Below are 49,025 nucleotides of genomic sequence, written 5' to 3' on the forward strand. Positions count from 1 at the left end.
TGGGTTAGTGTTGGGGTAGTCCCCGGTCGAGGTAGGTAGGTTCTACTTCGACCGGGGTTCTACTTTTCAATCTCTGGCGGGTTCTTCCTCTTGAGTGGGTACTTTGTGAAGTGTTCCCTGGTCTTGAGGATTGTTAGCCAGATGGCGGTGATTGTGGCGATGATTTCAATCAACTTGCCTCCTTTCTCTGTTGAGTTTTTGTTGTTCCTTGTGGAACTATCTATATTATAGCGCGCTAGCGCGCTATGCGGCAAGTTGGCAAATGGTCAAATAAAGGTGTGTGATGGGGTCGGGGTTGACCAGCTACTTTCAAAAGTTGTTTGAAAGTAGCTTCCTGACCTGGCTGTTGTAAAAAGCTTTTACAACAGAGGGCACTCTGAACAGCAGTCTTGTCTTGCGTGACCTGGCTCCTTTCGGAATTTCCGAACAACCTCGCCACGGTCAAGCTCTAACATTGCGGCTTTCATGTGGTGTCCTTTCGTAGAGGTCTTGCCAGGTGGCAAGGATGTGTGTGGTCACGCCGAGCTCATGCGCGATACCGCCCACATGCGGGCCGTGGAGGCGCTCGGCGGCTTCGTACTCGGCAGGTGAGACGAGCAGGCGCGCTGCCCACTGGTCGGCGGCGCGCTCTTGCCGTTGCGCGAACCAGCCGCCGACGCTGGAGGTGTGCCCAAGGACCGCGTGCCCGAGCTCGTGCGCCAGGGTGTATAGTTCTTCGGCGGGGTGCAGGCCAGGCGCGAGCAGTATCAGGTCGTGCTCGTCAAACCACCCACCCTTGGACTGTGCAGGCAGCCAGCCGACGTCATCAACGTCGACCCACACGCCTAGGTCGGTAGCCATGTCGAGTAGGTCAAAGTAACAGGGAATGGTGTGTGCTCTTTCGGTAATACTCAGTCTTGGCAGTGGGAAAGACCTAGGTAACGGTTAGTGAAAACGTTGCCCAGGCCCCAGGGAGAGTGTTAGCCGCCAAGGAGTGCGTAAGCTGCTTATCTGGTCAGCTAACTGGGGGCAGGAAGAGGTTAGCGGGCCCCTTTTATGGTGGTTAAATTTAAAACGCCGGTAGTAGCAGCAACGACAGACGGGATCATCACCAAAGCGCTTGCATCCGTTTTTTCGGTTAGGAGAAATGCGACGATGCCCGAAATCACGCCAATGACAAGCAGTATCACACTGCTTACATTGAGTACCCGCTTGGGCGGCGTTCGACGTGGTGCTGTGTCAAACGACCGTTGCCGTTCCTTCGTCGCCATGGGGCTCATCCTCCTTTTGAATCTTGAGGATAGTCCACTTTTTTGTCGTCCGCCCATTCTTTGTGACGCGATCCTCGCGAATTTTGATAGCGAATGAGTCCGTTGAACTGAGGTTGAGCCCTTCGGCAACTTGAGTAAGAAAGTTTTCATCCTCGACAGTTGCAACTCGCGTAGCGAACGGGGTTTTAATTTTCCAGCGGTCGGGGTCGTCAAAGTCGATTGCCGATAATTGTCCTGTGGTTTCGAAAATCTCGAATTCTTCCTCTTCGCTGTCGTCTGGGGCAACGGAGCGGTAGTCGTCTTTCGTTAAGATCACTGGAGGTTGCTCGGGAGCATCTGTGGTGCTTCCGAGCTGTAACTCGGCGACTCTCGCGTCCTCAATCGGTCGCATTATCTTTCGGAGCTGTTTCTTCCTGCGACGCGTTCTTTTATTCAGCTCTTCCCAGACTGCGGGGGTGACTTCAGATACAGAGCCGTCTCTCCAATTGATTTTTACCTTCCCGTTTTCGAGATAGTCAAAGTCTGTGACTTGGTCTTTAAACATCTGAATCGCGGTCCACGTGATCTGGCCAAGCGACGGTACGCCTACTGCCGCGGCCGTTTCAGCGGGGTGTTCGGCCATGAGCTGGACCAGTTCGATGATGAATGAGCCCTCCTTGGCAGGGCGGACGAAAAGGTCTCTGCTTGTTGGGCCGGAGTTGTGGAATGCTCCCGCTTTGTCGAAGTCCTGCGCTAATTCTGAGATTCCTTCGAGGACGTCGGATACGTGTTCTGCTCTTAGTTCGTGGAGGTCGGCACCGTCTCCATTGTGTCCGGTGAAGCGCAGTGTGATCGCTTGTTGTTCGTGTACGGGCAAGATGAATCCTTTGCTAGTTGTCGAGTGTCTTTATGAGGGTACCGCTTGCGCTGTTCCGGGCCGTCGTGGAAGGAGCGGAATGTAACAATCCGTGTGATAATTTCGCACTTCTGTAGAAATATCACTCGAACTGTTACACCAGCGGGGGATTAGGGGCCGTCGTGGTAGCCGTCATCACCAGGACCAGGCTCACGCGGCGACGAGTCAGCCACATGACTGTCAGGCTTCTCTGCCTCGCGCCAGTTCGCACCCTTGAACCGCTTCTCGACGCCAGCCTCGCGCTGCGCACGCTTCTCTTCGAGATCGGCGGGCTCCGGGATATGCACCGGCGAATCGACCGACAACTCGAAGTCGCCCTCAAACATTGGTGATGCGTTCACGCGCTTGGTGATCTCGTCGAAAATCTCCGACCAATCAGCGCGCTCGAGCGCCTCACGCACTGCTAGAGCTTCGACTTTGAAGTTGTCCTCGGTGCAGTAGCCGTGAGCAATCAGAGCAGCTGCGACGTCAATGTCATATGCCTGGCAAATCAGAATCACATTTTCAGCAGAGATTGCACCGCGCTCAATCTGTCGGAAGAGCGTCGTCTTTTGGATTCCGGCCTCAGATGCGACAGCGGTGATGCTTGGCGCGCCGGGCAATGAGGTTATCCAAGTTTCTATATTCATAGTTGCATTATGCAACAGGTATTTAGGCAAGTCAAACGCTTAAGTGTGTTAAGGGTTGCAAAGTGTGTAAGGATGTTTCATAATGTGTACAGAAGGTGCAATACGAAACAGGAGATAGCAATGAAATTACGACCTGGGTTCCTCGACCAGCTCGCTGCCGACATCAACGCTAAGAGCGACTACGACCTCGCCAGCTTCCTCGGACTCACCGAGAAGCAACTCGAGCACCTCCGCTACGGAGCCGAAATCACACCACAAACCGCAGCAGTCCTCGAAGCCCGCCGAGCAGCACACCTCAAAGCCGCCGAAATCCTCAACCCAACCGCCGCCTAGCGCTGGGCAGGCGTCGAAAAGAAAGGAACCACCATGGCTTGGATAAGAGATGAACAAGACGAGGCAGAAGCAGACATCCTCAAGCGGTACGGCAACACGGTCCGCACGTGGGGCATGGCGATGAAGCGGCTCAGGATAACCGACAGTGAACTCGCTCCGTACTGGACGGGATTTCAAGCAGGGGTCAGGTGTGCCGTGTTCGCGATGGCGAGAGACCTTCACATGAGCGACGACGAGTTAGCCGCACTAGAGGCGGCTGCGGAGCGGATGGCAGACCTCTGCCAGGAGAAAGAGGCAACCCCCGGCGCTGCAACGCCAGGGGTGACTGCTGATGCTTCGCTGCCGAAGCTAGCGGCGTGGCTCGATGCTCGCAGCAGGATCGTCAAAGCGGAGGCCGCTCTCGACGAGGCGCGTCTCAAGGTCGATGACGTAAAGCTGCGTCGATTCCATCCGCTGCTCCAGATCCGCAATTTGGCGATTCGCGGTCTGAAGCTCTGCAAGCGCCTTCACTAACGCGAGTGCGATTCCAGGACCGGGATCGTCACCCTCATTGAGCGCTGTCTGAATCGAGTCGACTAGGTCTTCAGCAGAGCCAACGCCCCGAACATCTAGCCCAGTGACATGTTCATATTTCAGCATCATTTCTCACCTCACTTTCCGGGGAAGCGTCCCCACATCAACTGAATCACAAATGGCGCCCAATGGGCCGTCGAAAAGAAAAGGAGAGAGCAGCCGTGAAGTTCCTCAATCTTGCCACTATGAGTGGTGAAAAACGTCAGCAAGCATTAGCGCGACTGCATGACTCAACCGGTGTAGGCGTTACCGGTGAGCTGGTCGCGGAAGACCTCGATGATCTTCCGGACGCAGTACTCGGCATTAGCCATACGGTCGTCGAGCGACCAAGCGCCATAGGACGCGACGGATTCCTGCACCCACTCGGCTACATCGAATTGGACCTCCCAATTGATGTGTACTCCGGGGTCACCGTCCGTCAAAGCGCCGGGCAACGTGGCGATGCGCGCGAGCTCCAAATCCTGATCACGCCAGATGAACGCCTCGAACTGATCGCATACACGGCTCCGAGTTTCGTCGACAGCGGGCGAATTGCTTTGAACGTGCAGGTTGATCACGCGCCACACAAGCAGGTGTCCACGTCGGTGCCTGTCCAGCCTGGACAGTTCGTGCAACCACCACAATGCGCTGCCGCGGTAACCGCCGGTCGCGTGGTAGGGCTGCGTGCTTTCGACGAGTCTGCGTGTTTTCTCGGAGAGCTTGCGAGGTACCAGGTTGCGGAAACCGTCTTCGGTTCGAGCGAGCGGGTAACTCAGCCGGCCGGCATCCGGTGGCGGGTCTTGGCTGGTGTCGAGAACCATGACTTCGTACATCAGGCCATCGAGAGCAGCACGCAGCTGGTAGAGCCACTCGCCGAACAACACGGTCAGCCGTGCTGGCAAGGGGCCAGGGTTATGCAACACCATGACGTGCTCGTTATTGCGGCGTTTGACGGAGTGCGTAACAGGGTGGGCCTGCAGGTGTTCGGACGAGACTGCCCACATCGTTTCACGGTGTTCAGCGGCTCTATCCACTCGCTCGAGAAGCACATCGAAACCATCGACATCAATCATGTAGCAAAGGATAACTGTGATGAATAGCCAAAGCAGATCACACGAATGTGGCACATACGAGGAGTTCCGCAAAGCCGAGGAAGCGCGAACGGAAAGGGTCACGAAGCGGTTTAGCAACACCTACCGAGGGTGGTCGATTGCGCTTTCCATTGTTCGACCAGTGGAAGAGGACTACGGGATATCAACCAGGTACGAGGAGGGATACGAACAGGCCTTGCTCGACATGTGCGCAGACGGCCTGATCAGCGCGGACGACTTCGAAGCGCTCGAGGACGCGGTCCAAAAACGGGCGAACCTCAACAAGGAAATAAAAAACCTGCGGTCACAGGAATAACCGCAGGCCAGCAAGTCACAGCAGAAAGGACTTACGACATGAACTCTACACGTACATACAGCGCGGCGGAAGTCGCGGCAATCCTCGGGATTTCGAAATCCACCATTTGCAAGTGGGTCAAGCTGGGCGAAGCCGAACAGCTCAAACCCATCAAGGTGGGCGAAGCCCTGCGGTTTCCCCGCGTTGTTATCGACGCACTCGCGCCAGAACCAGAAGCCGTTTAAGGAGCTAGCCATGAACACAGCAATGACACAGATCGCAATCAACTCACTCTTGGACGTGATTTGGCCAATCCTGCCCCCGCACATCCTGGAGCAGCTGGCGTACGTGTAGCCGCCACCACATAGGAGAAAACATGAACCACGAATCTAAGCCCGTAGAGCTGCTTCGCGAACACCTTGACGAGGCCATTAATGATTTTGCACGCGCCGTGAATCGGCTATTCGAATCGGGGCCGGAGTCTGAGGAAGCGGCGATCGCGAGTCTCAGGGAAGCTAACAACAGGATTGCGGAGATCGTGAGTAGACGGAAAAGGAAATCGGTCCGTCAGAAGCACCTGACGAACCGAGACCTTGAGCTACTTATCCATAAAGCCACGGGCTAGTGAAAAAAGTTCCCGTTGCCGGACAGTTATCTCTCGAACACGACGATTGTCCTCTTCACTCATTTGCCCAGGAATGAAGTTGTGGCTCTCGTCGTATGACTTGTCGGTAATCGAGTTCAGCTCTGATGTCAGAGCTTCAATCTCATCCCATACCTCATCTTCGGTCATCACTAATCACCTCGCTTTCCGGGGAAGCGTCCCCACAACAACTGAATCACAAGTTTTAGACATAGCCCGATCGGTGTAGTGCGGGTTCGACTCCCGCACCGGGCACTAGGCAGTGGCGTCGAGGGAACCTCGCGCCCTCGCAAGGCCATATCCGTTGGTGACAATGCGGCACTGTGCGTCCTCCACTGCCCTCCAAACGAATAACAAAAAGGAAGAAGAACAATGAAGACAGATGACTGGACGGCCATTGCGTCGGCGGTGGGTGTGCTGGATCAGCCCACGCCACTCACGCAGCGCCACCGTGTACCGCTCGGGCACGTTTCACCATCGGCGGCACATGTCCGCGCGACTGGCGAAGAGGCCGGGGAGCCGACCTGGAAAACGGTGGTGGGTGGCGTGATGATCGTCGCCACACTGTGGGCGATGTCGATGCTCGTGTGGGTGGCAGGTGGTGCAGCATGACGACGCCGGCCGATGCGCGACTCGACCCGCATTGGGTTGCGAGGCGCAATTTTCAGCAAGAAATTGGTGAGCTTGCGGCGTTTTACTTCGGGCGTGTGCCGGTGCGCTGGCAGGCGTATCTCGAGGACTTGCTCGCAGCCGATCCAGACGAGCCAGTGGTAAGCCCGGTGCTCTTTCCACGAAGTTCTGTCGAGGTTCGTGCAGCTTTGTGGGGGTTTGCGCTGGCAGCAGTGGTGTTTTCTGTCGGCCTGGCGATTGCGTTCGAGGTGCTGTGATGCCAGGCCAGGTGACACCGCTGCAGATGGCGCAGCAAGCAAGAAAACGCTCGCAGAAGGAGCGCTTCGGTGATTACTACGAGGCAGTCACCGACGTCGAAGAAATCTATAGGCACTTCGCGGAACAGTCGTGGTGCACCCCGGCAGATGCCGCATTGCTCACCCTGTCCGCGATTCTGGCAGTCCCAGAGGAGGAATGGTGATGACGCAGATTGAGATTCAAGGCCCACAGGTGCCATTACTGGTTGAGATCGTGATGGCTCGACTGCAGGAAGTGACACAGCGCTGCAGTGAACTGGAACGAGCCCTGTCCGATGTTCCGCGTACCCCGCCTGCAGAGGTGCAGCGCCTTGCGGAGCTTAAGGTCAAGCTCCAAAAAGCAAATAGGCGTGCCGGGTCTGCAGAGGAATACCGCACTCGGCTGCAGGAGGAGTTGAAGAAGTCTCAGGAAGAGCGGGAAGAGGCGCTAGAGTCCGCTCGCGTCTTGCGGAAGAAGAATCAGAATCTCGCGAGTGAGGCGGATAGCCTGCGCAAGCAACTGCTCGAAGAGCGTGAGAGTGCCGAGGCGGAGCGGAAGACCCGTGAAGAGGCCGAGCGCCAGCGGACCCATGCCAAGGGGCAGGCGACCAAGGCGAAGCGTGAGCTCGCGACGCTGCGCGAGAAGCTCAAGGAAATGGAAGAACAGTCTGCGCGCTCCGGCGCGACGTCGTGGCGCTCCGTGGAGCGTCACCTCGATATTGCGCTGAACGCGTTTGAGGACGACCCAGACAAGTCCTTCAACGCGCTCATGCGGGCAAAGCACGCGCTCGAAAACGAGGCCGGACGATGAGTAAGCGCAAGAGTCGACAGCCGCACTGTCAGTACTGCGGTGAGCCGGTGAAGTGGGCGTCGATCCCCATGAGCGGAAAGCGCATCGCGCTTGATGCGTCACCAGACCCGGGCGGAACGTTCATGGTGCAGAAGCGCCGTGATGCAGACGGCGCCGAGCACACCGTCGCGATGTGGCTCAACGAGCAGGAGGCTGCTTCAGAACACGCTCGCGGCACCCTGCTGTGGAAGCCACACCACGCGACATGCACAAAGCAACCAGGCCGGACAGCGCCCCGTGTGGACCCGGAATGGCTCGCAGCAAAGCTCGCGAAGCTCAACTTGCCAGGCGGGCGACGTGGATGAACGCGACCTTGACGTGTGGTGGAGCAAGCTGCCACTGAAACGAAAGCTCCAGTTGTGGCGGTGGCTGTCGAAAGACGACGGCCCCCACCGCGTACTGCCCAACCAACTACCTCTTATCGAAATGAAAGGAGAAGCACAATGACCCCAACCCCCATCAGCGAATCAGAGTCCGTGCTGACATGCCGAATGGATACCCTGTCTCGTGCACTGCGCGCGGCACTGAAAATTGCGGGCAAGAAAGAACTCGCTTATGTAAGGCTTGCCCGCATCGGCGTGGATAGGCTCGCTGTCTCGGCGGTCAACGAGAAAGCCACGTTCTCGACCACGCTGCACGCAAACTTCATGTACTGGAATGAGGAGCGCGACGATGCCATCGACATCACCAAGGCTGTCGCAGCCTCGCTCGCGGGCTTTGAAATCAAGATGCCAAACGGTCTCGACTCCGACCCGTTGGTATCGCTGCGCATCGGCGAGGAAGCCCTGCGTCTGCGTGACGAGACCGGACTGTTTCCCATCGCCCGCGGGCGCAACGAGTACCGCGAAGCCGACCCCGTGCTACCTGGCGACCACGAGGACGCGCTATCACGCACTGCTGTCTGGTCGGGATCGCCGTTCGTCATCCCACCAGACCAGCTCGTCACCGCTGCAGCTGTCGCCAAAACACTCGACCGCCCAGTTCATCTGATGCAGCGCCTCGTCAGAGATGCAGCCGTGCGCTGGTACGTCGTCGGCCCGGATTGGCGCTTATCGATGTCGACCCTGCCAGACAAGGAGGCCACGGTCGTCGAAGCCGAAGCTGCCAAGGACGCCACGAAAGACGACGCTGGCACAGGCGAGAAGACCACGCCCACCCCGGACGTGAAAGTCGTAGCAGCGAAGCAATCGGAGTTCGCCCCCGCATGATCCAAGGAACCTGCCAGCGACGGAAGTGGCGTCGAAAAGCCAACCAAGGCGAGCGCATCCCGTGGGATTCTGCCGACAAAGTGGTCATCCGCGACCCAGAACACGCGAAAGCCCGCCTGCTGTGCGCATCATGCCCAGCACTCGAAGCCTGCGAGAACTACCTCGCAGACAAGGAGCGCGCCGGGGTAAGCGTCGCTGGTGTCGTCGCAGGTCGCTACTGCGACCTACCAGCAGCCAGGGCGTCGCTGCTGCCACCAAAGGTCCTGCCGCGCCCGGAGGTTGCCGAGCAGCAGTCTCACTGCCGAGGCTGTGGGGCACTGATGTGGCCACAATGCACACCACCAGCACGGGTGGCAGCCAGCGAAGCCCCACAGCACCAAGGCGAGGGGCTGTGTGAAAACTGCTACCCACACCTATCCCGCACCAACCGAAACACCCGCTAACCAAGAAAGGAGGCCACCATGGCATGGACACGCCACGGCGATAACGAGCTGACGCACCCAGCTATGTCACGCCTCCTTTCTGCCACCGCACCAACCGACAACCCCCTCGCCGTCGACCACATCAAATGGGCCGCGGCATTCGGCGTGTTCTCCCTCCTAGCATCAGTCTCAGGCGCACACCTGACAGACGGCTACGTCGAAATCGGCATGATCTCACGAGTCGCGCCGGGCTGGGAGACCGAGGTTCTCGACATTCTGGAAGCCGCCGGGCTTGCCAAGCGAGTGAAAACAGCAGACCCGACGAAGCCAGAGGATCCTACTCAGCGGTGGATGATCAAGCTTGACCTCTCTGATGAAGAGTTCGTGCACATCCGTGCCCGCGAGGAGGTTGAGCTTGACCGTCGGCGCGCGAGAGATGCCAGAGATGAAGACATGCAGATGACTGTGCGGGTTCGTGACGGTGATCAGTGCCGTTGGTGCGGGCGCACTGTGTCTTGGAAAGCTCGTCGCGGTTGGCGTCGTGCGCAGATTGATTCATTGAATTCGCATCATGATTCGACGCCAGAGACTCTGGTAGTTTCATGTCACCGATGCAACGACCTTCGAGGGAAGGGAAAGGAGTTTAAGCTTCGACCAGCACCGAAGTATCCGTATTACACCGACCACACAATCGCTCTTGTGAATGCAAGCGCTTGGGCAAAAGACAATGGCGTGCACCTTGAATCGCGACAGACACGCTTGAATCTCGAGTCCGAAAAGGCAGCAGGCACAGGTGATGGTGATGATGTTGGCCACCCCGCAGCCGGAACGACACGTGCAGCAGCCCATCAAGAGGCAGCGCAGGACAGTGGAGCGCAGGGACGACAGTCACACCACACCAGTGAAGCGCCAGATCATCGTGGTAATGCCCCAATGGAGGACGCTCCGTGGTGGGTGATTGCAGACGATGAAGCGACTGCAGAGCTCGTGCGACAAGTGATGAAGAACCACCATCAGGCAGCAGGCACAGGTGATGGTGATGATGTTGGCCACCCCGCAGCCGGAACAACACGTGCAGCAGCCCATCAAGAGGCAGCGCAGGACAGTGGAGCGCAGGGACGACAGTCACACCACACCAGTGAAGCGCCAGACCATCGTGGTAATGCCCCAATGGAGGACGCTCCGTGGTGGGTGATTGCAGACGATGAAGCGACTGCAGAGCTCGTGCGACAAGTGATGAAGAACCACCATCAGGCAGCAGGCACAGGTGATGGTGATGATGTTGGCCACCCCGCAGCCGGAACAACACGTGCAGCAGCCCATCAAGAGGCAGCGCAGGACAGTGGAGCGCAGGGACGACAGTCACACCACACCAGTGAAGCGCCAGACCATCGTGGTAATGCCCCAATGGAGGACGCTCCGTGGTGGGTGATTGCAGACGATGAAGCGACTGCAGAGCTCGTGCGACAAGTGATGAAGAACCACCATCAGGCAGCAGGCACAGGTGATGGTGATGATGTTGGCCACCCCGCAGCCGGAACGACACGTGCAGCAGCCCATCAAGAGGCAGCGCAGGACAGTGGAGCGCAGGGACGACAATCACACCACACCAGTGAAGCGCCACCAGGTGGGTCTTCATCGAAATGTAACGAAATGGTAAAACCTGGCTCGAACCTAGAACGCCAGGGTTACGGACCTGGATTCGTCGGGACGGGACGGGACGGGAAGGGCAGGGCATTGCCTGCTCGTTCTACGGCTTCGCCTAAGCGGAGAAGGAAACGTGGAAAGAGAGGTGGAAAGAAATGATTGATGACCTGGATAGGTGGTTGTATCTTCTTGAGTCTCGTGCGCCTTTGCTTGATGATCTTTTGATTCCTCGTTGTGGTGGAGGTCAGAGTGCTGGGAAGCCGCCAGCGCGGAGAGGGTCGAAGCCTCCGCTTGTGGTTGATATTGCTGATTTGAAGAGTCGGGTGGAGGATACGCTCGGGTTCTGGTGTGGGCGCGTGGTCGCTGCGTCGGCAGCAGGTGAGTCTGCTCCTGCTGTGCGTGATGCGTCGGTACGTGCGCGTTGGTTGGCGCGGCATCTTGATGTGATTCGTCGGCAGGCATGGGCGGAGATGATGGCCGAAGAGATAGCAGGTCTTGCTGCCGTGGTCGTGGAGGTGGTCGAGCCTGCTAGCGAGGAGGTGGAGCCGCCAGATTTCGGGACGGCTAGGCAGATGCAGCGGTGGGCGCGTCACCTTGGCTTCTCGGTATCGAGGTGGAAGATTCAAGCCGCTATCGATAGCGGCCGTATCGAGTCGACACAGCGGCCAGACGGCGCGTTGCTTGTCCGTCTTGATGATGTTCTTGGGCTGGGAAAATGATTGTTTTCTTTGGACCAGCCACCCCTAGTGCTATGCTTGCGCATTGTAAGAAGTTTGAAGCCCCGCACCGCGAGTGATGGGGCTTTTGTTATGCCCTGATCCAGCGCATTCATCGAGGAGGTGCCCGGCCATGGCGTGGAAGCCGAACCGAGAGACGCACGTATCCACCGCGACACGGCAGCGAATACTGCGACGTGACGGCGCCCAGTGTGCCGCCTGTGGGACGCTCTCACCCCCGTTTGAGATTGACCACATCGACAACCGACGAACGGCGTTGTACCATCAGGACGAAAACCTCCAAGTGCTGTGTGTCCCATGCCATAGGTTGAAGACCCAGCAGGAGGCGCAACGCGGTTTCCGGAGAAAATACCCGCGCCGGGTGGACCCACACCCTGGCCGGATCGGGAAAATGTGCGGGCGAGGGGTGGGAGGGGACCCCGCCTGACCTGGGATTTCCGCGGGGGGCATAGTGCCTCTAATTTTGTACGGGTTACAGAAAACGCACCACCAGTAAGGTCTGCTTTTCTTCCGTTAAATGGTCTACCTTTGGTTTGGGGGTGATTTGCATGCCTGGTCCTGTGCCGAAGCGTGAAAGCCAGCGCCGTCGGAGGAACAAGAACTCGGACGGCCTGGCCACCGTGCGCGCCGTTGGTGCACCAAAAGTGAAAGCGCCGAACGTCAAGCCGGGCTGGCACCCTTTGATGAAAGAGTGGTACCGGTCGTTGAAAGTCAGTGGTCAGGCGGTGTTTTATCAGCCGTCGGACTGGCAAACGGCGCAGCTGCTTTGCCACGTGATGAGTGAAGCCCTCAACGGAGAGGAGCCGGTCAAAGCGTCGTTGCTCGCGGAGTTCAACCGGACGGCAGCGTCGCTGATGACAACGGAAGGTGAGCGCAGGAGACTGCGGCTAGAACTGGAAAACCCTGATGCTTTGCATCGGGACGAGGACGCAACAGTGTCGCTGATGGCGGCCTACCGAGACAAGTTCAACGACGAGCTCGGGTAAGTGAAAGGCGGTGGTCCACGTGGTTGCACCGCAAGATAGGCTTTCAACCCTGCCCGATGGGCTGCCGGACCTCACGCTTGGGTTTGAGGCGCTGTCCTGGGCTGCGAAGTACTTGAAGCATCCGAACGGCCTGCGTGCAGGCAAGCGCTGGGAGTTCACGCGCGAGCAGGCCCGGTTCGTCCTCTGGTACTACGCTGTCGACAGCTCTGGTGACTGGTTGTTCCACCGTGCTGCTCGGAGGCTGGCCAAGGGGTCGGGGAAGTCGCCGTTCGCGGCAGTTATGGCGATTATCGAGCTGCTGGCGCCGGTGCGCTTCGACAGGTTTGATGCTGCAGTTCCGGGTGGGTGCATCGGCAAGCCGGTGCAGATGCCGTGGGTGCAGATCGCGGCGGTTTCGTTTGACCAGACGGAGAATACCATGCGGCATGTGCGCGCGATGCTGAACCGGAACGTGGCAACGGAGCTGCACAAGGATTACGAGATCGACGTGGGTAAGACGCAGATCTTCGTCGCGCCGGAGGGCAAGCTCGAGGTCATTACTTCGTCTGCTGCCACGGCAGAGGGTGCGGAGACAACGTTTGTGATTGCCGACGAGCTCGAGCACTGGACGCCCGCCTCTGGTGGTCGTGAGCTGCACGCCACGCTCGTCGACAACCTCACGAAGTCGGGGTCGCGAATGATTGAGACACTCAACGCGTGGAAACCTGGCACTGATTCGGCTGGTGAGGACACGTTCGAAGAGTGGGTCGCGCAAGAAAACGGGCAGTCGAAGAACCATCGGCGAATCTTGATGGACGTCAGGCAAGCACCACCTGATACGGACTTGGCCGACTACGACTCGCTCAAGCGTGGTCTTGAGTTCGTCTACGCGGACTGTCCTTGGGCTGACATCGACGCGATTATCACGCGCATCTGGTCGAACCGGCGAACCGACGACTCGAAGCGGAAGTACTTGAATTGGCCGGTCGCGTCGTCCGATTCGTGGGTGCAACCACAAGACTGGGCACAAATGGTTGATGCGACCCGTGTGGTTGCCGACGGTGAGGATGTCGTCTTGTTCTTCGACGGCTCCCTGTCGCGCGACCACACCGCCCTGATTGGGTGCTGCCTGTCCGATGGCCACGTGTTCACCGTCGGCGTATGGGAGCCAGAGGCAAGAGACGACGGCGATGTGCCCCGTGTCAACATTGCTGCAATTGATGGCACTGTTGACGGCGCGTTTCAGCGATGGAACGTTGTTGCTTTCTTTGCCGACGTTCGCGAGTGGGAATCGTTCGTCAAAGTCGAATGGCCGGCACGCTACCGGGACCAACTGCAGGTGTGGGCATCACCGAAGTCGGCACACCCGGAACCGATTGCATGGGACATGCGCGGAAAAGACTTCTTGTTCACACAAGCAGCAGAGCTGTGCGCAGACGAAATCGCCCGACATGGGTTCACCCATGATGGTGATCCGCGGCTGACAGCACATGTGCACAACGCACGACGCCACGACGGCAGATACGGCGTGACCGTGCGCAAGGAGTCGCCGTCGTCCCCACGCAAGATTGATGCCTGTGTGTGCATGATCGGCGCCCGCATGGTCTGGCGTCTCGCACGAGACGGGTCGACCAGGGTGAAGCAACAGTCAAACAACGCGTTCTTTTTATAGATAGGAGGTGTTCGCTGTGTTTAACGAGACAAAAGCACGTGAGGCAGTCCAAACGTGTTTAGCTGCTCACATCGAGGAGCGCAAAGCCTTCGACGAAATCCACGAGTACATGATGCCGTGGACCGCCGATACAGCAGCGCGCCACATCGGTGCCAACATCAAGACGAAGAACAAGAAGATTCACGCAGAAATAGCGCGAATGTCAGTTGCCCCGTTCGTCGGACTGGTTGTAGACACCTACTCGCAGTCCTTGAAAGTCGACGGGTTTTACACCCAGGACCGCTCACGCGCCCAAGCATGGCAGTGGTGGCAACGCAACAAGATGCCAGCACGGCAGACAGGACTCCACCGCGCCGCCCTCACCTACGGCACGGCGTATGCCTCGGTCCTGCCAGCAAACCGTGAGGCAGTCCGAATCGGCGTGCATTCGCCTCGGCGAATGGTCACCTTGTACTCCGATTCAATCGGCATTCCAGGAAGATGGGGCTCAAGTGACGAATACCCAATGCTCGCACTGGAAATCGGCAAGGACTACCTCCGTCTCTTCGACGAGGAACACGTCTACTACTTCGGCATCGAGCACAAGCCACAAAGCGTCTCCCACTGGCTCGACAGAGCATTCATGCACCCGGCAAACCTGCCACTGATTGAAGTCCGACGCCACAACGTTGGCGTTGTCCCAATCGTGCGCTACCAAGACCGAATGCTTGCCGACGGCGAAGAACGCCGCGGCATCGTCCAACACCTGCTGGGCCTCCAGGACCGAATTAACCGAACCAACTACGAACAAGGCGTCGCCCAGCACTTCGCAGCGTTCAAACAACGCTACGTCGTCGGCTGGATGCCGACAGACGAAATTCAAGCATTCAAGCAGTCCGTCGCTGACACCCAGTTCTTCCAAGACGCCAACGTCAAAGTCGGCCAGTACGACGAAACCGACCTCTCGCGATACATCGAAGCCCGGCAGGCCTCCGTCAGAGACTTCGCAGCCCTTGCACAAGTGCCAGCCCAATCACTCGGCGCCAACGCAATCAGCAACATCTCAGCAGACGGCCTCGCCGCCCTCGAAACGTCGAAAGACCGACAAGCCGCCGAGATTCAAACCTCGTTTAGCGAATCACACGAACAGCTACTGCGCTTGTGTTGCCACGTCGTCGACGACGAAGAAGGGGCAAGTGACTACGAGTCAGAAATCCAATGGGAAGAAACCTCCGCACGCTCATTCGCCCAAACCGTCGACGGCCTCGGAAAGCTCGCCACCATGTTGGGCATTCCAGCAGAGGAACTCTGGCAAGACATTCCAGGCTGGACCAAGGAACGCGTTGAGCGGGCGCGCCGGGCTCGCAGTAGTTCGTGGTGGGTTGACCAGGAGGACCCGGTAAACCCGAGTGAGGGCTTAATCATGTAACGCTCTCGGTGAGGGGGTAGATGTGTCGCGCAGGTTTCTACGCCACGTTGAAGACGCTGTGAATCGTCAGGTGGCGGCATCGGTGAAGAAAGCGGTGCGTGCTCATGGTGTGCCGGTGACCACGGAGCAGGCTCGCGAGCTTGTCGAAGAGCTGTATCCGATGGTGGAGAAGCATCGGCGAGCGATTTGGCGTGAGCACATCGCGGAGTTGGGCAGGGAAGCTGCGGAAGCTGGTGTTGAGCTGGCTCCGGAGCCTCCCCAGGAGTATTCACCGCATGCACTGTATGAGGCGGTGGCGTCTGTCAGCAGACTGTCGCCTGGCTCGCAGCACATCCAGGTTCGTGTGCTTGATGAGGACACCCAGCGCCTCGTTTCCCGCCCGGTGATGCCGGATGCGTCGAATCGGCGCGACCAGCAGATCGTCAATCGCATCGCGGACGAATTGGGCAGACGAGTGTCCAGGCACGTTGTTTCTGCTGGCCGTCAGGCGGTGGCAGATGCAACGCATAATGGTTCGGCTCGGTTCAAGGACACTGGCAGGCCAGCTCGTGTGGGGTATGCCAGAGTGCTGTCGGGGCGTGAGTCATGCGCGTTCTGCGCGATGCTTGCTTCTCGTGGCCCGGTGTATAGCGACGATACCGTGGTCCGGCGCAGAGATGGTCGCCGGTACCACGATGGTTGCGATTGCGTACCTGTGTTGGTCGTGGAGGGCCAGCCGTGGGAGGGCCAGCAGCAGGCTGAAGCACTGTACGAGCAGTGGGCAAAGCACACGACGAGAAACGGCCACACTGTGCGAGACCAGTTCGGGCAGTGGAGCAAGGCTGTCGCTTCTGGTGAAGTCGACCCTGCAGCCTACAGTCCGTTCCGCGATCTTGCTTCGCAGGAGCGGGCGAAGCGTCGTGCGTTTGGTGACCTTGTCTCGATGCTCAGCATGACTCGTGAACGGGCTTGTGGTTACTTGTATGAGAACTTCACACCGGGCAAGCTCGAGAAATTTGAAGCAGATGCGGTCGCCTTGTACACGGATATTGGACACCGGGACATCAACCGTCATGCCCGTGAGTTCAAGGACGGTTTGTTGGACGCTGCGAAGAACGGAAAACGTGCGGAACGGCGCAAGTTGAACTCGACTGTTGAAGCGATGCGTGGGTTGGACTCGTTGATGGATCGGTCACCTCGCGTCAAGCAACCGCTCAAGGTCGTGCGACGCGTCAGAATGCAGGAACTCGAGGGATGCGCCATTGATGGGAACTTCTCCGCGAAAGACCTTGATTCTTGGCGCGGAAAGGAGTTCAAGTCGTGGGGGTATCTCTCCACCTCGACGCATGGTCAAGATGCTTTCGGCGATATTGAGCTACGCCTGACGCTGCCAAAAGGCACGAAAGGCGTGTACTTAGGTTGGGACGAGAACAAGGACAAAAGCACTGCGCTATCGAAGTATCCTGACGAAGAAGAGCTCCTGCTTGGCAGGCAAACCCGATATAGAATCAACAGTGTACGAACCAAAAACGGGCGAAAGATCGTAGAAGCGGAGGTGATCGGCCAGGATGTCTAGCAATGATGTTGAAGACCGCTACCGCTACATGGGCCTCGAGATGATTCCGACGCCATGCTACAAAGCGAAAACTAGTGAGCCCTGCCCAGGGACAGCATGGATGTGGCGAGTTGAAAACGGTGTTGTAGCGCTCAAGTTCAACAACGACAAAGTGCTTACCGGCACTGGATATGGATTTGATGACTACAAAGATTGGGACCGCGGAGACGACCTACAAGACGTGATCTTAGGTGCTGCCGCCGATAGGTTGAGCATTCCCGAGGCCCTCGAGCGCGTCCGCGAGGCATTCGGTAACCCCACCGTCATTGTTGCGTTGAAAGACATCAACGAGTCCTGTGACGAGCTCGGCCCAACTGCACACAAGCTCATGAACTAGCGCTGCTGGTAGCCACACCCGGTTCGAGGCCGGGGAGCGCACTAACCCCTGCACCACAGGTTGGTGGCAGGGGTTTTGTCATGCCCAGAAACAATCGATTCCCAGGAGGAATGATGGAGTCTACTGACAACACTGCCACCAACACCACTGACACTGAAGGTGGTGTTGCGGTGCAACCAGCCCCCCAGGAGGAGGCTGCAGAAACCACGAAGCCTGATGCCGAAATGAGCCTTGAGGACTACAAGCAGGCATTAGCGAACGCCAACAAGGAAGCCGCCCGCTACCGTGTCGAACGCAACGAACTGCGTGACGACGCCCAGAAGTACCGGGAACTGCAAGAGGCAGAAAAAACCGAGCTGCAGCGTACCCAGGAGGCACTCGAGACAGCACGCAATGAAGCCCAGCAGGCCCAGGTCGAGCTGGCACGCGCCCAGGCGCTCGCGAAGTACGGCATCGCAGAAGACAACGCGGATCTACTCGGTTCTGATCCAGAAAAGTTCGAACAGAACGCGCAACGTCTTGGACAACTCCAAGCGCAGGCCGCGAAACGTTCAGCACCGCCATCGGATTACCCAGTGGAGAAGCTGGTGCCAGGCGCATCCTCTCCCAAGGAAACCCCGGATACCGCGTTCCCGTCATCGTGGCCAGTAACTGGGCCGTTCGCAAAGAAGTAACAACCAGCTGAAAGGAGTGGCTTTATGGCTACTACAAGTGTTCACTACAGCCCCGCCCAGAACGTCACGGTCAAAGCACAGACCGACATCGAAGGTGGCAGCTTCGTCGAAATCGCAGACACGCTCGACGGGAGAAACCCCGTCGTCAAGCCTGCAACCGCAGGCGCAACCGTCTTCGGCGTTGTCGCCCGCGACGTCAAGAAAAACGGCTACGTCATGGCCTACCGCGCCGGGCACATCGTCGATGTGCAGGCTACTGGTTCTATTGCCGCTGGCGCGCTTGTCGCTGCTGCCAAGGACGGAAAGGCAACGACTGCGGCAGATTCCGCCCAGGTTGCCGGTGTTGCTGTTTCTGCTGTTGTCGGCGGCGTTGTTGCCGTCGCGTTGAAGTAAAGGAGTGAAGAAGTAAATGACTGATTTCACGTTTCCGCTTGCCCCTGCAAGTGTGACTGAAGATGGGGCTATCACCACGTCGATGTTCGTCAACGAGCCAACTCGTCTGTCGAACTACGTGGCTGCTCTGACCCAGGCGAACCTGGTAACGCAGCATCTGTTCGACTCTGTGACTGCCACCGGTGGCGCGCTGATGTATGACCGTATCGAGGTCAATCGGGCAGAAGCGAGCCAGAAGCCTGGTGTGATCGCACCTGGCGCGGAGTTTCCCGCCATCAGCACGGCACAAGGCACGCCGATGATTGACCCGGTGGTCAAGACCGGTGGTTACTACGACCTGACCCGTGAAGCAGAAAAGCGCAACGACGTTGCACTGATCCGACGCGGAGCAGTGCAGGTCGCGAACACGATGGTCAAGGACATTGACGGACGTGGCTTTGCGGTGCTCTCGGACGTTTTGAACAGCACCGACGGTGCTCTCAAGCTCGAGTCTTCCGGCTGGGCAGCTGCGGGCAAGGTGCAGGCCTCTGCAAAAACCGCACTGACCGGCGAGGGCAAGCTCATTGATGACCTTGAGGAAGCGCGCTTGCTGATTGAGGAAACTGACCTTGGGTATGTTCCTGACACCCTGGTGCTCAAGCGCCGCGACGCCAAGCACCTGCGCACCATCCTGGGCGTCAACAAGTGGAAGGACATCTTGGACACCCTGGGCTTTACCCTCATGGTGACTGGCTCCGACCAGCTTCAGAACGGCGAAGGCTTCGTCCTCCAGGCCCGTGCTGTCGGCTCGATGGGCGTCGAAGACCCAATCTCGACGGACTCGGAGTACATCAAGTCCCGCCAGACGACCCGTTTCTACACGTGGGCGTCGATGGCGTTCGGTGTCACCGACCCATTCGCAGCCGTCAAGCTCACCGGCCTGGCGCAGTAATGATCACGTTCGCTCAACCTGCGGATATCAAAGCCCGGTGGCCAGCCGCGCCCGCCAACGACGACCAGTTAGAGGTCTTGCTCGCTGACGCGGCACTCTGGCTGGTTTCGATGTTTCCGCAGATACCCGACGCCCCAAACCAGCGGCTGGCAGGCGTGCTCCAGATCGTTTCATGCGCGATGGTCAAACGGTCGCTACTTGCAGCCGACCACGACCACTTAGAGTCACTCCAGCAATCAGCTGGCGTGTTCTCCCAGTCGCAGAGTTTCCGTAATGCAGAAGGCAACTTCTACATCACGGGCCAAGAACGAGCCATGATCGAGGGCGCGCTCGGCACAGCCGGCGGCATGGCCACGGTTGAAGCAGAGGGGTGGTAAACGATGGCGTTTATCCCACTTTCGTTTCCAGTGACACGCATCCGACGCGTCACCGGTGCCCGCGACGAACTCGGAAACCCCGTGCAAACAGAGACGAAGACAACCATCAACGTTGCAGGCTGGGCAGTCCCACGCACCGACGAACCAAAGCTTGCAGGCCACAACCGCGAAACCGTCGACGTTGAACTCATCGCACCAACGGGAGCATTCCAGCCAACCGATGCGGTCCTGCTGCCCGATCGCAACCAAGTCCTCGAAGTCATCGGGGAACCAGAAAACTACGAGCACAACCCGTTCGGCTTCGCGCCGGGCGTGGAGATTGTGAACCTGAAAGGGGTGACGTGATGCCGTGGTGCATTGTTGACACACCTGGTGACCAAGACCAGGTGGAGTGTGAATCGCTGTCGTTTGATGGCGGTTCACTGATTTTGTTCAGTGATGCCACCCGTCAGGCACCAAAGGTTGCCTACAGTCCGGGTGGATGGCTTCGGTGGAGGTGGCGAGATGGCAAGGTTCAAGCCGAATCGCAAAGCGTATCGTGAGCTGCTGGCTTCTGAAGGAGCTGCGAGGCTGGTGTCTTTGAAAGGCGAGGCACTTGTTGCCCAGGCTGGTGATGGGTTTGAAACCAACACCCAGCTTGGCAAGGTGCGCCAGCGCGCAATTGTGTACCCCGAGACGTGGTCAGCGATTCACCGCAACCGTCGGGAAAACACGCTCGTGCGGGTGCTCGGATGAATGGTGTCGCGGCCCAGGCGGTCGCAGTTCAAGCGATTCAGGAAGCACTGGCAGTGCCAGCCTCGACCAGATTCCCACCAAAGCAGATGCGGACACACGAATTCGTCGTGGTTTCCCGCATTGGTGGTGGGGCAGATGACTGGGCGTTGAAAACGCCCCGGTTTCTCATCGAGTGCTACGCGGTCTCAGAGGCAGACGCTGAACGTCTGGCAGACCGTGTGTGGGAGACGTGGTCGTCGCTTCGCGCACCTGCTCCGATTTCGAGCGGGTACGCCGACAATAACCTGACCAGGTATGACAACCCGGACACTGAACATGTCCGGTTCCAATTCACGGGCGGACTACGGCTTCGCCGCTAACCCGCCCCTACCTTTCAAGGCCCGGCCCAATGACCTTGTAAAGGAGAAACAGCAATGGCTGTAAACATCAATAACGCGTTCGTCGGTGCACCACCGATTGATGGCGGCGTCTACTTCAACGCGCCTGTAGGCACCACGCTGCCAACAAGCGCAGAAGGCGAGTTGGATAAGGCGTTCATCGACCACGGCGCTATCGGACCAGACGGTTTCAACGTCCAGCCGACACGCAACTCCGACACCGAGAAAATGTTCGGCGGCGGCGACTGGGTGGACCTGCAGACCGAATTCACCGAGGAAGTCACCCTCACACTGCTCGAGGACGATAACGAGGGCGTGATCGCATCTATCTTCGGTGAAGACAACGTTGTGATTACACCTGGCGAGCAGGGGACGACGAAGACGATTTACCACACGAAGAAACGTCTTCCAATTAAGTCGCACGTGCTCAAGGCTGTCGATGGCGACAAGCTCAAGACGTATGTTATTCCGCGTGGCCGTATCACCACGGCGGAGAAGACGGCGGATGTGCACACCGCATCGACGAAGTACAACGTCACCATTAAGGCGTTCCCGTACACGCTCAATGACGCCAACGGTGAGCGTGAGGTCTACGTCGTGGAGTATCGCGATGATGGCCGTCCTGTGGAAGAGGGCGGCAATTCAGACCCAGCTGGTGCCGGTACTGAAGAGCACCAGTAGGGCTTTCCCTGGGCGGAGCAGCAGGGATTACAAATCACTGCTCCCAAGTCTCACCCGGCAATCGTGCGGATATTCATATCCCAGGGCCGGGCCGATTCGCACCCCTTGCCGGGTGGGTTCAAACGTCATCGGCCCAGCCCAACACTCGTAAAGAAAGGCCTGGCTCATGGCATTCAAGATTCAAGCTCAGTTCGACAACATCGAATTTGAAATCCCAAACCCTAAGCGAAATGACACGGTGGTCATCGCGGTTCCCCCGATCGACTGCATGGCGCCTGCTGACATTAAGAAAATCAACGTCGGCTTGGACAAGCTCAACAAGTCCGAGGACGTGCTCGACGTCGAAAAGCCGAAGAACAACGCACTGATTCTGGTGCGGGAAATGCTCAAGTACTACAACCCCAAGGCGGCAGCTGCTATCGACGGGCTCATGGCTCGTGAACTGCAGCAGATCAACACTGTCTGGGCTGACGAATCGGAGGCCAGCTTGGGGGAATCTTCGCCGTCCACCGACGAATCTTCCGAAACCGGAAAGTAGCTGATGCGTTGCGTGTGGACTTGCTTGCCATGGGCAGAAGCCTTGACGAGCTTGGTCACACGCTTGGGTGGGCGGACATCATCGCGTTCCTCGCACACGCCCCAGCAACCTCGCACGTCTGGCAGGCAGAGCACCCAGAGCAAGCCAGGCAGCTGCAATGGCTCGAAGAGCTTTCCTCTCCGCAATCAACACTTCTCGGCGAAATCGCGGGCCAACTCGAGGCATGGCGCTACGCGTCAGTCGGCGCGATGCCACCGGAGAAATCCATCATCACGCGACTCGCCAGCAGAGTCATCGAGACCACACCGAAGACAGCACCCACGCAACAGCCCGCGCAACCCAAGGCACCCAAGGCGCAACAGCGAACCGCCAGTGAAATCAGAGCCTTGGTCACCAAGAAATACACCTGACCACTAAGGAGGCATGATGGCCGAGCTAGGCGTTGGCTACATATCGATTGTCCCAGAGACCAACCGGATCACCCCAGAAATCTCCCGCGCGCTCAATGCTGCAGAAGCTACCGCGTCGAAGCATGGCGCATCGATGGGTTCCAAACTCGCATCCGGAGTTGGCAAGACCCTCAAAATCGGGGCTGGCGCAGCAGGCGTCGCCGCCGGTGGCGCGGTTGCAGCAGGGCTTACGAAAGGCTTCGGGCGACTGAAAGCCATTGAGGGCGCAGAAGCCAAGCTCACCGGCCTGGGCAACTCTGCAACCCAAGTCGCCGCGATTATGGACAACGCCAACGCTGCCGTCAAGGGCACCGCTTACGGCCTCGACGCTGCAGCAACCACAGCAGCAATGGCCGTCGCCTCCGGCATCAAACCAGGCAAAGAGCTTGAACAAGTGCTGACAACCGTGGCAGATACAGCAGGCATCGCCGGGGACTCCATGGACGCAATGGGTGCAATCTTCGGCTCAGTCGCAGCCCGAGGCAAACTCCAAGGCGACGACCTGATGCAGCTGACAAGCCGCGGTATTCCAGTGCTCCAACTGCTCGGCGACGAGCTCGGCAAAACAGCCGCCGAAGTCTCCGACATGGTCTCGAAAGGCGAAATCGACTTCGCCACCTTCGAACGTGCCATGCGCGCCGGGGTGGGCGGTGCTGCGAAAGAGGCCGGTAAAACGTTTTCCGGTGCTTTCGCGAATATGGGTGCTGCTGCTGGCCGTATTGGCGCGACGGTGTGGAAGCCTTTTTTCGGGCTCGCGGTCGGTGGCTTCGGCGACGTTACCTCCGCGTTGGATGCGTTTCATGAACGCATCAAGCCAGTCGCTGCTGGCGTTGGCAACCTGCTGCAGACACAGGTGGTTCCAGCACTTGAGTCCGCGAAGTCTGCCGTCACTGAGTTCTTGGCATCGTCGCAGTTCCAGGCGTTCGGGGCGTCTGCGCAGGCGACTGTCGGCGTTGTTGTTGACACTGTGCGCTCCCTCGTTCCAGTGGCGATGAACGCAGGCAAGGCGTTAGCAAATGTTGCTCCATCGTTAGCTGGTGCTGCATGGACGACGTTTGCCGGTGCTGTGAGTACTGCTGGCACTGCGGTGCAGGCTGTCGCAACCCCACTCGGTGCGGTTGCAGGGTTGTTGTCGAAGCATCCAGCCCTGGTGACGACTGCTATTGGTGCGTGGGCTGCGTTTAAGACTGTTCCGTCTATTGCGCAGAAGTTCTCGGGGGCACTCGAGGGGCTGAACCTGCGTGTTGGTGGCATGCGTGAGCAGTTCAATACGGTTACCCCGTACGCAAACAAGCTGCGTGAAGCAATCGCGTCGAATGGTGAGGAAATCTCACGGTTCGATGCTCGCATGATCGCGATGGGCGATACGGGCACCGGGGTGGCGCAAAAGATGGCGCAAGCCTATGTGCGTGTCTCGACGCCGATGAAGGAGTTTTCTGCAGGCCAAAAGGAGCTGGCGAGCGTGGCGAAAGCCGCCGCGCTTGAAGCAAGCTCTGGATGGGATGCTGCGGACCGCATTATCGCGCAGGCTGGCCGTGGCGTCTCGGCGACGGTGACCAACATGGCCGGCACTGTGTCCGGTGTCGGCGTTGCTGCGTTCACAGGTATGAAGTCTGCCGTCGGTGGCGTGGTGACTGCGCTTGGTGGCCCTTGGGGTGTCGCGATGATGGCTGCGACAGCTGGGTTTGCCGCGATTAGCTCTGCCAACGCAAAGGCGAAAACTGCCTCCGAGCAGTACGCCAGCGCGATGTCTTCTGCATCGGATGTCAACCGTGAGTTTACGGCTGCAGTGCTTGGCTCCACAGGTGCACTGTCTGAACAGGCGCAAGAAATGGCGGCGAGAGTCGTCGATACGTCGATGGCGTCGCTTAAGGCGTTTCAAACGCAGGTCGACGGGTTCATCTACCGGGTGCCTGAGCCGGATTCGACTGCGTTTACTGAGGCGATTGCCGAGATGGCACTTGGCGTCGATTGGCAAACCAAGTCAATGGCTACCGGCTCGTTGAGCTTCATGAAGTACAAGGACGCGGTTCAAGAGGTCAACGAAGCCAACGAGCAGATGGGCGAGTACCTCGAGAAGTCCGGGCATTCTGTTGAGGACCTTTCGAAGATCGTCGCCGATGGCGGGCCGGAGTACGAAGCGCTTGTACAGCACATGCGTGGGCTTGGTGACGGCGGGCAGTTTATCGCTGACCAGCTGGTGAAGTCCCGTGAGGAACTTGACCTGATGGTCGAGGCTGCACAGCGCGTTGACCCGGCCATGGTGCAGGCGTCGCAGGCGATTGATGTCTTGTCCGATTCTGCAGCATCTGGGCAGGACAAGCTCTCTGCGTTGCACTCGTTGCTGCAGTCGATGGGGTTGGCGCCGAAAGATGCCGAGCAGGCCATGATGGACGCTGCGGCGTCTGTCGATGAGATCGTCGAAGCAGCGGAAAAGGCAGCACGCCCTGTTGAACAGCTTGGCGACGCACTCTTCGGTGCAAACGGCAAACTCGAACCGACGAACGAGTCAGCGCGTGCGCTCAATGAGCGTCTGAACTCGATGGTCGATGATTTGAAGAATGTCGCGACTAATGGCGGTGACGTTCAAGAAGCGATGGACGGCATGGCTCCGGCTATTGCCGCTACAGCCAATGAGTTCAACCTCTCCGAACAGAAGGTCCGTGAGCTCATTGCTGCCTATGGTGGTGTGCCTGAAATCCTCGAAACCGGAGTCGCGCTCGATGGGGCAGGCGAAGCCGCTCAACAGATCGGCGAAGTGTGGGCAGCACTCGAGAACATGAAGAACGAGGCTCGCACGACCATCGAAATCGGCGCTGTTGGCGAGCAGGCAAAAGCCGTCATGACTGAGCTTGACGTCAAGTGGACCGAGACAGTCGGCCCTGATGGGAAGAAGAACCTCCGCATCGAGGCCGCCGACGATGACGCGATTGCGAAGATTCAGCGCGTCACACAGATGGCGGCAGAGTTGGGCGACAAGATTGCTGAGCCGAAAATCCTGCTCAACACCACGCAACTCGACGCAGATTCAGGGCGTGCAAAGCAGATTCTCGACGCGCTTGCGCTCGAAAACCCATCACCGCAAGCCCAGCTAATTATCGACCAGCTGCAGAACAACCAGCAGATTGCCCTTGGTGACCTCGCCTACCTTGCTGGGCAATCAAGCGTGCCCACCGCTGACCTCGACAAGGCGTTGCTTGACGCAGGCATCCAGGTCTCCCGCAATGACCTAGGGGCACTGGAACAGGTCAAAACAAAGCCGAAAATCGAGGTTGATAACAAGCCTGCAAAACGCGGCATTGACGAAGCACGGTCGTGGCTTGACGGGTTGAAAGACAAAATCATCAACATCCGCACCCGCCATACCAACACTGCTGCGGACGGTCTGATGAACACCACGAGCTCGCACCGATTCATGGCCGACGGCGCAACAGGACGCCTGTCTACCCAGCAGGCCCAAATCGCGCCGGGCGGTCGGTGGATCACGTGGGCGGAAGACGAAACACACGGTGAGTCGTTCATTCCGCATGCGATGTCGAAGCGGAAGCGTTCAACGCAGATTCTCGCTGAGACTGCATCGATTTTCGGCCTTGGTCTTGTGGATGCAGCTGGCAATGAAGTCCGCCGCGATGGTTCATCTGTCGCACCGACGTCGCGGTCGTACCGTGCAGATGGGGCAGTCACCCCTGGGCAGTTGTTGGACTTCTTCAAAGGGAAGCAGGTCAATGGGCAACAGGCGAGTCGCTCACTCCAGGGCGCTCCATATGACTTTGGCGGCTCAAACTGGGGTGACTGCTCGTCGACCCAAGGACAGGGAGCACTCTTCGCTGCTGGGAAACCGGCAACGAATGGGCGGTTCATGTCCACGGCAAACGCTATCTCTCAGCTCAAGTCCATTGGGTTCAAACCCGGCCTTGGCACGGGGCCACGCTACGTGATCGGTCTGTTCAATGGCGGCCCCTGGGGTGGCCATACTTCCGGGACCATCTATTTCGGTGATGGTGACTCCGTCAACGTGGAAATGGGCGGTGGCGCAGGCGGGCAGGGCAAGATCGGTGGTGCTGCTGCAGGCGCATCGCACGCACAGTACACAGACCATGCGTATTTGCCTCTCTCAGCGCTCGGCGGCAAGGAAAGTGATGATGACATCGCATCAACAAGTGTTGATGGCGTCTCGCTGAAATCCGGTAGGTCAGTGTCCTGGGGTGCAGCGCAGTCGCTGTTTGATCAGGCGAAGAAGTACCAGAAATACGGAGATGTGTGGCAGCACTGGGACGTCGGAAAAATGGGCACCCAGATTGCCAGCATGTTTTCTGGTGCGCTCTCGAAGGTGCCAAAATTCGACGTTGGCGGTCGCTGGCCGACAGGCTCACTGGGGCGCAATGAGTCCACTAAGGACGAAATTGTGCTCACGAACAGCCAGTGGCGCGACATGTCACGGATTGCAACGGCCTTGCCTCCAGCAGGATCGCAAATCGTTGCAGCAGCGAAAGAGTTTTCTGCAGGAATCAATGCAGCACAAAAACAGCTTGTTGTGCAGGGCCGCGGCTTCGGCGGCGGCTTCCTCGCAACCGCCGAGATTGTGCGCGACGCCGAAGAAGCACTGCACGACACCCGCGCCAACATCGCGACACAGGCTGACAACATCGCAGAAGCAGAACGCGATGTGGCTGACGCACGAAAAGCACTTCGAGATGCAGAGAAAGACGGCGGTGGCCTGACAACCGCGCAGCGTCGCAAGCTCGTCGATGCCGAAGAAGCGTTGGGCAAGGCGCGCCGGGATGGCAAACCTGACAAGATTGCTGCTGCTGAGAAGCGGTTGGCGAGGGCGCGTGAGGACGCAGATGAAGCTTTGGCCAAGTCGAAGGACAAAAACGCTGCCCAGGTGCGAAAAGCGCAAGACCGGTTGAATAAGGCGGAGGACAAGCTTCGCGAGTCCCGCTTGAATCATCGAGAAGCGATAGAGGACCTGCAGGCTGCGGAGCGGACTGCGACGGCGGCAAGGTTTCAGGCAGCGTCGGAGCTTTCAGTCCGGCTGGGTGAGCAGTTCCAGCACACGTTCCAGGCAATCAGTGGTCTCTTTGACGAGTTCGCCCGTCTGGCCGGCATTGTTGATGAGACACGACAGGCAGTCTCGAAGCTGCAGATGCAGCAGCGTCTTGACCAGCTTGGGTTGATCAAGGCACAAAGCGATTATCGACTCGCGGTTGCGGACACTGACCGCCAGCGGTATCGCGGTGCGATCAGCATTGCGCAGGCGGAGGCAGACCTTGAGCAGGCCCGCAAGGATGCGAACAAGGTCGGCTTGTCGTCTGTCGAAGCGATGAAGGGGGCGATGAACCGGTTCTACGAGACCGGCAAGTTCTCTATCGAGGATCTCACTTCTCAGCAGATCGAGGACTCGAAAGAGGTACGCGCCGCCTTGTGGGGCGTCACGATCGCGCAGAAGCAAAACGCGGTGGACCAGCTTGAGGCGCAGCGCAAGCAAGAAATCGCGGCGCTGGCAGTCGCACAGGCAACGCTCGACCAGGTGAAGACTGCTGGCCTGTTGCGGATTCAGACTGATTTGCTGATGAAGCAAACAGCTGAGCTCAACGGCATGACCAAGAATCAGGCCAGGGGCGCAGCTAAGGGAATGGGCGGTGTCGGCAAAGTCGGCAGTGGCGTCGGCAAGATTTTCGGTGCTATTTTTGCTGGCCTTGCAGGCTTCGCTGTTGGTGGCCCATTGGGTGCTGCTGCTGCAGCAGCCCCGTTGCTCATCGGCGGTATTAAAGACACCGCCCAGGGCTCAATCGACATTCGCGACAACCGTCCCGAACTCGATGAAGCCTGGAAGCAGATGAAGACCGGGGAGAAAGCCACGCTCGTAGGTGGTGCACTCCTCGGTGCTGCTGCCTCTGGCGTTGGTGGAGCAGTAGGCGGGGCTGGCGGGGCCATGGCAGGTGCGGGGATTGGCGACGCGCTTGTTGACGCCTCCATTGGCAGCTTGCAGTACTCGATCGGCTCCAAGATTGAATCATCGCAGCGCAGAGCAGATGACCAGATCGAACAGCTCAACCGTGCGGTTTTGCAGCGCCAAAACGACCTTGACGCTAAGAAGCTCCAGGACGAAATCAACTACCAGGAGCGCCATGATCGCGCGACGGCAGACCTCGAGTGGGCAAAAATGATGCAGCAATCAGTGACCGCCCCAACCGAAAAACTCACCGAAGCGTTCAAGCAGGCTGCTGCTGACGAAAAGGCCAGAGCTGAGCGGCATCACGACGCCACCACGCAGCTGACGAAGCAGACCAACAATCTGCTCAACACCGATGCAACCACCCAGCAGCAAATCCTCACCACGCTCAAAGCAGTGCAGGAAAAGCTGCAACAACAACCCAAATCACAACTGACTGGCCTGGCATATGTCAGCGCCATCTAGAAAGGAGGACACATGAACCGCTATAGCCTCGCCATGACCGACTGGAAAGGAACCGACTGGGACTTCACCAATGACTGGGCAGCAGGCATCAAAGCAGGCGGTATCGACGGGCTGATCGGCACCATGACCACCACGACCGCCACACCCCTTGCAGCACCCGGCCAAACCACGCTCTCCCAGAGCGCCGGGGTGATGACAGGGGCAGTGACATTTCTGTGTCGTGCTGATGCCAGTCGAGATGCAGGAGAGGTTGCTGCAGCGCTGCGCGCGAGCTTTTCACCGCTTGCACATCAACGGTCGCTGTTGAAACTCTCCACGCCTGCCGGAGTCATGACGCTGTGGGTGCGCCTCGGCGAGGGCATGGCAGCCCCGACACAAGACCCATCGTGGTCCGAAGTCGTCCTCGATGTGCGCATCCCGCTCGTTGCTGATGATGGTGTGTGGTGGACCATGCCCCAGCAGGGGACAGGCACCGTCACCATCACCAACGACGGCGACGTGCCTGTAGCTCCCATCATCACCTGGACTGGTGCGGGAGGTGTCGTTCAGGTGCCCTCCGGTGCGATGTTTCGACTGCCCGCCGTCAGCACGCAGCACACACTTGTGCTGCAGAAGATTCCGAAAATCACAGCAAACAACGCCCCGGTTGAGAAAGGCGTTGCACAAGTCTTGCGCTCGATTCCTATCGAGCTTGTGCCACCGGGGACCACCAGGACATTTCACGTGCCGCCTGGGGCAACAATCCAGTGGAAGAAAGGAGTACTCGACCCATGGAGATAACCGACTGGAACCAGCACCGCAAACACCGGGCCGCGATCGTCGAAGACGAAGAACAATACATCGGACTTTTCGACGGGACCGGCCCGTCACTCATGGACTGCCCGCCAGTGCTCTCACCCCTGGAAGCTCCGCAGCGACGAAACGTCGCAACAAGCTTCAAAGCAACGTTCGCAATCATGGACGAAGGCACCGTGCATCCGATCGTTGACGAGCTCGTTACTGGCGGCGCCACCGTCGACCACGAGGGCAAGCTTGTTGCCGTCGCCAACAAAACCCGCTTCATTATCGTGGAACGGAAAAACTACCGCCGTGCATTCCGCATCACCCACGTCGTGGAATCAGGCGACTGGCAACACCCTCACTCCCTGGAAGTCCACGGCGTCGACATCCTCGCCGAGCTCGACCGACACGTCGCATGGTCCGCCCCCACGACCATCACCGGGGAGTACACCCGCTTCGAACGCGACTGGGTAGGACCAGAAGGAATCGCCACAACCTGGAGCAAACCGCGCGACCTTCAAGACATGAAGATGATCACCTCCGCCGATGGTGTCACTCTCGGAGATACACGCCGAGAAGACGAAGCGACTGCAGAGAAAGTAATCCGAAAACTCATCACCCGCTCGCTTGAAGCATCATGGCGCGCAACCGGCATCCAAGACATCATCGATAACCCACCGATCGTTGTCTCACCAATCGGCTCACCGCTGCCATCACCCAACGTGCTGATCCGACCAGCCGACGGCAAACTCCTCGAAACCGTCGCACCAATCGCCGAAGCAGCAGGCGTGTCCATCACAGCCAACTTCTGGCTACCCGGCGACCCACCCGCGCCGGGCCTGAAGCTTTCCCAACCAACCATCGTCATTGAAGTACGACAAGTCACGGAGGTGAACCAATGAACCAAGAAATAGTGCTCATCGCCGATGGCGGCGACGTGACTGTCGGACGCGAACACGCGACCCTGGTCTATGGCGAGTTTAATGTGGTCCTGCCAGAAGGAGCAGAACAGGTCGAGCGTGACGACCGCATCAAAGACGGCTACATTTATCGACCGTCCGAGACCATTGCACGCTTCGACGTCGGCTTCGCCCGAGCGGATGCCACCATCGACCTCGAACTACAAATCTCTGACCTCGAAACAGTCGTCGATACTGCCCAACGGCAAATCATTGGCGACACGTTCTTCGAGCGCGACATCACCACAGTCGGACTCCGCGGGTACACCCCCGGCGAGGACTTCCAGGTAGGCGACATTGTCACAGTCGAACTCCGAGGTCGCAGATTCCGCCTCCCAGTCACTGAAATCACCATGGTTTCCTCCGACGACCAGGGCATCGGAGGCTGGCGCGTCCACGTCGGCGGCCTCCTCATCTCCGACGCTGACGCACTACGCCGACAGTCGCAGGAACTTCGCAAACAAGTCGCCAACGACAAACGCGCCCTCTCACGCCGAGTCGCCGGTGCAAGCAAGGCAGCGTCGGAGGCGAAAACCGCTGCGGATGAGGCAATCTCAGCCGTCAACGATGCCGACGGTGTCATAGCAGGCCATGTCAATGAGGCAACCGAAGCGTCGAAGCGTGCGTGGGAGCATTCGGAGGCATCTGCGAGGGCATCGGAGGCGTCGCAGGTGGCGTCGCAAAAGGCTGGTGAGGCGGTCGAAGAGGCTAAAGGGCATGTTGCGGAGGCGACGGCTGCGTCGGAGAAGGCTGCTGAACATTCGGAGGCTGCGGACCAGCATTCGCGTGATGCGGCTCGTGCGTCGCTTGAGGCGCGGTTGGCGTCGCAGCGGTCATCGGCGTCGTCGGCACAGTCGGTGTCACACAGCATGTTGTCGCTGGATTATTCGGAGCGGTCACGTGAGCATTCGGAGCGGTCGTTTGAGTACTCGGACCAGGCCCGGAGGCATTCGCAGAAGAGCTTCGAGCATGCGCAGAAGTCCGCCGAGCACGTCCAGAAAGCAACAGAGGCGTCGGAAGCATCATCGGAAGCGTCGCAGGCGTCACAGGATGCGTCGCAGGCGGCGTCGCTTGCCTCGTCGCAAGCGAAAACAGCGTCGGAAGCATCATCCACGGCGTCGCAGGCGGCAACGCAGGCGAAGACACTGACGCAGGAGGCGCTGCGGAAAGCGGAGGAGGCGCGCAATGATGCGGAGACGGCGCGTCGATTAGCTGAGCAGGCCCGCGATGCCGCGGAAACCAAACGTGCTGACGCGGAAGCCAAGCGCAATGAGGCGGAGCAGGCTCGCAAGCGTGCGATGCAGTCGATGCAGGCCGCTGCTGCCGCGATGGCAGCCGCTGAGCAGGCACGCATGTGGGCGGAGGAGGAGCGCAAAAAGGCAGAGCAGCAGCGCATGCAAGCCGAGCTTGAGCGCTCGAAGGCCGAGTCTGCGCGCTCTGATGCCGAGACTGCACGTGACCAGGCTGAGACTGCCCGCTCGGAGGCGGAGGGGAAGCGTGCTGCTGCTGAAACACAGCGCAACGAGGCGGAGCAGCAGCGCAAGCTTGCGGAGAAGGCGCGCAGTAGGGCAATCAACGCGATGATGGCAGCATCCTCGTCGATGGCTGCGGCGGAGTTCGCCCGTGCGGAGGCGGAGCGACGTCGCAACGAAGCCGAGCAGGAACGCAAACTTGCGGAGGATAAGCGCAAGCTTGCAGAGCAGGAGCGGCAGAAAGCGCACGAGGCACGGCAGGCTGCAGAGACAGCCAAAGCGCACACGCTTGCGATTCAGCAGTACTATCTTGCCGGTGGTCTTGATGTGCACCGGAATTTGATCTTCTGGAATCGCGAGCGACGGACCCGGCTTTTCGAGCATGTGGGGGCTGGGTCGAAAAAGCACGACGACCTACTGACCACCACTGACTGGAATAACCAGCGAGGTTTGAAGTTTACGGCGCATGGCACGTGGTGGGGCCGGGTGCAGTTTCAGATTGAGTACAAAGCTGCTGTCGGCGGTAAATCAGCGGTTGACTTGTACACGTTCAATGTTGGTCCAGGATACAGGAGCGACACCTTTGAGCAGGGCGCATCGCAGATGGTGTTTACGCAAGCCCAAATCCAGGTCGAGGTGTGGCTGCCGAATAAGCCTGAATACGTGGTCGAGGTGGACAGAGAGACGGGCAAGTTTATCCCGACTGATGTGTATAAAAACCCCGTCGAGAACCCGGTGAGCGTGCGCTCTGACGGTGCTGTCGCGTTTGAGCGGGGCGTGAGTTTTTACACCAACGTCGCTGAGAAAGACAAGGACGGGACGTACGTACGTGCGAAGAAGGTGCAGATTCCAGGGACGGATATTTCTGTGTGGCCGCCGTATGTGCGGTTTTGGGAGCCGTAATGCAGTGCAAAATGAGTGAAAGGAAATGACAGATGGCAGAAAATGACACCGGCCTTGGCGAGCTGCTGAAGGCCATAGACGACCTTGACACTTGGCAGCTTGAGGACGCCGCCAAACAGGTCGTGCGCCGCCTCTCCGACGACGCCCTTATGAGGCATCGTGGCTGGTGCTTTGATGAGGAACCAGCGCGCCGGGAACGTGAAAGAGCAATCCAGGAGGGCGCGGCTCATGCGGTGCAGCGCCTGCGTGAGCAGGGTGCACTGGCGACGCCGGAGGATGCGAAGGTTCCTGCGACGATGCGCACCGACGGTATCGGCGCCGTCTCGCAGGCAGTGGCGGCGGTGCCGTTTTTACCGGGTGAGCGTGTCTTGTGGAAAGGGCGCATCCTGCAGAAAACCGCACTGACTGACCTGCCGAATGATTTCGCGGACCGCACGGTGTGGCTGGACGTCACACCACAAAACCCAACCGTTGCAGCCGCCACGGCGGATGATGCCCCGGCGACCGGGGATCGTCCACGTCCCGGTGCTGCAGCAACACACTAAGGAGGAACAATGGAAGATTTGGTTATGCCGTACGGCGTGACGATTGAGACGAATTCGGACGGTGGCTCGTCGATTGTGGGGGACCACCCACAGAAAATAGGAGTGGGCTCGCTGAAGCTCGTGCCGGGGCCGTGCCGGGTGGTGCTTTCATGGGGAGGCCCCACGAAGTGCCAGCTCGTACTGGCCACAAAGGGGGAGCGGCTGACAGTAGCTGAAGTGCCAAGCGGGGGGGGGGGACCACGTTCTACGATGGTCACCGTCGGAGCGCGAGAAGGCGATGCGATTTACGCCCGGCTTTTCGATGCACAACCTGGACAAACCGGGACGATGGAGGTCTACCCCATGCCCGCCACCTAGCCACCAAGGCGGTGGTGTAGGTGACGGCACCACTGGAAATGGACTGGATGCGCTCGCTGGTCATCAAGCCCACATCGTCAGCGAATTCGGTGCCCGGACAGATCGTCGCGGGCAAGAGCGACAAAGACACCGAGAACACCTTTTGGCTCCCAGCCGGGGTGCATCAGCTGATTATCGACTTCGACGAGGCTCGATGGATGTCACTCTACGATGGGTCACGCCGGGTGTTCGGCATGGACGGTCCACACAATGGGAGAATCGTCCGTGTGGTGATGGAAAAAGCTGGGAAGATCGTCATGTATGTTTCGACCGCGACGCCGGACAATCCGCCACTGGTGGGTGTGACGATTTTCCAAGTCCCCGCTTAGCCACCACATCAACGGGGGGGACGTTAAATGACGGCACCACTGGAAATGGACTGGATGCGCTCCCTGGTCATCAAGCCTGTGAGCACGGAGGGTGGCGTACCGGGCGAGATAGTGGCCGGTCGGGGTCCAAAGGACACGACCACCGATTTTTGGTTGCCAGCCGGTGTGCATCAAATCATGCTGGATTTCGACGAGGAGCGGTGGATGTCGCTCTACACCGGGGCTCGAGTCCTGTTCGGGATGAGTGGGCCGCACAAGGGCCGCATCGTCCGAGTCATCATGGACCGGGCGGGGACTGTCAGGACATTCGTATCCACGGAGGACCCGTCGAAACCCACCTTGCTGGGTGTGACGATTTTCCAAGTCCCCGCCTAGCCATTGCGGGGGTGGCAGCGTAATGACCACCCCGTTTGACGAGATGACCCCGTACTCGGTTGTAATGACCGGCAAACCAGGCACCAACCCCGTTATCGCTGCGGGCAAGGCGCACCAGAGCAGCTCAATCGCCCGCATCGGCATTCCAAAAGGAGTGTCACATGTGCAGCTGTCCACCACCTACAAGGGGGCGACCACCCTCGTCCTGGTTGATGGTGCCCGTCAGCGTGATGTGCAGTGGTGGCCTGAAAATGCGGGTGGCATCAATCTGATTGAAGCCGTGACCGACGACGCATATATCTATTTGCGCGCAGCCCAGGCCACGGAGGATGAAACGTTTTCATTCGTGATCATCCCGATGCCAGCCCAAGACTAACCACGCAAGCAAACAAGACCAGCCCCACACCAGGGGCATTTTTTATACCCAAAGGAGGACACTATGAAAGAGTGGGCAACACTCGAGCCAGATCTTGTATATCTGACGCAGAAGCACTTTACCCCAGGGCGCGGCGGGCAACGCATTCGTCACGTCACGTTGCACCACATGGCCATGACTGGCGGGGTCAGGGAGTGTGTGCGCGTCTGGCAAGACCGGCCAGCGTCTGCGCACTACTGCATCGACCGCAACGGCGTGATCGGTCAGGCCGTCTGGGATAGAGATACTGCGTGGGCGAACGCGAATCAGCGTTCCAACCAGGAGACCATCGCCATTGAGCACTCCAACTCGGGTGGTGCATCGCTGGATTGGCCAATCAGTGAGCAGACCCTCGAGGCTGGCGCGCACCTTGTTGCTGCGATTTGCCGCTACTACAAGCTCGGTCGCCCGGTCAGTGGGCGCAACGTGCGCTTCCACTCCATCGAGTCAGGTGGCATGACGGGCTGCCCGTATCACCTTCGGCCAGGCGGGAAGTACCACGACGCCTACATCGTGCGTGCGCAGTACTGGTACGACGAGATGGCGAAAACACCACAACCCAAAGAGAAAGGAATCACCATGTTTGGACCTGAACAGGTCGCAGCACTCGACGAAGCAAAACGCTACAGCCGTGACACGAAAGCGCAGCTTACCGGCTCCGGCGAACTAGGGCAGTACCCCGGCTGGGAACAGCTGGGCGGGCGCACTCTGGTTGATGCGGTCGCGGCAATCGGCGCGAAGCTTGGCATTGACGGCTTCAACGACACCAAGGAGGCGAAGTAGATGGGTCAGCATTCTTTGACAGCCCGGGTCGCACAACAGGTGATTGCTTCCGAGCCGTGGTGGCGTCGATACAAGGGGTCAATCATCATCGTCCTGACAGGCGTGGTCGCGGTTCTTGCGCAGCTGGCAGAGTCTACGGAGTGGCAGAACACGACGACTGGCACCGTGCTGACAGCTCTCGCTACGGCAGTTGGGTTTATCGTGAATCGGTTTACGCGTGACGCGATGACCCCGTCAATGGCGCCACGCCTCGAGCAGGCGGCTGCAAGTGGTGGTGGCTATGCCGATTGAGAAGTTGCCGTCGAAGTGTCGGCCTGCAGCCTACAAGCTGCGGGCCTTTTTGATGACTGACGCTACCGCGCTGCTTATCCTTGGTCTGTGCTTTCTGGCTCGTGGCGCAGGCTGGCTGATCAGACGCGGCCCGGCGGGTCCGCACCCGTTGACGTTGATTGGGCTTCCGGTTACCGCGTGGATTGCGGTAGCGGTCGTGCTTGGCGTGGCCTGTCTCGTGGTCGCTGTCTGGCACCAGAGCACAGCCGGGGTCGTGACGCTGGCGCTGTCGGTGGCGCTGATCAGTTTGTGGGGCATGGCGTTTCTTCCTGATTCGCTCGCAACGTTTTTAGAGCGCGGCAGTGTGTATCTTGCGCTGGCCGTGATGACGATGTGGGCCGTGTGGAGGGGAAAGCGCGGTGAAATCACTCTCGATATTCGAGCAGACCCGAAGGGGGCGACAGCATGGAACAGTTCTGGGAAAGCTTAGCCCTCGTCCTCGCGGCAGTGATCCCGGCTTATCTTGGCTTTTTGACGGCGCGTGAGAAGCCGAAAGCAGATGTGCGAGCTAAGGACACGGTGGATACAGCGCAGCGGCAAATGCAGGACCTACTCAAGACACTGTTGGACCGTGTGGCGAAGCTCGAGGAAGCGCAGGAAGCGCTGGAAGTGAAGTACAACTTTTCGCTTGCTGCTCTGCGACAGGTGCGTCAGCGCTATCCAGCGTTGCGGATCGATGTGCATGAGTCCGTCGAGGCCGACCTGTAGCCCGTCGAGAGCGTCAGAATCCTGTGATAGACCTTAAAGCCCCGCTGGGTGCGCTGAATGTGGCGTGCCCAGCGGGGCTTTTTGCGTTGTGAGAGGCCCGGAGAAATCCCGGAAAAATCCCGGTTTAGCCCCCGGACACCATGTTTTGGGCGCATACCGCGCACAGGGCACACGGCCATGACCTGCACAAACGCAAACATGCAGGTAGGCAAACCCTCTCAAAAATTAGCAGTCAAAGTAGAGCTCAAACTCCAGCGGCGTCGGGCGCAGGCGCGCCGGGGTGATCTCGCTGTCGTACTTCAGCTTCACGTACGTGTCGATGAGATCCTCGGTGAACACGTCGCCTTCGGTAAGGAACTCGAAGTCGTCTTGCAGAGCCTGCAGTGATGCCTCGAGCGAGGTCGGTGCCTGCGGGATGTCCTTGGCTTCCTCCGGTGGCAGCTCGTAGAGGTCCTTGTCCACCGGAGCGTGCGGCTCGATGCGATTCTTCACACCGTCGAGGCCTGCCATCATCATCGCAGCGAAGCCGAGGTACGGGTTGCCCGATGGGTCCGGTGCGCGGAACTCGATGCGCTTCGCCTTCGGGTTGGTGCCAGTGATCGGGATGCGGATCGCGGCGGAGCGGTTGCGCTGGGAGTACACCAGGTTGATTGGGGCCTCGAAACCTGGCACCAGGCGGTGGTAGGAGTTCAGCGTCGGGTTGGTAAACGCAAGGACAGCGCCGGCGTGCTCGAGGATGCCGCCGATGTACCAGCGGGCGATGTCGGAGAGCCCGCCGTAGCCGTTCTCGTCGTAGAACAGTGGCTTGCCGTCCTTCCAGAGGGACTGGTGGGCGTGCATGCCGGAACCGTTGTCACCGGCCAGCGGCTTCGGCATAAAGGTGGCCGTCTTGCCGTACTGGGTGGCGGTGTTCTTGATGATGTACTTGAAGTCCTGGAGGTCGTCGGCTGCGTGCAGGAGGGTGTTGAAGCGGTAGTTGATCTCCTGCTGGCCGCCGTTGCCTACCTCGCGGTGGAAGCGTTCGATTTCGAAGCCGGATTCGCGCAGGTTCTTGACCATGGCGTCGCGTACGTCGACGGTCTTGTCGTGTGGTGGGACGGGGAAGTAGCCGCCCTTGACGCGGTTGTGGTAGCCAAGGTTCGGGCCGCCGACTGCGTCGGTTTCCTTGCCGCGGTTCCACCAGCCTTCTTCGGCGTCGATCTCGTAGAACGCGCGGTGGCCTTCGACCTCGTATCGGATGGAGTCGAAGAGGTAGAACTCGGCCTCGGCGCCAAAGCTACAGGTATCGGCGATGCCGGTGGAAGCCAGGTACTGCTCCGCCTTGCGCGCAACGTTGCGCGGGTCGCGGGAGAACGCTTCGAGGGTGAATGGGTCGTTGACGAAGAACTTCACGTTCAGGGTCTTCGCTGCGCGGAACTGGTCCAGCTTCGCGGTGGCGAGATCCGGCATGAGCGTCATGTCGGACTCTTCGATGGTGGTAAAGCCACGAATCGATGAGCCGTCGAAGGCGAGGCCTTCTTCCATGACGGTTTCGTCAAACATGGAGGCAGGGATAGAGAAGTGGTGCTCGATGCCGGGGACGTCGGTAAACCGGACGTCGACAAACTCCACGTTCTCGTCCTGAATGAACTTCTTTACGTCTTCGATAGTTTCGAAAGACACGACCTTTTCTCCTTCGGACGGCGTTGGGAACTTCGCACAATTCTAGCGTGTAGCTCCCGCTCTGTAACAGCTTTTCGGGAAAAGAGGATAGGCTATGTCGCATGTCTGCACCCCAAGGAAAACGATGGCTCGACGGCCCGGAGCTTCCCGGCCAGTTCAAAGGCGATGATGCGATCCCTGACTACCCGGGGCAGTTTCTTGGGCTGCCGAAGGAGGGCGCGGGCGCGCAGGCGTCGGTGGCGCGACGCATGGGAGGCGTCGCGATCGACTGGGCAATTGCCTGGGCGGCTGCAGCGATCATTCATGCCAACACCACCGTTTTCGGTGGCACGTCGACGTTGACGTATCTGTTGTGGATCGTGTTGGGCATCATTTGCGGTTGGCTATTTGCACGCACGCCGGGCATGGCGATCCTCGGGATGGGGGTGGCCCGCGTCGACGCGGAAGAGCCCGTCGGGCTGTGGCGCGCGGCAGTGCGCACGCTGCTCACTGCGTTCATTCTGCCCGCAGCGCTTGTCGACGCCGACGGCCGCGGCATGCACGATCGTGCGACCAACACGACCGTGATTCGGAGCTAGGGTTCCTCCAACGGGCGGAATTCCACGGTGCGCTGGAACGCCCAGTTCTTGTCAGTGAGCAGACGGGCCACCGTCAGGCCTCCAGAGAGGAACAATACCGTGAGCACGACGGCGGTAGTCGAGTCGATTGCCGCGGAGATATTGCCGTTCGTGATCTGGTGCAGCGCCGCGTAAATGGTGGGGCCGGGGATCATGACCACGGCTGCGGGGATGGTCACCGTGGTGCGCGGCACCCGAAAGTGCTGGCCCAGCCAGGACCCAAGAATGCCGATCACAAGGGTCCCCAGCAGGCAGGCGAGGAAGTATTCCACGTGGGCGTCGACAAGCATGAGACGCAACACATTGGCGACAGTGCCGAGCGTGGCTGCCAAAAGTGTCATCCTGCGTGAGGCATTAAACAAAATGGCGAACCCACCCACGGAGACGAAGCTGGCGAGCGCCGCAGCCCCGTAAAACGCAGGATCCGGGGTTGCGCTGACCGTACTGGGGGCGGGCGCATCGGTGACCATCGCGATGACCGCGACCGTCAGCATCATGGTGAGGACCACTTCGAGCGCGAAGAAGAGCCTCGGCAGCCCCGAGGTGAAGTCGAAGCGGGAGAGATCCATCAAAGAAACGAACAGGGGAAAGCCCGGCACCAGGTACAAAATGGCGGGGACGAAGCCCGCGGAAAGCTCAAAGTCGGAGTGGGGAAGCGCCCACGCGAGCGCCAGGAACAGCAACGTTGACACCAGGGCCGCTGCCATCACGACGCCTAGTTGCAGGAGGTGTCGACGCCCCAATCGCAGACGGACGTACTGGCCCACACCAGCCGCAATAATCACGAGCAACGCGGTGAAGTAGGAAAAGTGGTTCAGCACCGCGAAGCCGCCACATGCAAGGCCAGCCGCGCAGCTTGAGGTCAGCGGACCCCAACGAGGGGTAGGGATTGCCTCAATCTCGTCGATGGCAGCGTTGATTTCTTCCGCGGTGGTGTAGCGGTGCATCTCGTGCTTGGTCAGATTCTCGAGCGCCTCGATGCGCGACGCGTTCACCCCTGGCAGCGGAAGATCAGCCACGAGCGTGCGGAAATTATCACCGCGGTGGACAGTGCACGTGATCGTGTCGAAGCCGACGACCACGTCGGCGTCGTCGAAGTGCATCGCGCGGGCACAACGCTTCACGGCCCGTGTGACGCGGTAGCCGGGAGCACCCGCGGACAACAAAAGAGCGCCGAGGCGCAGCGCGGTGCTGGCCTCGACGCCCATGTCGAAGGAAGACATACTTACTTGCCTTGACGCTGCTGCATTCGGCGCATACGGCGGTTCATACCCGCCATGTTCTGGGCCTGCTTCGGCAGCGGGCCGCCAGGCAGACCAGGCATCTGGCCAGGCTGCGTACGAGCGTCCATGGCCTCGAGCTTGGCGCTCATCGCGTACACATCATCCTTGCGGTAGTGGCGTGGCAGCTTCATCAGGTGCTTCTGCAGATCGCGCACGGCCACCTGGCCTTCGCCTTCGCCCACGTACACCTCGTGGATCGGTACGCCTGCCAGCAGGCGGTCCACGCGGCGGGACTCCTTCTTCATCAGGGTGCGCAGGCGGTTCTCGTTGCCTTCACCAACCAGGATGACGCCTGGTAGGCCAATCACGCGGTGCACGGTATCCATATGGGTGTTGGCCTGCACGCCGGTCTTGGTGATCCACACCATGCCGATGGTGTTGCGCAGGTTCTCCAACGTCCAACCGGCAACGCCCGGGGTATCACCGACCTCGTCGTACATCGAGCGCTCCAAGCGGCGGGTGAACATCCACATCGCCAGCACGGTACCGAACGCCAAGCCGAGCGCCAGCATGTACCACTGGCCGCCCCAAATGAGGCCGATCAAGAAGAAAAGCAGACCCATGCCAAGCAGGCAGGCCAGCATAATCGGGATGAGCTTCTTATCCCGCTTGCGCTGAATCTGAAACGCCTGCCAAATCTGGCTACGTGTCTGCTTTCCCTTTGCGCGCTTCGCGGCGCGCTCCTGCTTCTTCGCAGCCTTCAGGGCTGCCTTATCCTTCGACTGAGCCATGCCGTCAACTCTATGTCACGAACATGGCCGGACCAAAGTGGCCAAAGCGGGTTAGGAACGTGTTGCTACCGGGTGATCCTTCGAAGCACCGTACTTCTCCAGGAGCGTCGAGGCTTCCTGGGCAGTGTCGCCCTTCGAGGTTTCCGCCAGGTGGCGCAGGTTTTCCGGCAACTCCAGGCCGCGGTGCTCCATCGCCTCGACGTAGAGCTTGCCCGCGCGGTATGAGGAGCGCACCAGTGGACCCGACATGACGGCGCCGAAGCCCATCTCGTAGGCCGCGTCGCGGTACTCGATGAACTCTTCGGGCTTTACCCAACGGTCGATCGGGTGGTACATCGGGCCGGGGCGCAGGTACTGGGTGATCGTGATGATGTCAGTGCCGGCGTCAACAAGGTCTTGCAGCGCCTGCATGACCTCTTCCTGGGTCTCACCCATGCCCAGGATCAGGTTGGACTTGGTGATCAAACCGAAGTCGCGCGCCTGGCGGATGACGTCCAGAGAGCGGTCGTAGCGGAACGCCGGGCGGATGCGCTTAAAGATGCGCGGGACCGTCTCCACGTTGTGCGCGAAGACCTCCGGACGAGCTTCAAAGACCTCCTGGAGCAGATCCGGCTTGCCGGAAAAGTCCGGGGTGAGATTTTCGACGCCAGTATGCGGGTTGAGCTCGTGAATCTTGCGCACAACCTCCGCATACAGCCACGCGCCCTCATCCTCGAGGTCGTCGCGGGTCACACCGGTGATGGTGGAGTAGTTCAGGTTCATCTCGCGAACTGACTCCGCCACACGCTGTGGCTCGTTGACGTCGAGCGGCTCGGGCTTCGCCGAGTTGATCTGGCAGAAGTCACAGCGACGAGAGCAGTTCGCGCCACCGATCAGGAATGTCGCCTCGCGCGACTCCCAGCACTCGTGAATGTTGGGGCAGCCGGCCTCCTGGCACACGGTGTGAAGGGACGCGCCCTTCACCTTCTTTTTCATGTCCTCGTACTCAGGGCCGGTCTTGACCGCGTTGCGGATCCAACGCGGTTTCGACTCGATAGGGGTCTGGGCGTTGCGTTTTTCTACGCGAAGTAGTTTGCGTCCTTCTGGTGCAATAGTCACGCCGTCCACCGTAACGGACAGCCCCTCCAAAGTCGAGGTTTAATGGGAGGCTCGCCTTACATCTCGACGTTTGAGCCCCTTCGTCGGATCCGGTGCCGAACCAAAGCTGTGGTCGGCCACCACGAGCTCGCCTGCAAGGGCGCGCTTGAGGGCGTCGAGCAGCGGAGCGGTCATCTCCTTAGGCGTGACGTCGCGGCCAAGCTCCAGGCTCATCGTGGTCACGTCGGCGTCGTCGATGCCGCACGCAACGATGTGGCCGTAGTGCTCCAAGGTGTTGTCGCAGTTCAGCGCGAGCCCATGCATGGTCACTCCGCGGGTGATGCGGATACCCAGCGCCGCGATCTTCCTATCGCGGTGCGACGCCGAGCTATCCGCCGCGTCGACGGTTTTTGGCACCCAGACGCCGGAGCGGCCGTCGATACGCCCGGCGGCATGTACCCCCGCCTTGCGCACCGTTTCGATGATCGCCTCCTCCAGGCGGCGCACGTAGTCCACGACGTCTACCGGCTGGGCAAGCTTGATGATGGGGTAAAGGACAAGCTGGCCCTCGCCGTGCCACGTGATGCGTCCTCCGCGATCAACGTCCACGACCGGGACCGGGTACGACGGATCCGGCAAGTCCTCCGGCTGGGTTCGCTTGCCCGCGGTAAACACCGAGGGGTGCTGCAGCACCAGCACCGTGTCCGGGATCTCGTCTGCCGCTCGCTGCTTGGCTAAGTCCGCCTGGAGGTGCCAGGCCTCCTCATAATCAACGAGCCCCAGCTCGCGCACATCAATAGGCGCGGCTGAGGCCCGAATGGACTTGTCGGCAGGGAAGAACGGATCGCGTGGAGCTGTCATGCCTGCCAACGATAGTCGCTAGTTTTCGACACCGTTAGCGGCAGCGTACTCATCTGCCGTCATCAGCGGGCCGACCTCCTCGACCTCAACCTCGAAGAGCCAGCCGGCGCCGAACGGGTCCTCGTTAATGGCCTCGTAGGCGCCGTCGATGTCTTCGTTGACCGCGGTGACCGTGCCAGTGACCGGTGCGTACAGGTCGGAGACCGACTTCGTCGACTCGACCTCGCCACAGGTTTCACCCGCCGTGACCTGGTCGCCGACCTGTGGCAGCTCAGCGAACACGACCTCGCCGAGGCGATCCGCCGCAACGTTCGTGATGCCTACGCGCACCTTGGTGCCAGCAGCGTCCTCAGGGCGAGCGTTGATCCACTCGTGATCCTCCGAGTAGTAAAAATCAGGGTTCAAAGACATGATTACTTGTCCTTTCGGGAATAGAACGGTGTGTCCACAATAGTAAACGGATAGCGGCGGCCGCGGATATCAATCTCAACATCCGTGCCAACCTCGGCGTGCGCTGGGTCGATGTGTGCGAGCGCCACCGGACGCTGCAGCGTGGGCGAAGGCTGCCCGGAGGTGACCACGCCGATGCGCGTATCGCCCAGGTAAATCTCGGCACCCTCGCGAGCAGCGCGACGCTGCTCCGACGACAGCCCGGCAATAACCACCGACGGCTCGCGGCTGACAAGCGCGTCCTTGCCCACGAAGTCCGCCTCTTTCTTCGCAAACGCGCGGCCCATCCCGGCCTCGACCGGAGTGATCTCGCGGGAAAGCTCGTGGCCGTACAACGGCATCGACGCCTCGAGCCGCAGGGAGTCGCGCGCAGCCAGGCCGCACGGCGTCGCGTTCGGTGCGAGCGCGTCCCAGATCGCGCGGGCGTCCTCGCGGTCGCAGTAGAGCTCGAAGCCGTCCTCGCCGGTGTAGCCGGTGCGAGCGACCAGCACGTCGCAGTGACCGAAGCGCATCGGTGCCGCCGAGTAGTACGCCAAGGCACCGGCGTCGCCGTCGAGGTGCGAAGCGATCGTCGATAAGGAATCAGGGCCCTGCACCGCAACAAGCGCGACGTCCGCGCTACGGTTCGTCAGCTCTACATCGAAGCTTGCTGCGCGCTCCTGAAATGCCTCCCACACCGCGGGCGTGTTGCCAGCGTTCGGCACGACCAGGAAGTGATCGTCTGCGAGGCGGTAGGAGATCAAATCGTCGATGATGCCGCCATCTTCGGCCACAATCATCGAGTACTTCGCCTTGCCAACACGCAACGTAGACAGCGTGGAAATCAACGTGTAGTCCAAAAACTCCGCAGCCTGGGGGCCGCGTACATCAATCTCGCCCATGTGGGAGAGATCAAAGATGCCGACGCGCTCGCGCACCGCACGGTGCTCCGCAAGCTCGTTGTCGTACTTCAGTGGCATGTTCCAGCCACCGAAGTCCGTAAAGGAAGCACCAAGCTCCTCATGCGCTGCAAACAAAGGGGTCTCAGCCATCACAATCACTCCTTACTTTTCCGCACTCGCTGAACTTTCAGAAATATCAAACGCCTCCGGCGGCGGGCAGGAGCACACCAGGTTGCGGTCGCCGTACGCCTCATCAATGCGGCGCACAGGCGGGAAGTACTTCTCGCGCACCAAGCGCTCTACCGGGTAGGCGGCCTGCTCGCGGGAGAACTCGTAGTCCCACGCGGTGCTAGCGACGCTGTGCGCGGTAAACGGCGCATGGTGCAGGACGGAGGCCTCGTAGGACACCTTGCCGTCGATGATCTCTTGGATCTCCGCGCGGATGGAACGCATCGCCTCGATGAAGCGATCCAGCTCGTCCAAATCCTCGGACTCGGTCGGCTCCACCATCAGCGTGCCCGCCACCGGGAACGCCAGGGTAGGGGCGTGGAAGCCGTAGTCCACCAGGCGCTTCGCCACATCCGCCGCGGTCACGCCCGAGCGGTCCGTGAGCTCGCGCAGGTCCAGGATGCACTCGTGGCCCACCAGCCCGTGCTCGCCGGTGTAGAGGATCGGGAAGGAATCATGCAGCTCGTTCGCTACGTAGTTCGCCGCTAGCACCGCATGCGCAGTTGCGGATGCCAACCCCTCCGCACCACTCATCGCGATGTAAGACCACGCGATCTGCAGCACGCCCGCCGATCCGAACTTCGCCGCGGCTACCGGCACACCCTCACCAACCGGGGCAGGGTTGGCCGCGTGCGTTGGATCCACGTTCGGGTCCGTCGGCAGGAACGGAATCAGGTGCTCCGCCACACCAATCGGGCCGACGCCCGGCCCGCCGCCACCGTGCGGAATCGTAAACGTCTTATGCAGGTTCAGGTGAGACACGTCGCCACCGAAGTCGCCCGGCCGCGCAAGCCCAGTCAACGCGTTCATATTCGCGCCATCGATGTAGACCTGGCCGCCCACCGCGTGGACCTTCTCTGCGACCGCCTGCACCGTGTCCTCGTACACGCCGTGCGTGGACGGGTAGGTGACCATAATCGCCGCTACGTGCTCGCCGTGCTGCTCAAGCTTCGCATCCAAGTCAGCCAGGTCGATCGAGCCATCCTCCGCAGTCTTCACGACGACCACCCGAAGGTTCGCCAGCGTCGCCGACGCAGCGTTCGTACCGTGCGCCGACGCCGGGATCAAGCAGATGTCACGGCCATGGTCACCACGGGAAACGTGGTAGCGGCGAATCGCCAACAGGCCAGCCAGCTCGCCCGTCGCTCCCGAGTTTGGCTGCATAGATACCTCGGCGTATCCGGTGATTTCGACAAGCCAGGCGCGGAGCTCGTCGATAAGCTCCCTCCAACCAGCCGTGAAGCGATCCGGTGTGTACGGGTGCACGTTCGCGAATGCTGGCCACGTGATGGTCTCTAGGCCCGCGGTCGGGTTCAGCTTCATCGTGCAGGAACCCAGCGGGATCATCGTGCGATCCAGCGCGAGGTCCTTGTCGCCGAGCTTGCGGATGTAGCGCATCATCTGCGTCTCAGAATGCACCGAGTTGAAGTTCGGGTGCGTCATGAACTCCGTTGTGCGGCGCAGCGCCTCGGGCAGCGCGGACGGCGCCTCGTGAGCAACCGTGTCGACACCGAAGCCAGCGAGCAGCGCCGCGAGGTCGTCCTCCGACGTGTCCTCCCCGAAGGAGACACCCACCGTGGTCGCGTCAATCGGGCGCACCAGGTAACCGGCATCCGCCAAGTGCTCGCACACTGCCTCGGAGCTGTCCACGACGACGGCCACCGTGTCGAAGAACGCGTCGTGCTTGACCTCGATACCCGCGTCACGCAGGGACTTGGCGAAGCGCGCCGCCCAGTCATGCACCTGAGCAGCGATTGCCTCAAGACCGCGTGGGCCGTGGTACACGGCGTACATCGACGCTGTCACCGCGAGCAACGCCTGCGCGGTACAGATGTTGGAGGTCGCGCGCTCGCGACGAATATGCTGCTCACGGGTCTGCAGCGCCAGGCGGTAGGCAGGAGTGCCCTCCGCGTCCTTCGACACACCCACCAGGCGGCCCGGTAGCTGGCGCTTCATCTTCTCCTTGACCGCCATGTACGCGGCGTGCGGGCCACCGTAGAACAGCGGAACGCCGAAGCGCTGCGTGGACCCGATCGCGATATCCGCGCCAAGCTCACCAGGGGACTCCAGCAGCGTCAGCGCAAGAATATCCGCATCCACCGCGACCAAGCCCCCGCGCTCGTGCACCGCCTCGACCACCGCGCGAGGATCAACCACGTCGCCCTCGGTGCCGGGGTAGGCCACGATGGCACCCACGAGGCCCTCTCCCACGACCCCCTCACGCAGGTCAACGACCTCCACCTCGAGGTCAAGCGTGCGAGCACGCTCCGACGCGACCCGCAACACCTGCGGGTGCAGGCGCGCATCCAGCAGCACCGTCCGACCCTTGCGCACTGCGCGAGCCATCAAGCCGACAGCCTCCGCAGCCGCCGAAGCCTCATCCAGCAGGGAAGCGTTCGCAATGTCCAGGCCGGTCAGGTCCTGCACCATAGTTTGGAAGTTCAGCAGTGCCTCAAGACGACCCTGCGAAATCTCAGGCTGATACGGTGTATACGCCGTGTACCACCCAGCATCCTCGACCACACCGCGCCGAATTACCGGCGGCGTCAACGTCGACGAGTACCCCTGGCCGTAGAACGCCTTGAGCACCTCATTTTTCGACGCCAACTCCCGCAACCGATCCTGCGCCTGGTATTCCGTGAGCGGGGCAGGAAGGTCGAGCGGCCGTTGAAGTAGCAGATCGGCGGGGATAGCGGCAGTGGTCAGCGCCTCGAGTGAGTCGTAGCCGACTTTCGCGAGCATCGCCTCCGTTTCCTGCGTGTCCGGACCGATATGGCGGGTGATGTAATCCAAGATCTACTCCTTTGGTAGTTCTGAACCTGATGTCGTGAATAGTCTACGGGGCAAAACTGGCCTGGGTCGGCCAGTCAGCTGAAAAAATGCAGAGGTGAAAACAGCGGTGGCCCCAACACCGTATTGGCATTGGGGCCACCGCTAAGATTCCTCATCTTGACCTGTTTTAGAGGTCTAGGTCGTCTTCAAAGTCGCCGGTTTCGATGCGGTCCTTGATCGTGGTGACGAAGCGGCCTGCATCTGCGCCGTCGATCAGCTGGTGATCGTAGGTGAATGGCAGGTAGCACATCTGGCGGATCGCGATGGAGTCGCTACCTTCCTCTGTAACGATGACCGGGCGCTTCTCAATCGCCGCGGTACCCAGGATGCCTGCCTGTGGCGGGGTGAGCACCGGCGTATCTAGCAGTGCACCTTCGGAACCGATGTTGGTCACCGTGAACGTTGCACCAGACAGGTCGTCCGGGCGCAGCTTCTTGTTGCGTGCGCGGGTCGCCAGGTCGTTGATAGCTTGCGCGATCTGCGCCAGGTTCAGGTCCTGTGCACGCTTGATCACCGGCACGAGCAGGCCCTGTGGCGTATCCACTGCGACACCAATATTGACGTCCTCGTGGTAGGTGATCTCCTTCTTCTCCGCATCGTAGGACGCGTTGACGTTCGGGTGGGAGACCAGGGCCTCGGCCGTCGCCTTGATGAAGAACGCGAGGTAGGTGATGTTGGCGTCGTGCTTCTTGATGAACTCCGGCTTCACGCGCTTGCGCAGCTCTGCGATGCGGGTGACGTCGACTTCCTGAACGTGCGTCAGCTGAGCTGTGGTCTGCAGCGACTCGACCATCTTCGCAGCGGTGATCTCGCGGATGCGGTTGACCTTCTGAGTGGTGCCGATCAGCGACTGCTTCTCCGGATCCACGGACTTGGTGGACCAGTTGGAGCGTGCGCCCTTCTTTTCCTCGGACTTCGGAGCCGATGCCTCGGCCTTGTCGTCGGATCCACCCTTCGCTGCAGCGATCACGTCCTGCTTGCGAATGCGACCACCAACACCGGTGCCCTCGACCGTGGACAGGTCAACGCCGTGCTTTTCCGCAAGCTTGCGCACGAGCGGGGTGACGTACGGGAGGGAACCGTCGGACTTGTTCACCTTGGTCGAAGCCTGCTGTGCTGGCTTGTCTTCCTTCGGCTTCTCTTCCTTAGGCTCCTTGGCCTTCGGGGCTTCCTTTGGCTCCTCTTCTTCCTGAGGCTCTTCCTTTGGCTCCTCGGCCTTCGGAGCTTCCTTTTCTGCTGGTGTTGCGTTGGCGTCGCCGATGCGGGCGATGACTTCGCCGACCTCGACGGTGTCGTCTTCCTCAGCGAGAATCTCTACGAGCGTGCCTGCGACAGGGGAAGGAATCTCAGTATCGACCTTGTCGGTGGAGACCTCGAGCAGTGGCTCGTCGACCTCGAC

At 59.8% G+C, this 49,025-nt stretch carries 59 protein-coding genes; 44 read left to right on the forward strand and 15 right to left on the reverse strand.

Annotated elements, in window-relative coordinates:
* Positions 1-441: 441 nt before the first annotated feature.
* From KBX13_RS04715 to KBX13_RS04730, 4 genes are all read right to left on the reverse strand, one after another.
* On the reverse strand, positions 442-840 hold the full coding sequence (locus tag KBX13_RS04715; RefSeq protein ID WP_256020971.1) for an ImmA/IrrE family metallo-endopeptidase: 399 nt from the start codon (positions 838-840) through the stop codon (positions 442-444).
* Positions 841-1,019: 179 nt separating this feature from the next.
* Complete coding sequence (locus KBX13_RS04720; RefSeq protein WP_256020972.1) at positions 1,020-1,250, reverse strand: hypothetical protein; 231 nt, start codon at positions 1,248-1,250, stop codon at positions 1,020-1,022.
* Positions 1,219-2,106, reverse strand: a complete 888-nt coding sequence (locus tag KBX13_RS04725) for a hypothetical protein (protein WP_256020974.1) — start codon at positions 2,104-2,106, stop codon at positions 1,219-1,221. The genes KBX13_RS04720 and KBX13_RS04725 overlap by 32 nt, the downstream gene beginning before the upstream one ends.
* Positions 2,107-2,255: 149 nt before the next feature.
* The gene (locus tag KBX13_RS04730; RefSeq protein ID WP_256020975.1) at positions 2,256-2,774 is read right to left on the reverse strand and encodes a hypothetical protein; all 519 of its coding nucleotides are present in this window, start codon (positions 2,772-2,774) and stop codon (positions 2,256-2,258) included.
* A 120-nt stretch (positions 2,775-2,894) separates the two neighbouring features.
* Here KBX13_RS04730 and KBX13_RS04735 point away from each other — a divergent pair, with 120 nt between their 5' ends.
* Together KBX13_RS04735 and KBX13_RS04740 are read left to right on the forward strand one after the other, a co-directional pair.
* Entirely contained in the window at positions 2,895-3,107 is a 213-nt protein-coding gene (locus tag KBX13_RS04735; protein ID WP_256020977.1) for a hypothetical protein, read from the forward strand.
* 33 nt (positions 3,108-3,140) lie between these two features.
* Positions 3,141-3,620 (forward strand): hypothetical protein, encoded by a 480-nt coding sequence (locus tag KBX13_RS04740; protein WP_256020978.1) that lies wholly within the window; start codon positions 3,141-3,143, stop codon positions 3,618-3,620.
* 290 nt (positions 3,621-3,910) lie between these two features.
* On the opposite strand, the gene KBX13_RS04745 is transcribed toward KBX13_RS04740, so the two are convergent.
* Positions 3,911-4,732: a hypothetical protein gene (locus KBX13_RS04745; RefSeq protein ID WP_256020980.1), complete on the reverse strand. Its 822-nt coding sequence runs from the start codon at positions 4,730-4,732 to the stop codon at positions 3,911-3,913.
* 19 nt (positions 4,733-4,751) lie between these two features.
* Between KBX13_RS04745 and KBX13_RS04750 the strand changes: the two genes are divergently transcribed.
* The 3 genes from KBX13_RS04750 to KBX13_RS04760 all read left to right on the forward strand — a co-directional run bounded on the left by KBX13_RS04750 (position 4,752) and on the right by KBX13_RS04760 (position 5,670).
* Positions 4,752-5,066 carry a hypothetical protein gene (locus KBX13_RS04750; RefSeq protein WP_256020981.1) on the forward strand — a complete coding sequence of 105 codons (315 nt, stop codon included), beginning with the start codon at positions 4,752-4,754 and terminating at the stop codon, positions 5,064-5,066.
* Positions 5,067-5,104: 38 nt separating this feature from the next.
* A complete protein-coding gene (locus KBX13_RS04755; protein ID WP_256020983.1) occupies positions 5,105-5,290 on the forward strand; it encodes a helix-turn-helix domain-containing protein in 186 nt (61 codons plus the stop codon).
* Between the two features lie 131 nt (positions 5,291-5,421).
* Entirely contained in the window at positions 5,422-5,670 is a 249-nt protein-coding gene (locus KBX13_RS04760) for a hypothetical protein (RefSeq protein WP_256020984.1), read from the forward strand.
* Here KBX13_RS04760 and KBX13_RS04765 read toward each other — a convergent pair.
* The gene (locus KBX13_RS04765; protein ID WP_256020986.1) at positions 5,644-5,838 is read right to left on the reverse strand and encodes a hypothetical protein; all 195 of its coding nucleotides are present in this window, start codon (positions 5,836-5,838) and stop codon (positions 5,644-5,646) included. The genes KBX13_RS04760 and KBX13_RS04765 overlap by 27 nt on opposite strands.
* Before the next feature lie 222 nt (positions 5,839-6,060).
* On the opposite strand from KBX13_RS04765, the gene KBX13_RS04770 reads away from it, so the two are divergent.
* The 38 genes from KBX13_RS04770 (at position 6,061) to KBX13_RS04950 (ending at position 37,004) form a co-directional block, all read left to right on the forward strand.
* Complete coding sequence (locus KBX13_RS04770) at positions 6,061-6,300, forward strand: hypothetical protein (protein ID WP_256020987.1); 240 nt, start codon at positions 6,061-6,063, stop codon at positions 6,298-6,300.
* Positions 6,297-6,575, forward strand: a complete 279-nt coding sequence (locus tag KBX13_RS04775; RefSeq protein WP_256020989.1) for a hypothetical protein — start codon at positions 6,297-6,299, stop codon at positions 6,573-6,575. Before KBX13_RS04770 ends, KBX13_RS04775 begins: the two co-directional genes overlap by 4 nt.
* Entirely contained in the window at positions 6,575-6,778 is a 204-nt protein-coding gene (locus KBX13_RS04780; protein ID WP_256020990.1) for a hypothetical protein, read from the forward strand. Before KBX13_RS04775 ends, KBX13_RS04780 begins: the two co-directional genes overlap by 1 nt.
* Complete coding sequence (locus tag KBX13_RS04785; RefSeq protein WP_256020992.1) at positions 6,778-7,404, forward strand: hypothetical protein; 627 nt, start codon at positions 6,778-6,780, stop codon at positions 7,402-7,404. Before KBX13_RS04780 ends, KBX13_RS04785 begins: the two co-directional genes overlap by 1 nt.
* On the forward strand, positions 7,401-7,748 hold the full coding sequence (locus KBX13_RS04790; protein WP_256020993.1) for a hypothetical protein: 348 nt from the start codon (positions 7,401-7,403) through the stop codon (positions 7,746-7,748). The genes KBX13_RS04785 and KBX13_RS04790 overlap by 4 nt, the downstream gene beginning before the upstream one ends.
* Positions 7,749-7,886: 138 nt before the next feature.
* Complete coding sequence (locus KBX13_RS04795; protein WP_256020995.1) at positions 7,887-8,651, forward strand: hypothetical protein; 765 nt, start codon at positions 7,887-7,889, stop codon at positions 8,649-8,651.
* Entirely contained in the window at positions 8,648-9,094 is a 447-nt protein-coding gene (locus KBX13_RS04800; protein ID WP_256020998.1) for a hypothetical protein, read from the forward strand. The genes KBX13_RS04795 and KBX13_RS04800 overlap by 4 nt, the downstream gene beginning before the upstream one ends.
* 18 nt (positions 9,095-9,112) lie before the next feature.
* A complete protein-coding gene (locus KBX13_RS04805; protein ID WP_256020999.1) occupies positions 9,113-10,879 on the forward strand; it encodes a hypothetical protein in 1,767 nt (588 codons plus the stop codon).
* Positions 10,880-11,013: 134 nt separating this feature from the next.
* Positions 11,014-11,439 carry a hypothetical protein gene (locus KBX13_RS04810; RefSeq protein ID WP_256021001.1) on the forward strand — a complete coding sequence of 142 codons (426 nt, stop codon included), beginning with the start codon at positions 11,014-11,016 and terminating at the stop codon, positions 11,437-11,439.
* Between the two features lie 130 nt (positions 11,440-11,569).
* Positions 11,570-11,884, forward strand: a complete 315-nt coding sequence (locus KBX13_RS11520; protein WP_370687313.1) for an HNH endonuclease — start codon at positions 11,570-11,572, stop codon at positions 11,882-11,884.
* Between the two features lie 121 nt (positions 11,885-12,005).
* Entirely contained in the window at positions 12,006-12,443 is a 438-nt protein-coding gene (locus tag KBX13_RS04815; protein ID WP_256021002.1) for a hypothetical protein, read from the forward strand.
* A gap of 19 nt (positions 12,444-12,462) precedes the next feature.
* The gene (locus tag KBX13_RS04820) at positions 12,463-14,094 is read left to right on the forward strand and encodes a terminase large subunit domain-containing protein (RefSeq protein WP_256021004.1); all 1,632 of its coding nucleotides are present in this window, start codon (positions 12,463-12,465) and stop codon (positions 14,092-14,094) included.
* A gap of 16 nt (positions 14,095-14,110) precedes the next feature.
* Entirely contained in the window at positions 14,111-15,502 is a 1,392-nt protein-coding gene (locus KBX13_RS04825) for a phage portal protein (protein WP_256021006.1), read from the forward strand.
* A gap of 22 nt (positions 15,503-15,524) precedes the next feature.
* Positions 15,525-17,057 (forward strand): ADP-ribosyltransferase, encoded by a 1,533-nt coding sequence (locus KBX13_RS11525; RefSeq protein ID WP_256021007.1) that lies wholly within the window; start codon positions 15,525-15,527, stop codon positions 17,055-17,057.
* Positions 17,050-17,433 carry a hypothetical protein gene (locus KBX13_RS04835; protein ID WP_256021009.1) on the forward strand — a complete coding sequence of 128 codons (384 nt, stop codon included), beginning with the start codon at positions 17,050-17,052 and terminating at the stop codon, positions 17,431-17,433. The genes KBX13_RS11525 and KBX13_RS04835 overlap by 8 nt, the downstream gene beginning before the upstream one ends.
* A 110-nt stretch (positions 17,434-17,543) precedes the next feature.
* On the forward strand, positions 17,544-18,107 hold the full coding sequence (locus tag KBX13_RS04840) for a hypothetical protein (RefSeq protein WP_256021010.1): 564 nt from the start codon (positions 17,544-17,546) through the stop codon (positions 18,105-18,107).
* A gap of 24 nt (positions 18,108-18,131) precedes the next feature.
* Positions 18,132-18,500, forward strand: a complete 369-nt coding sequence (locus KBX13_RS04845; protein ID WP_256021012.1) for a capsid cement protein — start codon at positions 18,132-18,134, stop codon at positions 18,498-18,500.
* A 16-nt stretch (positions 18,501-18,516) separates the two neighbouring features.
* A complete protein-coding gene (locus KBX13_RS04850; RefSeq protein WP_256021013.1) occupies positions 18,517-19,431 on the forward strand; it encodes a major capsid protein in 915 nt (304 codons plus the stop codon).
* A complete protein-coding gene (locus KBX13_RS04855) occupies positions 19,431-19,808 on the forward strand; it encodes a hypothetical protein (protein ID WP_256021015.1) in 378 nt (125 codons plus the stop codon). The genes KBX13_RS04850 and KBX13_RS04855 overlap by 1 nt, the downstream gene beginning before the upstream one ends.
* 30 nt (positions 19,809-19,838) lie before the next feature.
* The gene (locus tag KBX13_RS04860) at positions 19,839-20,153 is read left to right on the forward strand and encodes a hypothetical protein (RefSeq protein ID WP_256021016.1); all 315 of its coding nucleotides are present in this window, start codon (positions 19,839-19,841) and stop codon (positions 20,151-20,153) included.
* A gap of 228 nt (positions 20,154-20,381) precedes the next feature.
* Positions 20,382-20,543 carry a hypothetical protein gene (locus KBX13_RS04865; protein WP_256021018.1) on the forward strand — a complete coding sequence of 54 codons (162 nt, stop codon included), beginning with the start codon at positions 20,382-20,384 and terminating at the stop codon, positions 20,541-20,543.
* 86 nt (positions 20,544-20,629) lie between these two features.
* Positions 20,630-20,902: a hypothetical protein gene (locus KBX13_RS04870; protein WP_256021019.1), complete on the forward strand. Its 273-nt coding sequence runs from the start codon at positions 20,630-20,632 to the stop codon at positions 20,900-20,902.
* Positions 20,903-20,956: 54 nt separating this feature from the next.
* Positions 20,957-21,601 (forward strand): hypothetical protein, encoded by a 645-nt coding sequence (locus KBX13_RS04875; protein WP_256021021.1) that lies wholly within the window; start codon positions 20,957-20,959, stop codon positions 21,599-21,601.
* A 166-nt stretch (positions 21,602-21,767) separates the two neighbouring features.
* Positions 21,768-22,139 (forward strand): hypothetical protein, encoded by a 372-nt coding sequence (locus tag KBX13_RS04880; protein ID WP_256021022.1) that lies wholly within the window; start codon positions 21,768-21,770, stop codon positions 22,137-22,139.
* Positions 22,140-22,168: 29 nt separating this feature from the next.
* A complete protein-coding gene (locus KBX13_RS04885) occupies positions 22,169-22,549 on the forward strand; it encodes a hypothetical protein (protein ID WP_256021024.1) in 381 nt (126 codons plus the stop codon).
* A gap of 13 nt (positions 22,550-22,562) precedes the next feature.
* Entirely contained in the window at positions 22,563-29,009 is a 6,447-nt protein-coding gene (locus KBX13_RS04890; RefSeq protein ID WP_256021025.1) for a tape measure protein, read from the forward strand.
* Positions 29,010-29,021: 12 nt separating this feature from the next.
* Positions 29,022-29,789 carry a hypothetical protein gene (locus KBX13_RS04895; protein ID WP_256021027.1) on the forward strand — a complete coding sequence of 256 codons (768 nt, stop codon included), beginning with the start codon at positions 29,022-29,024 and terminating at the stop codon, positions 29,787-29,789.
* Positions 29,780-30,691 (forward strand): hypothetical protein, encoded by a 912-nt coding sequence (locus KBX13_RS04900; RefSeq protein WP_256021028.1) that lies wholly within the window; start codon positions 29,780-29,782, stop codon positions 30,689-30,691. The genes KBX13_RS04895 and KBX13_RS04900 overlap by 10 nt, the downstream gene beginning before the upstream one ends.
* On the forward strand, positions 30,688-33,123 hold the full coding sequence (locus KBX13_RS04905) for a hypothetical protein (protein ID WP_256021031.1): 2,436 nt from the start codon (positions 30,688-30,690) through the stop codon (positions 33,121-33,123). The genes KBX13_RS04900 and KBX13_RS04905 overlap by 4 nt, the downstream gene beginning before the upstream one ends.
* A gap of 32 nt (positions 33,124-33,155) precedes the next feature.
* Positions 33,156-33,668 carry a hypothetical protein gene (locus KBX13_RS04910; RefSeq protein ID WP_256021034.1) on the forward strand — a complete coding sequence of 171 codons (513 nt, stop codon included), beginning with the start codon at positions 33,156-33,158 and terminating at the stop codon, positions 33,666-33,668.
* A 9-nt stretch (positions 33,669-33,677) separates the two neighbouring features.
* A complete protein-coding gene (locus tag KBX13_RS04915) occupies positions 33,678-34,025 on the forward strand; it encodes a hypothetical protein (RefSeq protein WP_256021037.1) in 348 nt (115 codons plus the stop codon).
* A 20-nt stretch (positions 34,026-34,045) separates the two neighbouring features.
* Positions 34,046-34,393 (forward strand): hypothetical protein, encoded by a 348-nt coding sequence (locus KBX13_RS04920; protein ID WP_256021040.1) that lies wholly within the window; start codon positions 34,046-34,048, stop codon positions 34,391-34,393.
* A gap of 27 nt (positions 34,394-34,420) precedes the next feature.
* Complete coding sequence (locus KBX13_RS04925) at positions 34,421-34,768, forward strand: hypothetical protein (RefSeq protein WP_256021042.1); 348 nt, start codon at positions 34,421-34,423, stop codon at positions 34,766-34,768.
* Positions 34,769-34,790: 22 nt separating this feature from the next.
* Positions 34,791-35,144: a hypothetical protein gene (locus tag KBX13_RS04930; RefSeq protein ID WP_256021045.1), complete on the forward strand. Its 354-nt coding sequence runs from the start codon at positions 34,791-34,793 to the stop codon at positions 35,142-35,144.
* A gap of 63 nt (positions 35,145-35,207) precedes the next feature.
* Positions 35,208-35,966 (forward strand): peptidoglycan recognition family protein, encoded by a 759-nt coding sequence (locus KBX13_RS04935; RefSeq protein WP_256021047.1) that lies wholly within the window; start codon positions 35,208-35,210, stop codon positions 35,964-35,966.
* A complete protein-coding gene (locus KBX13_RS04940) occupies positions 35,967-36,257 on the forward strand; it encodes a hypothetical protein (protein WP_256021049.1) in 291 nt (96 codons plus the stop codon).
* Entirely contained in the window at positions 36,247-36,726 is a 480-nt protein-coding gene (locus tag KBX13_RS04945; protein ID WP_256021051.1) for a hypothetical protein, read from the forward strand. Before KBX13_RS04940 ends, KBX13_RS04945 begins: the two co-directional genes overlap by 11 nt.
* On the forward strand, positions 36,702-37,004 hold the full coding sequence (locus KBX13_RS04950) for a hypothetical protein (RefSeq protein ID WP_070477830.1): 303 nt from the start codon (positions 36,702-36,704) through the stop codon (positions 37,002-37,004). Before KBX13_RS04945 ends, KBX13_RS04950 begins: the two co-directional genes overlap by 25 nt.
* A gap of 225 nt (positions 37,005-37,229) precedes the next feature.
* Here KBX13_RS04950 and glnA read toward each other — a convergent pair whose 3' ends face one another.
* Positions 37,230-38,666, reverse strand: a complete 1,437-nt coding sequence (gene glnA / locus KBX13_RS04955; protein ID WP_070362176.1) for a type I glutamate--ammonia ligase — start codon at positions 38,664-38,666, stop codon at positions 37,230-37,232.
* Positions 38,667-38,767: 101 nt separating this feature from the next.
* Here glnA and KBX13_RS04960 point away from each other — a divergent pair, with 101 nt between their 5' ends.
* Positions 38,768-39,244, forward strand: a complete 477-nt coding sequence (locus KBX13_RS04960) for an RDD family protein (RefSeq protein WP_070362177.1) — start codon at positions 38,768-38,770, stop codon at positions 39,242-39,244.
* Here the strand turns inward: KBX13_RS04960 and KBX13_RS04965 are convergent.
* From KBX13_RS04965 to sucB, 8 genes are all read right to left on the reverse strand, one after another.
* Positions 39,241-40,506, reverse strand: coding sequence for a threonine/serine exporter ThrE family protein (locus KBX13_RS04965; protein ID WP_252932148.1), 1,266 nt, complete (start codon positions 40,504-40,506; stop codon positions 39,241-39,243). The genes KBX13_RS04960 and KBX13_RS04965 overlap by 4 nt on opposite strands.
* Positions 40,507-40,508: 2 nt before the next feature.
* The gene (locus tag KBX13_RS04970) at positions 40,509-41,297 is read right to left on the reverse strand and encodes a DUF4191 domain-containing protein (RefSeq protein ID WP_256021053.1); all 789 of its coding nucleotides are present in this window, start codon (positions 41,295-41,297) and stop codon (positions 40,509-40,511) included.
* Positions 41,298-41,348: 51 nt separating this feature from the next.
* The gene (gene lipA / locus KBX13_RS04975) at positions 41,349-42,395 is read right to left on the reverse strand and encodes a lipoyl synthase (protein ID WP_070363464.1); all 1,047 of its coding nucleotides are present in this window, start codon (positions 42,393-42,395) and stop codon (positions 41,349-41,351) included.
* A gap of 39 nt (positions 42,396-42,434) precedes the next feature.
* Positions 42,435-43,235 (reverse strand): lipoyl(octanoyl) transferase LipB, encoded by an 801-nt coding sequence (lipB, locus tag KBX13_RS04980; protein ID WP_256021054.1) that lies wholly within the window; start codon positions 43,233-43,235, stop codon positions 42,435-42,437.
* A gap of 18 nt (positions 43,236-43,253) precedes the next feature.
* Positions 43,254-43,646: a glycine cleavage system protein GcvH gene (gene gcvH / locus KBX13_RS04985; RefSeq protein ID WP_083290837.1), complete on the reverse strand. Its 393-nt coding sequence runs from the start codon at positions 43,644-43,646 to the stop codon at positions 43,254-43,256.
* A 2-nt stretch (positions 43,647-43,648) separates the two neighbouring features.
* Positions 43,649-44,716, reverse strand: coding sequence for a glycine cleavage system aminomethyltransferase GcvT (gene gcvT / locus KBX13_RS04990; RefSeq protein WP_256021056.1), 1,068 nt, complete (start codon positions 44,714-44,716; stop codon positions 43,649-43,651).
* A gap of 12 nt (positions 44,717-44,728) precedes the next feature.
* Positions 44,729-47,587 (reverse strand): aminomethyl-transferring glycine dehydrogenase, encoded by a 2,859-nt coding sequence (gene gcvP, locus KBX13_RS04995; protein WP_256021058.1) that lies wholly within the window; start codon positions 47,585-47,587, stop codon positions 44,729-44,731.
* A gap of 166 nt (positions 47,588-47,753) precedes the next feature.
* A partial coding sequence (gene sucB / locus KBX13_RS05000) for a 2-oxoglutarate dehydrogenase, E2 component, dihydrolipoamide succinyltransferase (RefSeq protein WP_256021059.1) occupies positions 47,754-49,025 on the reverse strand: 1,272 nt, incomplete at its 5' end.

This window comes from Corynebacterium sp. CCUG 51687 (assembly GCF_024453995.1).
GTDB classification, from domain to species: Bacteria; Actinomycetota; Actinomycetes; order Mycobacteriales; family Mycobacteriaceae; genus Corynebacterium; species Corynebacterium pseudogenitalium.

Bases quoted from the DNA above. Each gene is read 5' to 3' on its own strand.
- KBX13_RS04715 (WP_256020971.1), bottom strand. From the start codon at position 840: ATGGCTACCGACCTAGGCGTGTGGGTCGACGTTGATGACGTCGGCTGG.
- KBX13_RS04720 (WP_256020972.1), bottom strand. From the start codon at position 1,250: ATGGCGACGAAGGAACGGCAACGGTCGTTTGACACAGCACCACGTCGA.
- KBX13_RS04730 (WP_256020975.1), bottom strand. From the start codon at position 2,774: ATGAATATAGAAACTTGGATAACCTCATTGCCCGGCGCGCCAAGCATC.
- KBX13_RS04735 (WP_256020977.1), top strand. From the start codon at position 2,895: ATGAAATTACGACCTGGGTTCCTCGACCAGCTCGCTGCCGACATCAAC.
- KBX13_RS04740 (WP_256020978.1), top strand. From the start codon at position 3,141: ATGGCTTGGATAAGAGATGAACAAGACGAGGCAGAAGCAGACATCCTC.
- KBX13_RS04745 (WP_256020980.1), bottom strand. From the start codon at position 4,732: ATGATTGATGTCGATGGTTTCGATGTGCTTCTCGAGCGAGTGGATAGA.
- KBX13_RS04750 (WP_256020981.1), top strand. From the start codon at position 4,752: ATGAATAGCCAAAGCAGATCACACGAATGTGGCACATACGAGGAGTTC.
- KBX13_RS04755 (WP_256020983.1), top strand. From the start codon at position 5,105: ATGAACTCTACACGTACATACAGCGCGGCGGAAGTCGCGGCAATCCTC.
- KBX13_RS04760 (WP_256020984.1), top strand. From the start codon at position 5,422: ATGAACCACGAATCTAAGCCCGTAGAGCTGCTTCGCGAACACCTTGAC.
- KBX13_RS04765 (WP_256020986.1), bottom strand. From the start codon at position 5,838: ATGACCGAAGATGAGGTATGGGATGAGATTGAAGCTCTGACATCAGAG.
- KBX13_RS04770 (WP_256020987.1), top strand. From the start codon at position 6,061: ATGAAGACAGATGACTGGACGGCCATTGCGTCGGCGGTGGGTGTGCTG.
- KBX13_RS04775 (WP_256020989.1), top strand. From the start codon at position 6,297: ATGACGACGCCGGCCGATGCGCGACTCGACCCGCATTGGGTTGCGAGG.
- KBX13_RS04780 (WP_256020990.1), top strand. From the start codon at position 6,575: ATGCCAGGCCAGGTGACACCGCTGCAGATGGCGCAGCAAGCAAGAAAA.
- KBX13_RS04785 (WP_256020992.1), top strand. From the start codon at position 6,778: ATGACGCAGATTGAGATTCAAGGCCCACAGGTGCCATTACTGGTTGAG.
- KBX13_RS04790 (WP_256020993.1), top strand. From the start codon at position 7,401: ATGAGTAAGCGCAAGAGTCGACAGCCGCACTGTCAGTACTGCGGTGAG.
- KBX13_RS04795 (WP_256020995.1), top strand. From the start codon at position 7,887: ATGACCCCAACCCCCATCAGCGAATCAGAGTCCGTGCTGACATGCCGA.
- KBX13_RS04800 (WP_256020998.1), top strand. From the start codon at position 8,648: ATGATCCAAGGAACCTGCCAGCGACGGAAGTGGCGTCGAAAAGCCAAC.
- KBX13_RS04805 (WP_256020999.1), top strand. From the start codon at position 9,113: ATGGCATGGACACGCCACGGCGATAACGAGCTGACGCACCCAGCTATG.
- KBX13_RS11520 (WP_370687313.1), top strand. From the start codon at position 11,570: ATGGCGTGGAAGCCGAACCGAGAGACGCACGTATCCACCGCGACACGG.
- KBX13_RS04815 (WP_256021002.1), top strand. From the start codon at position 12,006: ATGCCTGGTCCTGTGCCGAAGCGTGAAAGCCAGCGCCGTCGGAGGAAC.
- KBX13_RS04835 (WP_256021009.1), top strand. From the start codon at position 17,050: ATGTCTAGCAATGATGTTGAAGACCGCTACCGCTACATGGGCCTCGAG.
- KBX13_RS04840 (WP_256021010.1), top strand. From the start codon at position 17,544: ATGATGGAGTCTACTGACAACACTGCCACCAACACCACTGACACTGAA.
- KBX13_RS04845 (WP_256021012.1), top strand. From the start codon at position 18,132: ATGGCTACTACAAGTGTTCACTACAGCCCCGCCCAGAACGTCACGGTC.
- KBX13_RS04850 (WP_256021013.1), top strand. From the start codon at position 18,517: ATGACTGATTTCACGTTTCCGCTTGCCCCTGCAAGTGTGACTGAAGAT.
- KBX13_RS04855 (WP_256021015.1), top strand. From the start codon at position 19,431: ATGATCACGTTCGCTCAACCTGCGGATATCAAAGCCCGGTGGCCAGCC.
- KBX13_RS04870 (WP_256021019.1), top strand. From the start codon at position 20,630: ATGCGGACACACGAATTCGTCGTGGTTTCCCGCATTGGTGGTGGGGCA.
- KBX13_RS04875 (WP_256021021.1), top strand. From the start codon at position 20,957: ATGGCTGTAAACATCAATAACGCGTTCGTCGGTGCACCACCGATTGAT.
- KBX13_RS04880 (WP_256021022.1), top strand. From the start codon at position 21,768: ATGGCATTCAAGATTCAAGCTCAGTTCGACAACATCGAATTTGAAATC.
- KBX13_RS04885 (WP_256021024.1), top strand. From the start codon at position 22,169: ATGGGCAGAAGCCTTGACGAGCTTGGTCACACGCTTGGGTGGGCGGAC.
- KBX13_RS04890 (WP_256021025.1), top strand. From the start codon at position 22,563: ATGATGGCCGAGCTAGGCGTTGGCTACATATCGATTGTCCCAGAGACC.
- KBX13_RS04895 (WP_256021027.1), top strand. From the start codon at position 29,022: ATGAACCGCTATAGCCTCGCCATGACCGACTGGAAAGGAACCGACTGG.
- KBX13_RS04900 (WP_256021028.1), top strand. From the start codon at position 29,780: ATGGAGATAACCGACTGGAACCAGCACCGCAAACACCGGGCCGCGATC.
- KBX13_RS04905 (WP_256021031.1), top strand. From the start codon at position 30,688: ATGAACCAAGAAATAGTGCTCATCGCCGATGGCGGCGACGTGACTGTC.
- KBX13_RS04910 (WP_256021034.1), top strand. From the start codon at position 33,156: ATGGCAGAAAATGACACCGGCCTTGGCGAGCTGCTGAAGGCCATAGAC.
- KBX13_RS04915 (WP_256021037.1), top strand. From the start codon at position 33,678: ATGGAAGATTTGGTTATGCCGTACGGCGTGACGATTGAGACGAATTCG.
- KBX13_RS04925 (WP_256021042.1), top strand. From the start codon at position 34,421: ATGACGGCACCACTGGAAATGGACTGGATGCGCTCCCTGGTCATCAAG.
- KBX13_RS04930 (WP_256021045.1), top strand. From the start codon at position 34,791: ATGACCACCCCGTTTGACGAGATGACCCCGTACTCGGTTGTAATGACC.
- KBX13_RS04935 (WP_256021047.1), top strand. From the start codon at position 35,208: ATGAAAGAGTGGGCAACACTCGAGCCAGATCTTGTATATCTGACGCAG.
- KBX13_RS04940 (WP_256021049.1), top strand. From the start codon at position 35,967: ATGGGTCAGCATTCTTTGACAGCCCGGGTCGCACAACAGGTGATTGCT.
- KBX13_RS04945 (WP_256021051.1), top strand. From the start codon at position 36,247: ATGCCGATTGAGAAGTTGCCGTCGAAGTGTCGGCCTGCAGCCTACAAG.
- KBX13_RS04950 (WP_070477830.1), top strand. From the start codon at position 36,702: ATGGAACAGTTCTGGGAAAGCTTAGCCCTCGTCCTCGCGGCAGTGATC.
- KBX13_RS04960 (WP_070362177.1), top strand. From the start codon at position 38,768: ATGTCTGCACCCCAAGGAAAACGATGGCTCGACGGCCCGGAGCTTCCC.
- KBX13_RS04965 (WP_252932148.1), bottom strand. From the start codon at position 40,506: ATGTCTTCCTTCGACATGGGCGTCGAGGCCAGCACCGCGCTGCGCCTC.
- KBX13_RS04970 (WP_256021053.1), bottom strand. From the start codon at position 41,297: ATGGCTCAGTCGAAGGATAAGGCAGCCCTGAAGGCTGCGAAGAAGCAG.
- lipB (WP_256021054.1), bottom strand. From the start codon at position 43,235: ATGACAGCTCCACGCGATCCGTTCTTCCCTGCCGACAAGTCCATTCGG.
- gcvH (WP_083290837.1), bottom strand. From the start codon at position 43,646: ATGTCTTTGAACCCTGATTTTTACTACTCGGAGGATCACGAGTGGATC.
- gcvT (WP_256021056.1), bottom strand. From the start codon at position 44,716: ATGGCTGAGACCCCTTTGTTTGCAGCGCATGAGGAGCTTGGTGCTTCC.